The following is a 54807-nucleotide window of genomic DNA, read 5'->3' as shown; positions in this document are numbered from 1 at the left end:
AGCAAAGGCTCGGTCTGCAGAGGAAACAGAAAAAAGCTATTGAGCTTTTGCCAGAACGGAGGGATTTTCCACTCGGAAGAATCACCTTTTTGGTGAACACCATGTATCGAATTCAATGCCTGCTCTCCCACTCTCGGTTTGATGAATCATCTGCAAGCCCGCTTGCAGTGACCTAATCCGCTCTGGTATTGCCCGATTTTTCTTTGAAATCGGGTCATTGCGGAATTCTGCGGTAGAAATTCGCGCTGAATCCAAATACCGATAAACAGCCGGCATATTGCTTTTTTCGCTTGCCAGAAACCCCGTAAATGCTTTTGCAGTCATGCCAGCCGGCCAAGCCGCCTTGACCTGATAACGGATATGACTGCAAGGATTGCAGGCAGCGCTTAAAGTGGCCCAGGTTTTATGGAGAAGCAGCGAATGATTCACAGCGCACACGCACAAAGCAGCCCCACCCCGTACCGCATCACTCTGACCGATGCCCAAGGCCACGTCTGGCATGCCGATGAACCCGTGAATGATGGCGGCGCCGACACCGCGCCCAACCCCATGCAGCTCATGCTCTCGGCCCTGGGAGCCTGCACGGCCATCACCCTGCATATGTACGCGGGCCGCAAGCAGTGGCCGCTAAGCCATGTCGATGTGGATCTGCAACTCAACCCCGATGGCAAGCCCGCGGATGCCAACCAGATCACGCGCAGCATCACCCTGCATGGCGAGCTGGACGACGAGCAGCGCCAGCGCCTGCTGCAGATTGCCAATGCCTGCCCCGTGCACAAGCTGCTGGAAGGCAAGGTTTCCATTCCCACCGCCTTGACCGAAGCCGCGCAGGCATGAAAAAAGGCACCTCACGCCCACACGGCATGAGGCTCGCCTCCTCCGGGAGGGCCGCCTTCATCTTGGGGACTGCCCGACGATAAAAAAAGCCCTGCAGTCACCTGCAGGGCCTTGGACGCCATTGTGTGTAACTTGATTACACCGTCACTTCCAGCGCACCCACTTCCACATAGTGTTCGAACTCACGTTTGGCCAGCGATGCAGTTTCGGGCTGCTGGTCCTCGGGGTCGACCCAGGACAGCACATAGCTGGCGATGGCGGTATCGACCTTCATCTCTATGCCCATGGGAATCTGCTCGGACGGACCATCTCCGACACGATGCTCCACCTTGCCAGTGACGCGAGCGGCAAAGTGCTCGGGATACAGCTGGATCTCGACTGCCGAGATCTGGTTGCCTTGAGTGCTGTGTTCGTTCATGTTTATTCCTCCTGCAGTTGTTAGGTCGCTGCGCACGAATTGCGCCACGTGAAAGCCACTGCTAGCGGCCTACGCCTTTAACTTAGCCGACTCCTGGCGGAGTCCCTGTCAGCCTATTGGCTGAATCCTCACGGTGATGTAACTGCGTGCAAGGCGTTGCTGCATTCTGCCGTCTGATTGCGCGAATACCGCATATCCCTGACACTCGAATCTCTTCGCCGTCAGGATTTGTCATGAGTGAATCAAAGAACTTACAACGTCTGCCCACCCGTATAGCCGATGTCGGCGGCATCCCCATCCACCGTGCCATTCCTCAGGCCGCGCTGCGCAAAGTGGGGGCCTGGTGCTTCCTCGACCACGCCGGCCCGGCCATCCCCCCTCCACCCGGCATGCAGGTCGGGCCCCATCCTCATATCGGCTTGCAGACTTTCACCTGGATGATCGAGGGCGAGGTACTGCACCGCGACAGTCTGGGCAGCGAGCAGATCATCCGCCCCGGCCAGGTCAATCTGATGACGGCTGGCCGCGGCATTGCCCATTCCGAAGAAGCCCAGACACTGGGCGTGCATGCAGCCCAGTTGTGGATTGCCTTGCCCGACAGCCATCGCAATACTGCGCCCCGCTTCCAGCATTATCCCGACCTGCCCAGGACCGAGATCGGCGACTTTGCCGTGACCGTTCTGGCCGGTGAAGCCCTGGGACTGACGGCGCCCGCAGAAGTCCACTCCCCGCTGATGGGCGTGGACCTTCTGGCCGACGGCACAGCCGGCCAGGCGTGCGCCGCCATGCCGCTGCGCGCCGACTTCGAGCATGCGGTGATGAGTCTGTCAGGCGAGGTGAAGGTTGAAGGCCAGGTGTTGCCCTCGCAGGAGCTGATCTATCTGCCCGTCGGCACCCGGGAGGTGCAACTGGAGTGCGCGCCCGGCAGCCGCCTCATCATCATCGGGGGCGAGCCCATGGATGAAGCCATCTTGCTGTGGTGGAACTTTGTGGCCCGCACCACCGAAGAGATGCAACAGGCCCAGCAGCAATGGGAAGCAGAGGCAGCCACCGACGCGGAGCTCGTCAACGGCCAGCCACGCCGTTTTGGCAAGCCCGTGGCCTCGCCTCTGAAGTCGCTGCACTCTCCATCACTGGCTGGCGTCAGCCTGCGCGCCTCCAGATAAGCCTGCGGCGCTTATTCAATTCGCACCAAATTGGTGCGAATTGAATTTCTCAAAAAGAAAAATAAAAGCATTTTTGCAAGTTTTTGATGGATTTTGGAAGCTTTTAGAAGCATCGCACTCTCTTCAAGAGAAGGCAATTCAGACGTTATGCATGAAACGTTTGGACTCATGCACGCCAAGCTTTCATAATCGAGCCAACGCCCTGGCCACGAGATTGCGACCGCCGCTTTTTCATCCAGGGCGTTGCCACGTCCTGTCCTTGGACCGGTGGCTCATTCAACTTTGCAAAGAAAGCAGATCGATGCGTCAAGAACATGACTTCATTGGCATCAAAACCATCCCTCCCGACGCGTATTGGGGCGTTCATTCCGCACGCGCAGTGGAGAACTTCCCCATCACCGGTCACTCGGTCTCGCACATGCCCGAGCTGATCCGCGCGTTTGCCTTTGTCAAAAAGGCAGCGGCCCAGGCCAATCTGCAGTTTGGCGCCATCAATCTCAAACAAGCCACCGCCATCTCCCAAGCCTGTGATGACCTGATTTCCGGCCAGCTGCACGAGCAGTTCGTGGTCGATGTGATCCAGGGCGGCGCCGGCACCTCCACGAATATGAACGCCAATGAGGTGATCGCCAACCGTGCACTCGAGCACCTGGGATTGCCCAAAGGCACTTACGACGTGATCCACCCCAACGATCATGTCAATGCTTCGCAGTCCACCAACGACTCCTACCCCACCGCCGTCAAGCTTGCCACCTACGCTGGCATCCAGAAGCTGCTGATCGCCCTGGCCGAGTTGCGCTCTGCTTTCGAAGCAAAGGCGGGCGAATTCGCCCATATCCTGAAAATCGGCCGCACACAATTACAAGATGCCGTGCCCATGACTTTGGGCCAGGAGTTTTCCGCTTTTGCAGCCATGATCGCCGACGATGAAAAGCGTCTGCGCGAGTCCGCCTATCTGATGACCGAAGTGAACATGGGTGGCACTGCCATCGGCACCGGCATCAACGCACCCGTAGGCTACGCCAGCGCCGTGACCAAGGCCCTGGCTGAAATTTCGGGCGTCCCCGTCGTCAAAGCCGGCGATTTGATCGCCGCCACGGGAGATACCGGCGCCTTTGCCGACATTTCCGGTATCTTGAAGCGTGTTGCCGTCAAGCTATCCAAGATCAGCAACGACCTGCGCCTGCTCTCCTCGGGCCCTCAAGCAGGTGTAGCAGACATCAAGCTGCCGGCGCGCCAGGCCGGCTCGTCCATCATGCCCGGCAAGGTGAATCCCGTCATTCCCGAGGTGATGAACCAGGTCTGCTTCGAAGTGATAGGCAACGATGCCGCCATCACCATGGCCGTGGAAGCCGGCCAGTTGCAGCTCAACGCCTTCGAGCCGCTGATGGCCTGGGCTCTGCACAAAAGCCTGAGCCACCTGAGCAGCGCCTGCAAGACGCTGCAAGTCAACTGCGTGGAAGGCATTGTGGCTAATGAAGCGCTGCTGGATTCCCGCATTGCCGAGTCAGTGACGCTGGTGACGGCGCTGAACCCTCTGATCGGCTACGAAAAGGCCGCCAGGATTGCCAAGACTGCGATTGCCAACGGCAAGCAGATTGCCGTGGTGGCGGAAGAACTGGGCATCATGAGCCGGGCCGAAATGAACAAGCTGCTGGTCGCCGACAAGCTGACCCAGGCCGGCGCCTTGACCGCCGCATAAGCACACTCTTTATCGACAATGTAAAAGGGCATGTTCGCCATGAACATGCCCTTTTTGATTGATATGGTTTTAATAGCTCTCTATGCCCGTATTCAAAGGGCAGGAAGCCAAAAACGCTTCATATTCAAGCCACTGCGGCATTCTCGTCACTGGGGTCATCCACGCCGCGTACGCTTTCACGCAGATTTTTGTCCTTGAGCTTGCCAAGATCGGTCTCCACCGCGCGCTTGAGCTTTTCAATCGCGGCACTGAAGGCCTCCTTGACCTTTTCGGCTTCCGCATTCACTGCAATGGGGGGACGACCTGTGGCCCGGGTCTCGAGCACACAGCGTTTGCCAGGGCCGCCCGTGGTCTTGAGGGCATCAACGCCCGTGAGGAAGACCTCCACACGCACCACATACTCCTTCAGGCGGGCCAGCTTGGCATTGATCTCCTCCTGCGCCCATTGAGCCAGAGACTCTCCACCCTGGATGGAATCGTCGGCATGAACCTGTACTTGCATGCAAATCCTCCTAGTCACCAAATGCCGCAACCGCTGCGGCGAAATCTGTAGGGGTGCCATAAAGGCAGGCGAAAACATCGTAACGCCAGAACCTTGTTCTGCCCATCGGGGCTTGTTACGCCAGCAAAGGACAGGGGCTTTGACCATTGTGGAGGCAGCTTCTCCCTGATTTGAAAGAGATAGCAACAAGGGTAGGCTCCACGAGCTTTGCCCTTGAGCCAAAGCAAAAAATGCTGCCCGGTGATTTGCAAAAAGTAAGCGTTCTTACGCCTCGGCCCGTCAGTTAATGCCAGCCTTCGATTCAGGCTCGGCCACAAAGCCGATGCGCGTCAGGCCTGCTGCGTGGGCCCAGCCCATGACCTGCACTACGCGACCGTAGGGAACGCTGGTGTCGGCACGCAACTGCACCTCGGCCTGAGGATTGCGCCGCCCCAGCTCTTCCAGTTGCTGCTGCACTGCCGCATCGTCCGCCACGGCCCCCTGAATCCAGATTTCGCCGGCAGGGCTGACCTCAATCATCAAGGCATCGCTCTTGTTCACGGCAGCCTGCTGCACTACTGCCTGCGCCTTGGGCAGTTGAACACGCAAGGTGGCTGCCAGCATGGGAGCAGCCAGAATGAAGATCACAACCAGCACCAGCATCACATCCACCAGCGGCGTGACATTGATGGTGTTGATCGGAGTTTGTGCCCCCTCACGGCGGCTCATGCGACCGAATGCCATGGCACCATCCTTTATGAAGCATCCACTCCGAACTGGGCATGCAGATCATGGGCAAACCCCTCAAGCACAGCCTCCAGCTGGCTGGCCGAACGCCCCAACAGGTTATAGGCCAGCACAGCAGGCAAGGCGACGGCCAGACCTGCAGCCGTCATGACCAGGGCTTCACCCACAGGCCCGGCCAGCTGAGCGATATCGACCTGACCGCTGCCCGCCAGCGTTCCGAGCGCATGGTGAATGCCCCAGACCGTACCCAGCAGACCCACAAACGGTGCCGTTGCACCAATGGTGGCGAGCAAGGTCTGACCCCACTGCAGCTGGACGGATGCCTGACCCAGAGCCTCACGCAGGCTGCGCAACAGTCGCTGCCCCTGCGCCGCGCTTTGTGCCAGAGAGCCTTGCGCAGCCATTGCGCCCTGCCCCAAGGCATCGGCCATGGCCTGCACCAGCCCCTGTCTATCCAGCGCCTTGACCTGCGCCATCGCCTGGACCAGATCGGGCATCTGCCAGAACGCAGCCACGGCCTGCGGCACGCTTCGGCGCGCTACGGCCATAAACCAGAGCTTGTAGAGGATGACCACCCAGCTGAGCACTGACATCAGCAGCATCAAGGCCGCCGTCGCCCATGTGACCGCATCGCCCTCTGCCAGCCATTGCCACATTCCTGCAGACATCTCTCACCTCGCTCCCAGAAACAGCAAGGGGCCGTCACGGCCCCTTTGCAAATTGCGCGGTCAGCGCAGCTTCAGCACATCGTACATATCGTACTGGCCGGTCTTCTTGTCGGCCAGATAGCCCACTGCTCGCAGACTGCCGTTGGCATAGCCTGCACGGCTGCTGGACTTGTGCGAGATCTCGATGCGTTCGCCCGTACCTGCAAACAGTACGGTGTGGTCACCAACGATATCGCCGCCGCGCACGGTGGCAAAGCCAATGGTGTCTGCCTTGCGCTCGCCGGTGTGGCCAAAGCGTTCATACACGGCTCGGTCGGCCAGCTTGGTGCCCTGGGCTTCGGCAATCACCTCGCCCATCTTCAGGGCCGTTCCCGAGGGGGCATCGACCTTGTGCTTGTGGTGGGCTTCGACGATTTCGATGTCGTAGCCACCTTGCTGCAAGGCCTTGGCCGCCATCTCCAGCAGCTTGAAGGTCACGTTCACGCCCACACTCATATTGGGGGAGAAAACGATGGAAGTTTTTTGGGCGAACTCGGCGATCTGCGTCTTTTGCTCATCCGAGAAGCCCGTGGTGCCGATGACCACGCCCACGCCCAGGTCGGCCGCAACGGCCAGGTGCTCCATCGTGCCTTCGGGGCGCGTGAAGTCGATCAGGCAGTCTGCCTTCGACAGGGCTGCGCGGACATCGCTTTCGATCTTCAGCCCGCTGGGCTTGCCCAGGAATGCAGAAGGATCGGTGCCGATGGAAGGGCTGTCGGCGCGGTCCAGTGCCGCAGCCAGCACGCAGTCGCTGCTGTTCAGAATCGCTTCGATCAGCATATGGCCCATGCGGCCGGAGGCACCCGCCACAGCAACGCGCTGAGGGGTGGAGGAATGGGTGGTGGATGCGGTCATGGCGCTATCACTCGATCAAATGAAAGACGGCAGGATCGCATCCACGCCGTCATAAGAAGAGAGCATCCACCGCTTTGTGCAAGCGGGGAACAACCTGTTTTGCTGCTTAACGCGATTCCAGTGATGGATAGCTGGCGGCGGCGGGCGGCAGATTGGCCGCTGCCTGCTCGGCTTCGGCGTTATTGCGTGCAGGGTATTTGGCCAGCTGGGCTTCGCTGGCTTCCAGCTGCGGAACCTTGGGTGTGCCCTTCATGCCTTTGAGGCTGGCCACGAACTCGGACTCGGACGGCATCTCGTCACCTTCAGCGCGCACAAAGGCATCGCCATTGAAGAAGACGGTGAGCTTGCGGATCTGCGACTCCACGCCGGGGCGTTTGATGGTGAACACGTATTCCCAGCGATCGCCGTGGAACACGCTGGTCACGAGGGGTGTGCCCAGGATGTCGCGAATCTGCTGACGGCTCATGCCTGGCTGCAAGGCCTCGACCTGCTCCTTGGACACGAAATTGCCCTGCACGACATCGACTTTATAGGGAGTGACGGCATTGGCGACACGGTGTGCGGCGCCATCGATACTGTTGCAGCCGGCCAGTGCCGCTGCGATTGCCAACGTCAGGGCCAGACCTGCGCGGCTACGGGCTTGAACATGCATGGGTAATGGCATAGGGATATGATCGGGTTCATTGTAGCGGCAGGCCCCGGAGACACTTGGAGATTCCCTTTATCTACGTGTAAAGCTTCTCCTTAAACCAGTGAGCCCAGCCTTCCATGTGCCCGTAGTCCACCAAGAGAGCCGACATGAAAAATATTGATGAACTCAAAAGCACGGGCCTCAAAGCCACTTTGCCGCGTCTGAAAATCCTGGAAATCTTCCAGAAGGGCGCCCAGCGCCACATGACGGCCGAAGACGTGTTCCGCGTGCTGCTGGACGAGCGCTCGGATATTGGCCTGGCCACCGTTTACCGCGTGCTGACCCAGTTCGAGCAGGCCGGCATCCTGATCCGCAGCAACTTCGAAAGCGGCAAGGCCGTCTATGAGCTCAACGAAGGCCAGCACCACGACCACTTTGTCTGTACCAGCTGCGGCAAGGTCGAGGAGTTCTATGACGCCGAAATCGAAAAGCGCCAGAACCTGATCGCCAAGGAAAAGGGCTGGGTGATCCAGGATCACTCCATGGCGCTCTACGGCCAATGCGCCGAATGCGCCACACGCGCCGCCAAGTAAGAACGCAAAGCGCGACACCGACCCCAGGGGCAGGACATGCAGATGTCTTGCCCTTTTTACATTTGGTGAAGACTTCTTTACATAGCTCCATCAAGCCTCAAGCCAATATCGGGCCGGACTGCGTATGCTGCAGTCATCCCCGCGCTTGAGGAGACCCGGTCCATGCGGCTGCTACCGTTTTCACCTGTCCTGGGCCTGCTCTGTCTGGCCGCCCTCGCCTTGACCGCCTGCGCACCGCTGGCCCCCTCATCGGGCCGCCCCAGCCCCGAGGTGCTGCAGACGCTGAGCAGCAGCGCCCTGCCCGACAAGCCCAGCACGCTGCAAAGCCAGCAATGGCTGGACCGGGTCACCTGGGGCGCCACCGACCATGATGAGGCCCTGCTGCAGCAGCAGGGCCTCAAGCGCTGGCTGGCCACCCAGCTCAGCCCGTCATCCGAGCCCATGCCGGCCGAGGTGCAGCAGCACATCGACGCCCTGGGCATCAGCCAGAAGCCCATGGTGCAGATCCAGCGCGAGATTGCCGACCAGCGCCTCGCCATTCGCAACAGCCAGAGCTCCGAGGAAGCCGCGAAACTGCGCAGCGAGCTGCAGCGCCAGCTCAATCAGCTGGGCGCCGAAGCCCAAAAACGCCAGATCTGGCGCGCGCTCTACTCGCCACACCAGTTGCAGGAGCAGATGACCTGGTTCTGGATGAACCACTTCAACGTCAGTACCCGCAAGGGCGATGTACGCCTGTGGGTGGCTGACTACGAGGAACAGGCCATTCGCCCTCATGCGTTGGGCAAGTTCCGCGAGTTGCTGTCTGCCAGCATGCGTCATCCGGCCATGCTGCTGTATCTGGACAATGCAAGCAATGCCGCCGGGCGCATCAACGAGAACTATGCGCGCGAGCTGCTGGAGCTGCACACCATGGGCGTGGGCAGCGGCTACACCCAGGCCGACGTGCAGGCCATGGCCCATGTGCTGACCGGTGTGGGCTTCAGTACCCGGGAAGCCGGTGCCCCGCCGCCCAGGCTGCGCCCCGAACGCCAGGGCGACTACGTTCGCCAGGGCTTCTTCGAATTCCATCCCGGTCGCCACGATTACACCCCCCAGGTCTTGCTTGGCAAGCCGCTGGAAAAAAGCGGCCTGGCCCAGGTCAACGAGGCGCTAGACCGCATAGTGGCTTCGCCAGTCACTGCACGCTTCATAGCACGCAAGCTGTCCGTCTATTTTCTCGGCGACAAGCCGCCCCCGGTCGTGGTCGAGCACACAGCCCAGGCCTTCGAGCGCAGTCATGGTGATATTGCCGCCACGCTGGCGGCCCTGCTGAGCGACCCTCAGGCTCAGCAATTCGGCAAGGGCTTCAAGGACCCGGTCCACTATGTGCTGAGCGCCACACGCCTGGCCTACGACCAGCGCGTGGCCAGTGATGTGGGGCCGGTACAGAACTGGCTCAATCAGTTGGGCCAGCCACTGTACGGCCACGAAACGCCCGACGGCTACCCTCTGGCCCAGTCGGACTGGTCCAGCTCCGGCCAGATGAATGCCCGTTTCGATGTAGCAAGGCAAATTGGCAGCCGCGGCGCGCTGCTGTTTCGCAACAGCCCGCAGCAGCCGCTGGAAAAGCCGCCGTATCCCGAACTGGACAAGCGCAGCAGCGTCCAGGCGCGTGTGCCGGCCTTGGGTGCCGCCACACGCGCCGCACTGGCCCAGGCCAGGAACCCGGTGGACTGGAACAGCTTTTTCCTCTCTGCCCCCGAAATGATGTACCGCTAAGGATGGCAGCCATGCAAAGACGTCAATTTCTCAGCCTCGGCGCTGCCCTGCCGCTGTTGTGCCAGCTGGGTCAAGGTCTGGCAGCACCCTTGCAAAGCGGCTCGCCCCGTTTTCTGCTGGTCTTCCTGCGCGGTGCCTACGACAGCAACAGCCTGCTGGTGCCGACCCATAGCGACTTCTACTATCAGGCCAGGCCCAGCATCGCCATAGCGCGCCCGGGATCGGCCGACGGTGCCCTGGCCCTGAACCCTCAATGGGGGCTGCATCCTGCATTGCAAAGCAGTCTGCTGCCTTTGTATGAGCAGGGCCAAGCCTGCTTTGTGCCATTTGCGGGCAGCAACGACCTCTCCCGCAGCCATTTCGAGACCCAGGACTCGATCGAGCTGGGACAACCGCAAGAAGGCGGCAAGAGCTTTCAGAGCGGCTTTCTGAACCGGCTGACCCGGGTGCTGCAGGCCGACAGTCAGAGCCGGATCAGTCTCAGCCCCATGGCGTTCACCGCCCAGTTGCCGCTATGCCTGCGCGGCAGCGCCCAGGTGGCGAACATGGCGCTGGCCTCCGTGCGCAAGACGGCCATGGACGAGCAGCGCAGCCAGATCATTGCCTCCATGTACCAGGGCTCGAGCCTGGAAGTCCCGGTGCGCGAAGGCTTTGCGGTACAGCGTGCCGTGCAGCGCAGCATGCAGGAGGAAATGGACCAGGCCGGGCGCAATGCCATCAGTGCCAAGGGTTTCAGCTTGGTAGCCCAGCGCATGGCGCACCTGATGCGCGAGCAGTTCGACCTGGGCTTTGTCGATATCGGAGGCTGGGACACGCATGTCAACCAGGGCGCCGCCAGCGGCAATCTGGCCAACCGGCTCAGCGATCTGAGCCAGGGCCTGGCGACTTTCGCCGAATCGATGGGAGCCGAGGCCTGGCGCCATACCGTGGTGGCAGTGATCAGCGAGTTCGGCCGCACTTTCCGCGAAAACGGCAACAAGGGCACGGATCACGGCCATGGCACGGCTTACTGGTTTCTCGGCGGCGGCCTGTCGGCCCAGGCCGGCGGCAAGGTGCTGGGCGAGCAGATCGAAGTCACCGAAAAAGCGCTGTTCCAGAACCGCGACTACCCCGTGCTCAACGAATACCGCTCCTTGCTGGGCGGCCTGTTTGCCCGCATGTATGGCTTGAACGCATCGCAGCTGCAGCAGATCTTTCCGGCCTCGCAGCCCGGCAGGCTGCAGCTGGTCTAGAACGACTCGCCGCTTTCCATGGCGCGGCGGTGGCGCATCACGAATTCCTGGTAGGTGTCGATGCCGCGCAACTGCAGGATGGCATTGCGCACCGCAGCTTCCACCAGCACGGCGATGTTTCGACCCGCCACCACCTGAATCACCACTTTGCGCACGGGCACGCCCAGCACATCCTGGGTCAGCGGCTCGGCGGGCAGGCGCTCGTATTCGCGCTCCATGGTTTCCTTGCGCACCAGATGCACGATGAGCTTGAGCCGCATCTTGCGGCGCACCGCCGTCTCGCCAAAGATGGCACGAATATCGAGCAGGCCGATGCCGCGCACCTCAAGCAGGTTCTGCAGCAGCTCGGGGCATTTGCCTTCGACCGTGGTCTGGTTGATGCGGTACAGATCCACGGCATCGTCGGCCACCAGACCGTTGCCGCGCGTGACCAGCTCCAGCCCCAGCTCGCTCTTGCCCAGGCCCGATTCGCCCGTGATCAGCACGCCCATGCCCAAGATATCCATGAACACGCCGTGCATGGTGATGCGATCAGCGAAATGCTTGGATAGGTAGGCACGCAGCACGTCAATGACGAAGGCCGACTGCTCCTTGGTGGAGAACAGCGGGATGTGCGCGCGCTCGCACATGGAGATCAGTTCGTCAGGCGCATCCTGGCCGTCGGCCAGCACCAGCACCGGCGGCTCCAGCGTGACGATGCGGGCAATGCGGCGCAGGCAGTCCTGGGAGGTGGCATTGGTCAGGTAGGCGATTTCACGCTCGCCCAGCACCTGCAGCCGGTAGGGGTGGATGTAGTTGAGATAGCCCACCAGATCGGCGCCCGAGCGGGCCGAGCGCACGGCCATTTCGTCGAAGCGGCGCTCGGAAGCACCAAGCCCCGCTATCCACTGCCAGCGCAGGCTGGAGTTGCGAAATGCCTCGAACAGTACGTCGGCACTGATGGCGCTGGGTCTCATGGCAAGGCCCTGTCAGTCAGGAAGAAGGGCCAGGACTCAGGCCTGGGAGGTGATGGAGGACTGCCAGCTGTCGATCATGCCGTGCAGTTGCTGCGCATCGGTGGACGACTTCAGACGCTCTCGCAACTGGCTGTCGCTGAGCAGCTCGGCGATCTCGGAGAGGATTTCGAGGTGCTTTTGCGTCGCCGCCTCGGGCACCAGCAGGAAGATCAGCAGGCCGACCGGCTGCTCATCGGGCGCATCGAAGCCGATGGGGTTGGCCAGCTGGAACACTGCCGCCATGGGAGCCGTCAGGCCCTTGATGCGGCCATGGGGAATGGCAACTCCATGCCCCAGACCGGTGGAGCCCAGGCGTTCGCGTGCGAACAGGCTATCGGTGATCAGGGCACGAGACAGACCATGCAAGCTCTCAAAGAGCAAACCCGCTTCCTCGAAAGCGCGTTTCTTGCTGGTGACATCAACGCTCACAAGCACTTGAGCGGCGGGAAGGATAGAAGCTAGGCGATTCATGGTGTGATCAACAATTATGCACCGCAGCGCTGAAAACCGTGGGGAAACCCTGATCACCATCAAAAACCGCCCCGTAGGGCGGCGCTTTTAGCGTTGTAACAAGGCGACAGCCCTGCAACAAACCGGCGCAAAAGCTAGCTTTGCGCCTCGCTTTCATCAAGCTGACACCTGCGCCAGCTGCAAGCCCCCGGCATCGAGTCGCTTGGCTGTGGCACGCGGGCCTTGCTGACGAGTCTTGTAGCGCATCACCACACGGTCGAGTTTGTCGGCCAGGGCATCCACGGCGGCATAGAGGTCGAAATGCTGCGTCTCCACGAACAAGTCTTGCCCTTTCACGCGTACCGTGCAACCGGCGCGCTGTCGTTTGTCTTTTTCCTTTTGCTTGTGGACTGTGAGCAGCACCTTCACGTCCACGACCTGATCGAAGTGCCTGAGAATGCGTTCCAGCTTGGCCATGACATAGCTGCGCAGCGAGGGAGTGACCTCCAGGTGATGCCCGCTAATCGTCAAATTCATAACAAAACACTCCTTAGCTCTCGGTGAAATCACTGCGGTTTCACAGCGCCTGATGGCTGTGCCGCAGCCTGGCAGTTCGGAATGCGCATTCGTCTTTGCTGTGAATCCACTATGCGCCCGCCCCACGCCAAAGGCAACGAAATGACCGAGATAGCGCAGGCTCGCCAGGGGCCTTGTTTGACGGTTTGATGGCAGCCGGTTTTGCCGCCACAATGAGTGGCTTTGGCCCGCGTGCAAGGGATACGCCTGCATGCCCCAGGGCCTCGATCGCAGCAGGCGCGCAATGGCAAAGACCGTGACCGTCAAAACCCCTGCCTGCGCCATTAAAATCGCGTTTTTACGCAGCCGCCTCTCGGGCCTGCGACGCTGGCAGCCCCTTGGGCTTTCAGGCGCCTGCTGACCGACTGCACGCCTGAATTGCCTGACAGCCCCTATCTCGACCATGACCACCCAGCCCTCCGCCCTGCATACCTCCAACATTGCCTCGCTGCCCCTGCTCGCACGTGGCAAGGTCCGCGACAACTACGCCGTGGGCGATGACCGCATCCTGATGGTGGCCTCGGACCGCCTGTCCGCCTTTGACGTGATCATGGGCGAGCCCATTCCCGGCAAGGGCGTGCTGCTGACGCAGATGGCGCTGTTCTGGTTCGACAAGCTGGGCCATATCTGCCCCAACCACCTGACCGGCGAAGCGCCCGAATCCGTGGTCAAGCCCGAGGAAGTCAAGCAGGTCGAAGGCCGCTCCATGCTGGTCAAGCGCCTCAAGCCCGTGCTGATCGAAGCCGTGGTGCGCGGCTATCTGGCCGGCAGCGGCTGGAAGGAATACCAGGAATCGCAATCGGTCTGCGGCGTGAAGCTGCCCGCCGGCCTGACCAACGCAGCCAAGCTGCCCGAGCCCATCTACACCCCCGCGGCCAAGGCCGAAATGGGTGACCACGACGAAAACATCACCTACGAGCGCACCGTGGAGATGGTGGGCGAGCAACTCGCTGCCCAGATCCGCGACACCGCCATCCGCATCTACAAGGAAGCGGCCGAGATCGCGCTGACCAAGGGCATGATCATTGCCGACACCAAGTTCGAGTTCGGCCTGACCGAAGACGGCACCCTGGTGCTGATGGACGAGGTGCTGACCCCCGACAGCTCGCGCTACTGGCCTGTGGAAGGCTACGAGGACGCGCTGGCCAAGGGCGAGAACCCTCCGAGCTACGACAAGCAGTTCGTGCGCGACTGGCTGGAGCAGGCGCAGGTCAACGGCAAGGCCTGGGACAAGAAGGCTCCCGCGCCCCGCCTGCCCAAGGAAGTGATCGACAGGACGGCGGCCAAGTACCGAGAAGCGCTGGATCGCCTGACCGCCTGAGCGATCAGCCCCAAGCAGACAAAAGGCCCCCGGAACCGAAATCCGGGGGCCTTTTGTTTTGATAGCTGCTTGCGCTTTCAGACAAAGGATTTCAGCTAAAAATAATACTGAAATCCTTTATTTGCATACGCTTGCAGCTATGTTTTTAGTGATGGTGACCGTGGCCGCCGTGCACGTGCTTGTGGGCAATTTCTTCTTCGGAGGCCTCACGAACCTCGTTGACCACCGCGCTGAAGCGCAGCGCGAAGCCAGCCAGAGGGTGGTTGCCGTCCAGCAGCACCACGGGGCCCTTGATCTTCACGACGTTGTAGATCTGGGGCAGGCCCTGGTCATTGGTGCCGCGCAGCTGGCCGCCCACCTTCACGCCCGCAGGGAATTCACCCTTGGGAATGGTGCGCTGGAGGCTTTCGTCGCGCTCGCCGAAGGCATCTGCCACGGCCAGGTCCACGGTCACGGTATCGCCTTTTTGCTTGCCGTCCAGAGCGGCTTCGACCTTGGCGAAGATGTTGTCATAGCCGCCGTGCAGATAGGCCACATCGCCCTTGTCCAGCAGTTTGACGGCCACGCCGCCCGCGAGCAGCTCGTGAATCTTGTAGTTGATGGTGACGGCAGTGTCTTTGGTGATGTTCATGACAGTTTGGAGATTCCGCGAGCGACTCGCACCATTCGGCCCATCGCAGGCGGCGGTTTGAGCGGCTCCAAAACAAAGCCGCCACGGCCAGCATGGGTCATGGCGGTCAGGCGCACATTGTCGCAGCGTTTGAACAACCGCCTCCAGCAGCGCAATTTCAGACGATGGCCAGCACAGGAGGCTGCTCGTCGACATCGGCTCCCGGGTAGCGCGCAAAGCGGCGGTTCTCGGTGCCATGCACCGGATCACTGTCCTTCCAGGGCCAGCCGCCGAACTGGGTGCGGCGGTAGTCCTGCATGGCCTGCATGATCTCCTCCTGCGTGTTCATCACAAAGGGGCCATATTGCGCCACCTTCTCGCCGATCGGCTTGCCCTGCAGCAGCACCAGCTCTGCACTGACATCGCCGGTGTTGACCAGCTCCAGCTCGCGCTGAGCGTCGACATGCATGGCCAGATGCCCGTTCACGGCTTCGCCGCCCACAGTCATGCTCTTGCCTACGAAGAAGTAGAGCATGCGGTGAGTTTGGTCGCCTGCGGCCCTGGGCATGGTCCAGCGGGCTCCGGGCTCCAGCTCCAGCGTCCAGATGGCCACATCGCTGTCGGCCTGGGAGGCCCAGGACTCGGGCGGCGGCGGCAGGGCCGGGTCAGCGCCGTCCAGGGCTCCGGCCACCACGGTGACGGTGGTTTTCCTGCCCGCCGCATCGCTGTAGCTCAGGCGCGGGATCTGCTCGTTCCAGAACATGGTGAAGTGGGGCTCCACCATCTTGTTTCTCGCAGGCAGATTCAGCCAGATCTGGAACAGCTCCAGCGGATTGGGCTGGTCGCTGTTCAGCAGCGGAAACATCTCCGAGTGCTGGATGCCCTTGCCGGCCGTGAGCCACTGCACATCGCCGCCGCCGAAGCGCGCTGCCGCGCCCAGCGAGTCCGCATGGTCGATGCGGCCCTTGCGCACCAGGGTCACGGTCTCGAAGCCACGATGCGGGTGGCCCGGGAAGCCCGGAATCGGCTCGCCGTGGTACATCGAGAAACCGTCCCTGGCACTGAAATCGCTGCCCATTTCGCGTCCCTCGAACTCCACGGCCTGCACGCCCATCTTTCCGTTGCTGGCCGGATAGCTGTCATCGTGGTGAGCACAGAACAGGAAGGGGTCCAGGCAGGGCCAGCGCGGACCCAGGGGGGCACTTTCCAGAATGGGTGGGCGATTCGTGGTCATGGAGTTCTCCTCTTGAGAAGCCGCTGCCAGCTGCAGGGCCTGAAGTCTCGAAGATAAGGCCGGCCCACGGGTTTGAAAGACATCACCACTGGGACAGTACTTGCCGCTTTTGCAACAACGGCAAGCCTGCAACTGCCCGAGCCGGCGCTCAGCCGCGCGGCGGAACGTTCAGGCCTTTTTGCGTCGCCGGGCGGGCCATGAAGGCCTTGAGCACGCGCTGCAGCTCGGGGAACCCGCTCCAGCCCACCAGCTCGGCGGCGTTGTAGCCGTTCTCGTCGACCATATTGCGCACCCAGGGCCAGATGGCGATGTCGGCAATCGTGATCTGCTCACCCATGATCCACTCGCGGCCCTGCATGCGCTGCTCCAGCACGCCCAGCAGACGTTTTGACTCGTTGATGTAGCGGTCGCGCGGGCGCTTGTCCTCGAAGTCCTTGCCCGCGAACTTGTGGAAGAAGCCGACCTGGCCGAACATGGGTCCCACGCCGCCCATCTGGAACATCAGCCACTGAAGCGTCTCGTAGCGCGCTGCAGGGTCTGCGGGCAGCAGCGGGCTGCCGCTCTTTTCGGCCAGATAGATCAGGATGGCCGCCGACTCGAACAGCGCCAGCGGCTTTGCGCCCGGGCCTTGCGGGTCGATGATGGCGGGAATCTTGTTGTTGGGGAAAGTGCCGACAAACTCTGGTGTGAGCTGGTCATTGGTCTGGAAGCTGACCAGATGCGCCTCGTAGGGCAGCTGCATTTCCTCCAGCGCAATCGACACCTTCACGCCATTGGGCGTGGGCAGCGAGTACAGCTGGATGCGCTCGGGGTGCTGCGCGGGCCATTTGCGGGTCACGGAAAAATCGGCAAGGGTGCGGGTCATGCGGCTGGCTCCTGAAAAAGGGTTTGCCGCATCGTAACGGCAGAGGCCGCTCAGCGCAGCAACTGCCAGAACATCTGCACGCAGGGTGATGGCGCCTGTTGCATGCTCACCAGCGCAATGCGCGAGTGGCGCGCAGCATCGGCCAGCGGCTGCAGCACCACGCCGGGCGGGCAGATGCGCTCATAGACGCTGGGCACGATGGACAGACCCAGGCCGGCGGCCACCAACGCCAGCATGGTCGAGGTCTCGCGGGCCGGCTGGGCGATGCGCGGCACAAAGCCGGCCTCGCTGCACAGCGCCAGAATATGTTCGTGCAGACCGCCGCCGAGCACGGCCGGATGCAGCACAAAAGGCTGGTCGGCCAGGCTGCTCAGAGCCAGTGCTTCGCCCGCAGCCGCCTTGGCATGTGCCACCGGCAGGGCCAGCTTCAGCTCGTCGCGCCACAGTGTCTGCTCCCGGATCGGCACGGGGATGCGAAACGTCGGCGACGGGCGCATGAAGCCGATGTCGATCTGCCCTGCCGTCAGCGCCGCGATCTGCTCGCCCGTGGTCATATGCTGCAGATCCAGCTCCACCTGCGGGTGACGGCTGCGAAAGTCGCGCAGCATGGTGGAGAACTCGTCAAACAGCGGCACCGATGCCGTGAAGGCAATGCGCAACCGTCCCGCCAGGCCATGGGCTGCCATGCGCACCAGCTCGCCCGCCTGCTGGTGCAGCTCCACGATCTGCCGCGCCTTGTCCTGCAGCAACAGGCCTGCCGGCGTCAGCGCCACGGCGCGGCGCGAGCGTTCGAACAACTGCGCCCCCATCTCCTGCTCCAGCAGACGGATCTGCTGGCTCAGCGGGGGCTGGCTCATATGCAAGCGCTGGGCCGCACGGCTGAAATTCAGCTCCTCGGCCACAGCCAGAAAACAGGTCAGACGGCGCAAATCCATAGGACGATTTTCGTATCAAGTCCAGACGCAAACGGTATTGGACGCAATAGCCACAGCTTTTCACAATCCGGTCAGCCGCAGAAGCCATGACAACCGTAGCTGTATGCGTCGATTCAATAAGGGTTAAAGGCCTGACCAGGCCCGCCCAATACAGAGAGACATTGATGAAGCCGTTTGCCCTTTTCACCGCCCGCCGAGCCCTGCTGATCAGCGCTGTGGCGCTGGCCGCAGGATGCGCCCAGCAGCCAAGCAGCACGCCCAAGGAGCCTGTGCGTCTCATGACCTCGGGCGGCTTCACCGCAGCACACAAGCTACTGGCGCCGCAGTTCACGGCCCAGACCGGTCTGGCGGTGGAGTCGGCCTATGGCTCGTCCATGGGGGCCTCGCCTACCTCCATTCCCAATCGCCTGAGCAAGGGCGAGAAGGCCGATGTGGTGATTCTGGCGCGTGGCGCGCTCGACGATCTGGCCGCCAAGGGCCTGGTGCGCAACGGCACCCAGATCGACCTGGTGCGCTCTGCCGTGGGCGTGGCCGTGAAGAAGGGTGCCCCCATCCCCGACATCAGCAGCGAGGACAAGCTGCGCCAGGTGCTGCTCAATGCCAAGAGCATTGCCTACTCGGCCAGCGCCAGCGGCACCTACTACGAAACCCAGATGCTCAAGAAGCTGGGCATTCACGACCAGGTCATGCCCAAGAGCAGGAAGATCGTGACCGAGCGTGTGGGCACCATCGTGGCGCGGGGCGAGGCCGAAATCGGCCTGCAGCAGGTCAGCGAACTACTGCCCATTGAGGGCATCAGCTATGTCGGCACCCTGCCCGATTCGGTACAGCACTACACCATCTTCTCGGCCGGCACGGCCAGTACCTCCACCAACCCGCAGGGGCTGGAGCAACTGCTCAAGTACTACACCTCGCCCGCCGCCGCCAAGACGATTCGTGACACCGGCCTGGAGCCCATTGCCAAGTCCCGCTGAGCGCAGCACGGCCCCGCAAAAAAGCCCGCCAGGCATACGCCTGCGGGCTTTTTTGTCGCCTGGCAGCTCAGCGCTTGCTGCCCGGGCCGGCTTTCTGCACCAGGGCCACGGTCAGCCCCTGGGCAGTGACGGTAATGGCGCCAGGCTCCATCGCCAGCGCGTCGACCAGGGCCAGATCCTGGTCCTGCAGCTGATAGAGCACCACCTGGCCCATGGCCTGCTCGGCCAAGGCCGTGGCATAAGTGCCCAGCATATCGCTGAGCGCGGGCGACAGCCCGTCCATGCTGAGCTGGTTGACCTTGATCTGGTAGGCGCGCAAGGTGCGGTCGGTGGGTTCATAGCGCAGCGCGAAATCGACATTGAGCAGGCCGCTGTACTGCTCCTTGAGCACCTTGCCGCTGAGCTCGGCCGGGATCACGGCGTTGAGCATATTGCGCTCGGGCACCATGCTCAACTGCGGCGCCTTCAGATCCAGCTGCAGCAAACCCGCCACGGGAAACTGCCTGGGGAAACGCCTGGCCAGCATCTCCTGCAGCTTCTGCTGGCTCACGCTCACGCTGCTGGGCACGGACTTGCCCGAGCAGCCCGTGGCAGCCATTCCCAATCCCAATACTGTCACCGCCAACCATGAGCGCCGATTCATCACGACCACCGAACTCCGTAAAACCTGATTCAAAACCCGTGCAAACGCTTGATAAACCAATGCTTCAAGCTATGGTTTTTGAGCAATCCATTGTCTCCGAGCCTGCTATTCCACAGAGTCTCGATGGATGTTGGCAGTTCCCCATCTGACGCAATCTGCAGGTAAAAGACTGTTATCTAACGTCCGACGCCACCAGGGGTTGACCGTCGGCACATGGCGGCCGTGCATGCACAATGATTTGCATGACTGCATATCCTTCTTCCCTCAGCCATGAGGCACTGACCGCCGCCGCTCAGGACACCAGCCTGCCCGACCAGGTTCTGACCCAGTGGTTCGGCAGCGCCAGGCCCGGCAATGCCGATGCCCTCAAGCACAAGGCGCAGTGGTTCACCAAATCGGCGGCTTTCGACGAGGAGCTGCGCCAGCGCTTTGGCACTGCGGTGGAAGCCGCTCTGGGCGGTGCACTGCAGCACTGGGCAACCCAGGGTCCGTGGCAGCAGCTGGCACTGGTGATCCTGCTGGACCAGTTCACGCGCAATATCCACCGCAACACCCCCAAGAGCTTTGCCGGTGACGCGCAGGCCCTGGCACTGGCGCTGCAGGCAATCGACTCCGGCACCGACCAACGACTGCCCGAGGTGGCCCGCGTCTTCCTGTACCTGCCGCTGGAGCATGCCGAAGACCCGGCCATGCAGCAACGCAGCGTGGCCGCCTTCGAGGCTTTGCTGGAAAGCGCCACGGACGCCGGGCTGCGCGAATATCTGGCCGGAGCGCTGGACTACGCCCATCGCCATCAGGTGGTGATAGAGCGCTTTTGCCGCTTTCCGCACCGCAACCACATTCTGGGCCGCGCCAGCACGGCCGAAGAGGCCGAGTACCTGGCCCAGCCCGGCTCAGGCTTCTAGGGCAATCACGAGCCGCGCGTAGCCTCGCGCAGCGCGGGCTCCTGGCGCGGCTTGGGCTGGCGCACGGGCTTTTTGCCCGCCCCCAGGTCGCGGTGGCGCATGGCCCAGCGCTCCACCGTGTAGAACGACAGTGCCGACAGCGCAGTCGAGACCAGCAGGCCGACGACGACAGTCACAGGCCAGGAGTAATCGGCGCGCAGATAGCGCACCACCGGGTAATGCCAGAGGTAGATGCCGTAGGACAGCTGGCCCAGCTTGATGAGCAGCGGCGCCGTCAGCATTTCATAGACCAGACCCGTGGGCTTTTGCACAGCCAGCAGCACGACCAGGGCGGCGCATTCCACCACCGTGATACCCCAGACCATGGCGTGCTGGTTGTCCCACTCCAGCTCCATGATCAGCGGCACGGCCAGCACAAACCACATGGTGTAGGCCCGCAGCGACTGCAGACGCTCTATCCATTGGGGGCGCTCCATCATCAGCGCCGCCAGCAAGGCACCGGCCAGCAAACCCGAGGCCCGCGTATCAAAGCGGAAAAAGATTTCGTAGAACTGCTGACCCTGCACCACCCAGAAGATGCGCCACAGCGTGCTCAGCAACCACAGCGCCGCAAGCGGCGCCCAGACACGGCCAGGCGTGGCCTTGCGCAGCAGCAGAACCAGCAGCGGCGGCCAGATCAGATAGAAATGCTCCTCCACCGACAGCGACCACATGTGTAGCAACGTATCCGGACTGTCGAAGAAGGCAATGCCGTAATCGGCCAGGTAGAGGATGGAGACCAGAGCGTCCGAATAGATATCCGTGAGGTCTGGCCAGATAAAAGGCGCAAACACACAGTAGGCACCAAGGAACAGCGCCAGCGCAGGCATGAGACGGAGGAAGCGGCGACGGTAAAAGCGCCAGTAATCGAGCTTGCCATGCTGCCGATACTCCATCAGCAGCAAGGAGGTGATCAAAAAGCCGCTGAGCACGAAGAACAGATCGACGCCGAAGAAGGCGCCATCGAACATCGGGGCATGTGCATGCGAGAGCAGCACCAGCACAATGGCTATGCCTCTCAATCCATCGAGCGCTGGGTTGTAGCGCAGCTTGAACGCCGACTCCACCAAAACCGGACACCTTTCCTTTCGCCCAGGCACAGGCCGGGCTTGCAGACAAACAATCACAGCCATGCACAAGACATGGCTGAAGCAGTATTCAGAGTTTGAGCAAAGAGGCAGTAACAGCTCTTTGCAGCGACCCGGGGGTCACAGAGCGCATGAAAACGCGCTTGGGGGTGCCGGAACCTGGCAGGCGATTTGTCTGTTGCATCTCACCGGCGGTGAGGCCACAGAATGTTATGAATGCCCGCAGCCAGACGGCTTGGCGTCTGTTGACAGGTGAACAGACCGGGGTAATTTGAACAGATTTTTGCCACCTGCCCAAGCCAGTGGCAGAGCTTTCCGGGCTCTGGCAGGGTCTTGGCAGGCCGTGTTAACAATTAAGAACAAAAACAGCAGGCTGCGCTCCACCCATCGGCTCCATCAGCTATCAATTTCGAAGCTTCAGGATGACTTGCGGCGCCCGCAAGCAGGTGCACTCTGGTGCACATCGCGCCACAGCAGCATCTCGGCCACGCGCTCGGACTTGTCGTCATCAAAGCCCAGCTTCTGCGCGCGCTCGGCGGGGTTGGTCCAGGTGCCGAACAGCATGTCCCACAGCGGCAGGCCGTAGTTCTGCGCATGGTGGCCATGCTGATGGTGCACGGTATGCATTTCCGGGCGCTGCAGCACATAGCCGAGCCAGCGCGGCGTGCGCAGATCGGCATGGGTGAACAGATCGAAGGCCGCCGTCAGCCCCAGGGCCACGGCCGCCGCAGCCGGGCTGGCACCCAGCACCCAATAGCTGGAAATCACGCTCAGCAGCATGGCAGCGCAGGAGTCCAGCGGATGGGCGTAGAACGAGGTCAGCACCTCGATGCGACGTGCGCTGTGATGCAGCTGGTGAAACACGCGCCACAGCAGATCGGAGGCATGGGTGGCGCGATGCCACCAGTAAAAGACAAAGCTGGTGATGAAAAAGCTCAGCAGCCCCACCAGCAGCGGGTTCCAGCGTGCGCCCACATCCAGCAGCGCATGCTGGCGAATGCGCTCCTCCAGCAACCAGCCCAGCGCAAGCGTGCAGGCCAGTGTCAGCGCGCCCAGGGCGCTGCTGTAGATCAGCCAGCGCCGGTCGCAGAGATTGCGCGAGGCGGGCGCAATCACCTCACGCGTGAAAACCGCCACGAACAGCAGCGCAATCAGCGGATAGATCAGGTACTCCAGCACGGCAAACACTCCCCTTGCGGTTTGCCTTGCAGTCTATCGGCTGATGTGGGCCTGCCGCTTTATTGGGGCAATACGAACTGCTCCAGCGGCGTGTCGTTGGGCGCGGCCAGCTGCTTCTTGAGCACCTCGCCCATGGGCAGGTTCAGGTTCACGTTCTTGGGCGCAATGGGCTGCATGAACCATTTGTTGTAGAGCTTGTGCAGCTCGCCCGAGCGGATCATCTGCAAAATGGCGCCGTCCACGGCCTTCTTGATCTGCGGGTCGTTACGGCTGAACTGGATGGCAACCGGCTCGGCACCGATCACCTCGCCCACAATCTTGTAGCCCTTGGGATTCTTGCTCTGTCCGATCACGCCGGCCAGCATGTTGTCGTCCAGCACAAAGGCATCAACGCGACCCGACTCCAGCATCAGAAAGCTCTCGAACTGGTCCTTGCTCATCAGCGTCTTGAAGTTCAGCTCGTTGTCGCTGGCGTATTTGCGCAGAATCTGCACCGAGGTCGTGCCCGTGATGGCGCCCACATTGCGCCCCTGCAGTTGCTTGAAGGAGGTGATGCCCGAGTCGGCGCGCACGGCCATGCGCACCTCGCTTACATAGGTGGTCAAACCAAACGCCACCTGCTTCTGGCGCGTGAGGTTGTTGGTCATGCTGGCGCAGTTGAAATCGGCCGTGCCGTTGTTGATCAGCGGCATGGTGTTCTGTGGCGTCAGCACCATGTACTTGATCTGGGCCCTGGGCGCGATCGCATGCACCACGCGCTCGCAGAGGTCCATGTGATAGCCGACGAACTTCTCGTTGGCACCGATCGCGTAGGACATGGGAACCGCTGCCTCCCGTACCCCCAGCACCACGGTGCCGCCTGCCTGCCAGCGCTGCAGCGTGGGCGATGCGGACAGATCCACTGCCGTGTCGATATTGGCACCGATAGTGGAGCTCGCCGCTTCAGTCTTGCCCGCAGCCATGGCCGAACCCGCACATACCAGCGCTGCTGCCAGCCCAACCCATTTCAACGACTTGCCCATCACCACTCCCGAAAAACAAAAGCGCCGAGACCTCTGGTCATCGGCGCTCATCACCCACCCGATCCGGCACACACCTCATGCACTCATGAGGCCCTGGCACGATTGTCCGTGTTCGCTTATTGCTTTGAGTGGAATGCTTATGCCTGCACGGCGCTTCATACGCCGCGTTTGGCGCCCATCAGCTCACGCAGGCGCTGGTGGATACTGTCGGCCTCATCGACCGGCTGCTGGTGCTTGGCCTGCAGATAGTGCTCGGTGAACACGCCCAGATAGCTCTCCAGCACGCGGCCGGCCTGCATATCACCGGCATCTCCCACCAGTTCCAGACACAGGGCCGCCACCTCGCTGGTGCAGAAATGGTCGTCGCGCTTGGATCTGCGCAACTGATAGCGAGAGATCAGATCCGGGTGCAGACTGAGCACGGGAAAGCCATCGAGATACGGGCTTTTGCGAAACATTTTGCGCGCCTCGGACCAGGTCGCGTCCAGCAGTATGAACAGCGGGCGCCTGCCGGGCTGCAGCGCGCGGCTGTCGCCGCCGTCCAGCGTCTCCACCACACGCTCGGCAGGCTCGGCATATTCGCCGGGAAACACCACATAGGGCTGCCATTGCGGATCGGCCAGCAAGGCCTGCAGCTGCGGATCCACCTCGGTGCGCGACCAGCCAAAGGCATAGGTGTCCTTCACCACATCGGCAATCAGCCAGCCCGTGTTGCTGGGTTTGAGCGGCTCGGCATCATGCATCAGCAGGCAGAAGGCTGCGCGCGTGGCCAGCTCGGGGCGCAGCGCGCACATGCAGTGCGAGGGGCGCAAACGGCAGCCCTCGCAGCGTTCACCCTTGGGGCCGCCACGCGCTAGAAACGGACGCGTACTGCGCGCCAGCCGCGCCTGGCGCAAGCGCGAGACGGCATGCGGGGGCAGCGTGGAGGCAAGGGCTTTCTGCGGAGTCAGAGCGGCAGGGGACAAAGGCGTGGAAGCGGGCAAGACGGACACCAGCAGGTTCAGACAGATGCCCGGATTGTCCCGCCTTTGCCAAATCCAGTGCTGATGCTGCAGGAGCGCCGTTTACTCACAGCCCCCCTGCTCGAAGGTCGGACCACGGCCGAAGCTGAACACCGTGGGCCTGGCATTCCTGAGTCCGGCGGAAATCACGTTCCTGAAGCGATCCGGCTCGCAGTTGAAGCGCGTGTCCAGCACATAGTCCTCGGACTCTGCCTTGACCATGGCATCGCGCCAGGCGGCCGTCGCATCCAGCACCTTGCCGTCCACCATGGGGGCCTGCACCGAGTAATTGATGAAGTTGGTCAGACGTGAACCCTTGGCCTCCAGATAGACCACGGGGTCGGCGGCATTGCCGCACAGCGTCAGGCAGTCGGCGTAGTAACGGCTGTCCAGCAAAGGCTCGAAGCCGCCAAAGGTCAGATCGCCGAGCTTTATATCGGGCTGACCCTCGGACACATTGAGCACGCTCTTGAGCGAGAGATTGCAGCTGGGTGCGATATCGATCTCGACAGACTCGATCACCTTGTCGGCTTCGTCGCTGACCAGGGTGATGTCGCAGCCGTCGGTGCGGAACTGGTGGCGGTGGAATTCCGAGCGCATGGCCGGGCCGGCAATCTTTTCCACATAGGCCAGATTCATGCCTATGGTTTCGGTGCTGAACAACTGGTCAATCACACGCTGGGCCTGGGTGGCAGGCTGTGCAGGCGCGGGGGCCGGCGCAGCGGCCGGGGCCTGTGCCGGGGGTGCGGCGCCCTCGGTCTTGGAGTCCGAGCAGGCCAGCAGCAGGGCTGCGCCAGCCATGGCAACGGTCCAGACTCCGCAGCGTTTGATCCAGCAATGAGGCATCTGCATATCCTTGTGAGTTCGCAAGCCCCGCAATATAGGTGCAGGCCCCGAAATCACCAAGAACAAGAGGTTTCAGCCCCCAACGCACTCCAGTTCGAACAGCGGCATATCCGCCCGACGGCTCAGCCATACGCCGCCGCCCAGCTCCTTGAAGTAAGGCTGCAGGCCGCGGCGGTACAGCTCGGCGCGGTGACGATACAGGCGCGGGTCGGTCAGATCTTCGTCAATGATGTCGCGCTCGTAATCCTCGCGTGCCACCGCCTCTATGTAGAGAGCGCCGCGCGACAGCCGGCCCAGATTGGCCAGCGCCTTTTTCAGATCGGCCGGGCTCAGATAGGGCAGCACGCCCTGGCAAATCACCAGATCGAAAGGCTGGCCATCGTTGGGCTGCCAATCCACCACCGAGCCCTGCTCCCAACCATAGCGCTCGCACAGATAGGGGCTGAACTCCACGCCCTGATACTGAACGCCCGGGAAATGCCTCTGCACCGCCTCGCGCCACAGGCCTATGCCGCAGCCCACATCAAGCACCCGCTGCACGGGCACGCGCAGATACGCAAGATACGAGCAGACGAACGCACCCAGCCGCCGCGCGTGCTCGGGATCGATCACGCTGGTCTTCTTGTCAAAGTAAAAGCGCTGGTAATACGCCTCGTCAAACCACTCGTTGCTTGCTGATTGCACGCAGCCTCCTTCAAAAAACAAACGGCGCCCGAAGACGCCGAAACTTCAAAAACCGACGCTGGCTCAGGAAAGAGGCAGCCAGCAAGTGCCTGGGCGGCCCCACCACCCCGCAGCGAGGCTATCGTCCCCTGCCGGGGGCAAGGTGCGCAGCGGCTGAAGGGGTTAAATTCTGCCGACCACGGACCAGCCCTTGCGCTGGTCCTGCTTGTTGTTCTCGTAGTCCCACACCGTGCCGCAGCGCTCGCAGACATAACGGGTCACCGTCGCCGTGCTCGAGCCGCGCTCCTCCTTGCGGTTGCCGCGCTGCATCAGTTCGGCATGGCCGGGGGCTTTGCGCCAGTTGCGCTGAATGCCGGCACAGGCATCGCACAGATGGTCTTCGGCAGGAGTGGTGGTGTTGGTCATGAAAAAACTACTGAATGTGGTGCAGCAGCCAGACATCCGCCCGCGCTGCAAAGCAGCCATTGTGCCGCCTGCCCCGGTTTTGCACCGGCAGCGGGCGCAGCATCACCGCTTGCAGGTCGGGCATGAGCAAGCGTGAAGCCGGCCCAGGCCCGTCTTTTTCCATGCTTCTTTGCTTAGATTTGTTACCAAATGATTCAGAATCGCTGTTCGTCAGACTTGAGCAAACGAACAACAAGGGAGAGATTTGTGTACAAGAAAACGTTGCTGGCGGCCCTGGTGGGCACGGGGCTGGGCATGAATGCGCTCGCGGCAGACATTCGCGACCAGTGGGACATCCAGATAAGCAAGGCGGAACTGGTGTTCCCCGGCACGCCACCTCAGGATGCGGCCAATGGCATCAAGGACGCACTGTCCCAGTTCGCGATTCCCGCCAATCTCAGCTACCGCGCCATGCCGTCCACACCGCCCGCGCGCCCCGGCGCCCCCAGACTCAAGCAGATGTCGGGAGCCGTACCCTCGCCCGAGTACCTTTGCGAGGACGCCTATGCCGAGATCTATAAAAAGCCCCCACCCGTCAAGAACGCCTTTGCATTTATCGCCGAAGGCCATCAAGTCTGCCTCTATAGCTTTGCCCAGGGTGTCAAGGCCTATGTGGTGTACTACAGCATCAAGCGCACCGAGTCACTGACCTCGGGCCTGTTCAATGGCATTACCAAGGCCATACGCGGCAGCGACGAGGACCGGGCTGCGGGCCAGCTCAAGGAAAACATCGACGCCATTCGCACCAAGCTTCCCAAGCTGCTGGTGGAACGCATCGATATTCCCGGCCGTCCGCAGGAAACCCCGGATCTGCAGGCCGTGACCGCCCTGATTCCCCCGGCTCCCGAAGCCACCGCTACCGTCACCGTCGCCGCCTCGCAAACCGCCGCTGCGGTTGGCACGCCCTTGCAAACCAAGGTGGAAGCGCGCAAGAACCTCACCGCCATGGGCATGACCTATCACTCTCAGCCGCAGTTCATGGATGCCATACGACGCAAGGACGATGTGGCCGTTCAGTTGTTCATCGACGGCGGCGGCATCAATCTCGACGCCATCGACGGCAGCGGCAAGACGGCGCTGCAGATCGCGCAGGCCCAGGGCACGCCCGAAATCGTGGCCCTGCTCCAGCCCAGGACCAAGCCCGCAGCCGTGGAGGTACCTGCCTCGGTCGGAGCAACACCGGCGCTGCTGCAGCCCGCTTCAGCCGATGCCGCTCCTGTGGACTTCAGCAAGATCCCGCCTGAGCTGCTGAGCGAAATGGATGCCGAAGTGGCCAAGCTGCCTGTATCGGCGGAGCAAAAACAGCTGGCGCGCAACAATCTGGCGCGTCAGTACCTCAAGATCCAGGCCCTGGCCAACGCCCTCAAGTCCCAATGACGCGATCTGACTCCTGCCATGTAAAAGGGCCGCTTGCGCAGCCCTGATTCATGCGGCGTGGATCACGCCTTGGCGGGGCGATAGGCCAGACAGATCTTGTTGCCGTCGGGGTCGCGCAGATAGGCCAGATACATGGAGTCGCCGCGCCAGCCCGGCGCGTCCTCGATCGACACACCACCGGCTGCCAGACCCGCCGCATGGGCCGCGTTCACCTGATCGGTGGACTGGGCCAGAAAGCCCGTGGTCGCGCCATTGCCCGAGCTGGCCGACTCGCCGTTGATGGGCGTGGAGATGGCAAACACGCCCGTGGGGCTGCGGTAGAAGAAGCGGTTCTTGTTGGCAACGCCGGGGGCAATGCCCAGCTGACCCAGCAGCGCGTCGTAAAAGCGCTTGCTGGACTCCAGATCATTTACACCCAGCATGATGTGGCTAAACATGGTTGTCTCCTGGAAAAGCCCTGTTTCGGGCGAAGATGGGAAATCGGCAAGCCATCGTAACGGGAGCTTGCCGTCCTCTTCTGTCACCCATTTTCAGCCCACCATGCTGCCAGATCATTTCACCCCGGTTCCCCTGGACAAGTCCTACCGCCTGCTCAATCACGGCCCCACGGTCATCGTCTCGGCCCAGCATGCGGGCGAGCGCAATGCCATGAGCGCGGCCTGGGCCTGCGCGCTCGATTTCGCGCCGCCCAAGATCAGCGTGGTGCTCGACAAGGCCACGCGCACGCGTGCGCTGGTAGAGCGCAGCGGCCTCTTCGCACTGCAGTTGCCCACAGTGCCCCAAGCCGCCCTGACGGTGGGCATAGGCACGGACAGCGCAGTGACCGAACCTCACAAACTCGTCAAACATGGCGTGCAGCTTTTCGACGCCCCGGGCTTCGATGTCCCACTGGTGGCAGGCTCCGCCGCCTGGCTGGTCTGCAAGCTGATCCCCGAGCCGCACAACCAGCAAAGCTATGACCTGTTCATCGCCGAAGTCGTGGCGGCCTGGGCCGACGAGCGCGTGTTCCGCAACGGACACTGGGAGTTCGGCTCCGCGCCTGCCGAGCTGCGCACCCTGCACTATGTGGCGGGCGGGCAGTTCTTCGCGATTGGCGAACCGGTGCTCGTGAAATAGAAGGTCTTATGGCTGTATCGCTTATGTATCAAGCGCTGGCAGCTATCAAAATAATGCGCACTTGCCGTGACGGCCACTGACACCCTCAGGCCCCCTGGCCCGCAGCACCTGCACACCCAGGTCTTTGTAACAGCCTTGATTTAGACTGCATCACTGACTGACATATCAATCAACCCATGACTGCAGGTGCCGTACCGCCGCACAGGGCCGCGATCTCTGCTATCAATCACCGCGAAGTGACAGGCAATGGCGCAAGAGTTTTTTGATCCCGTGCTGTTCATCAAGGAAGAGGCGCCGACGTCGGTCGATCTGTCGCAGACACCGTTTTTCTGCAATATCCACGGGTTCCCGCACTATTGCGCAGAGCCGCCCACAGGCTTGAAGCTGCAAGAGCCTGCCACCAGTGACCCCGAGGTCGCCCTCGGCAACGCGTACCGCGTCCTTTCTGCGACCACCACCCGCCCAGACCCCAAGTACGGCAATCAGACCAGACTGGAGTTCCAGGCCGATCAGGTCGAGTACAAGGCCATTGCAGTCACGCATAAAACTGCAGCGGCATTCGGCATGACGCTGATAGAGCCGGGCCAGGGAATTCGCATCACCAGCCCGCAGCCGCATCTTTCGCTGGTCGACTATGAGTACGGCATGTTTGCCGGGCACCGCTCGCCCTATGAGGGCACCGGCTACCGCCTGCTGGGCAAGGTCTGCACCGACCTCGAACATCACGATTTCCCGCATGTCTTCACCTCCATCGACCCACACCTGCCGCTGGTGATTTCGGTGGGAAAGTACTGGCCACAGCAGCAGAAGATCTGTCTGGCCGACCTCTGGCTGCCGCGTGGCATGGCCTTGTATGTGCCTCCCCGGCCCAATCTGCCTGGACAGACTTGCCTGGATCTGCACGGCAACCGCAATTCGGCCCTGGCCTGCTGGCGCGGGATAGAGCGCTCCAGCGTCAAAACCCAGACCCTGCTGCAAACCGAAGGCGGCTATTTCTACTGGTTCTGGAACGAGCTGCCCACCACCCACCCTCTTCTCGATCTGACAGGAGCGTCCCATGCTTGAAGCCCGCCCCCGCCTGCGCACCCTCGAACCCGACACGGACAACGGCCTCTATCAGACGCTGCTGGAATCCACCCTGGCGATTCCCTTCAAGATTGACTGGACCACGAAGAAATACAGCTATATCGGCCCGCAGATCGCTGATCTGCTGGGCTGGAGCCCCGAGAGCTGGGAGACCGTGAACGACTGGGCCGAACGCATCCACCCCGACGAGCGCGAACAGACCGTTTCGCGCTGCGTGGAGCTTTGCCTGGCTGGCGTGGATCACGAGGCCGAGTACCGTGCGCTGACCAGCGACAACCGCTTTGTCTGGGTCAAGGAAGTCGTGCATGTGCTGTGCGACGAACAGGGCCAGCCCACAGCGCTGATCGGCTTCACCTTCGACATCACCGAGCAGAAAAAATCCGAGCATTTGCGGGCCGAGCTGGAGGCCCAGAAGCTCTCCAACGCGCGCCTGCAGGAGCGCCTGCGCCTGACCCACGACCTGCACGACGGCCTGGGCGGCGAGCTGGTCCACATGATTGCTTCCGTCGAGCAGGGCAGCGATGCCCTGACCCGGCCCCAGGTGCTGTCCATGCTCAAGCTCATCCGCAACGATCTGCGCCAGAGCATAGACAGCAACGCCTCGGCCCAGGTGCGCGTGCCAGCCACTCCACAGGAATGGCTGGCACCCTTGCGCCGCCGCTTCAACGACCTGTTCGAGGCCCTGGGTGTGCGCTGCGACTGGCAGTTTCCGCAAAGCTGGAGCCAGCCGCCCAACGCGCTGCAATATCTGGCTCTGACCCGCCTGATCGAAGAGGCGCTGACCAATGTCATCAAGCACAGCCAGGCCCGTCATGTGCGCCTGTCCCTGGTGCAGTCGCAGGCCGAGGAGCTGCTGCTGGAGATCGAGGACGACGGCGTAGGCTTTGATGTGCAGGCCGTGGATGCATCGGGCCTGGGCGTAGGCATGCGCTCCATGGCGGTGCGGATTGCGCGGGTCGGCGGATCGCTGGGGATTGAGTCGTCGCCGGGGCGGACGGCGTTGAGGGCGAGGGTGGTGCTGGGGGCTGAGGACTGAGGCTTCTGGGCTGTAGTGCTTATGCGGTAAGCGCTTGCGACTATCCATTTCCAACTGCGCTGAATTCACCACTTGCTGCGTTGCTGGCGACATAGGCCGGGATTTCGCCCCGGCGGGCGACCTTCTTTTCTTGCTCGTGCAAGCAAAGAAGGCAAAAGAACACGCCCCGACTGTCTGCGTCCCTGCGCTTCGCTACGGGCAAACCTGCGTCACGCCATTCAGGCTGCGGTGCGGCAAAACTCGCTTTGCGCTACGCGCGCCGCTCAAACAGGCTGCCGCAAATTTGTTCACGATGCATTGGCACTCTGCGGTGCCAATGCCCGCAGCCCGAACCGCGTGCCGCAGGCGCTGACACACGGGTGGGAGCGGATACGGGCAGCCTGCGAGAGTTGTGACGGAAGTGGCATCTAGCCCAATCACAGATTGCGGTAGCAGCTATCAAATCTGCAAGAAGCTATCTTTCGGTATCTCGCCCCTTGTGCCCACGCCTGCGACGGCGGCCTCTTGTGGCGCGCGGCTGCACCGCAGAGTGCAGACGCATCGTGCTCTGACTTGCGGCAACCTGTTTGAGCGGAGTGCTGCAAGCACGCAGCGAGTTTTGCCGCACAGCCATAAGAGCTTGACAGCGCAGGTTGCCCCGCAGCGCAGCGAAGGGGTCGTGGGCAACGCCGTCGCCTTTTCTTCAGCCGACGCTTCGATGACGAGGCAAATACGAGTAGCTCGACTACCGGGTCGAGCCCGCCTCAGCGGGCTAACAGGCATACACGAAAAATAGAAAAACAAGCCAAAAACCTCTGGCCCGGATACATCAAGCACAAGGAATTCAACGAGGCATTGCAAACTATGAAACTTCCACTATCTAGCGATAAGATAACTTATAGGGGTGGATATCATCCCCAATAAATTAATCATCAGGAAATAAGCAACCTAGCATTCCTACAGCAGTATCTATAAATATATGCAATGCAGCGATTATTGCAAATACAGTGATTACATTTATATAAATAACATCTACAGAGCCACTTTTAATCGCATATAAAGAGCCAGATACAAAGGATAAAAATATCAGAGCGCATTGCTCATACAACGAGATTTTCACCTGAGCAATAGTTCTTGAAAAATCTATTCCTTCTTTCTCTGATACATCCTTGAGCCTAACCGCAATAATAACAATTGTTTGGATATTCACTGCAAGAATACCAACAACAATTGTCATTAAATTGCTGGCAAGCGTTTTTTCGATAAAATCTGAGTCAATCCATTTCAAGAATGAAACAGTAGCTACAGATGACAATATATACAATGCAACATTTTTCAGCCAATCAAATATCATAAATTCTCGTTAAGCAGTAGTAACGTATCTTGATTCAGCCCACTCAATGTCATTTCGTCAATTTCAACAATCTGAATTTTTTCAGAAGTTCTAATCTCTTTACGCACACCCTTTAACTTAACAACGATATCTCCCCCACCCAGAGAGGCATATTCTACACAGCCTTTAATCAACTCATCCTCAGGATCAATTTCTAAAGCTGTTTTTGGCAAGGACTCTAATTGCAAGCTAACCTTTTGGCAATTTGATTCTCTATTAAGCTGGCGCAAGTCAATTTTCAAAGCCTTTGTTATGCTCGCCATGTTAGGCGCAACCATCTCAAACCTAACTCGATCAACTCTTCCTTCGTTCTCCCTCATCAATCCCCAAAAATGGTTTGGATTAAATGTTTCTCTGATTTGAATAGTTAAGCCCATGTAATTCAAGGCTTGATCAAATGTTTTCTCCAAAATATTGGAAACAACTTTTGTTGTAGAAAATGCTTTTACGTTTCTAGAAATTAAAATTGTTTGTCGATCATCAAGATTATTTATGATCACCGTCACATTAGGCCAACTAGGTATTTTCTCTCTTTGAAAATCTTCATTATCTCTATCGACATTTTTATAAACACCAATCTTAAATAAATATAGATTACTCCCAATATTTTCCCTTATACATTTAATGATTAGGCCTTTGTGCTCAAAATTCATTTCTCCATTTAATATTTCAGAGAAATAATGGTTTTTTCTCAGTCTTAGCTCATCCGCAGAAACTAGTTCGTTAAAAAGTGACTGCTGCTGCTGGGATGCAGGCAAGATTTGGTATCGGTAAATATCAAACGTACTCATTTAGATCTCTTAGAATTCAGGAGAAAGTGATAATTTTTGTCGCCCGCGTCGAAGCCACATAAACCAACCTAGCCTCCAATGCCCCATCCTTCTTCACATCCCGAGCCTTGCGCTCTTCATCCGAAGTCACAACAGCCACCACCGGCCACTCCAGCCCCTTGCTCGCATGCATGGTCATGACCTTGATGGAGTCTTCTTCAGGCTTAAAGTCGCCCGCACGTTTACGCAGGCGATAAGGGAGGCTTTTGCGGCGCAGAGCATCGGCACATAGCTCCATTTCGTCGTAATGACGGCAAAGTACCGCCATCTCGCCCCAGGCATGGCCCTGCGCATGCTGATCGGCCAGCAACTCGGCCATGCGGGCAGCGCGTTCGGGCAGGGTGGGCAGGTCAATGACGATGGGCTCGGGGCCTTCGCGGCCGCAGCTCAGCGGCTTCAATAGCGGAATGCCGTCTTCGTCCTTGGCGTCTTCGGGCGTGAGCATGTCGCCAGCCACGCGATGGGCCAGTTGCAGAATCTGGCGCGTGTTGCGGTAGTTGATCTTGAGAATGGTGGTGCGGCCGGACGCCTGTATGCCCACACTTTTGAGGCTGAAGTTGCGCTTTTGGCCTCGGTCGTAAATGCTTTGCGCATCGTCATAGAGCAACAGCAGGCTGTTCGTGCTCGGGTCCACCATCTGCGTGACCAGCTTCAGCCATTCGGGCGCAAAGTCATGACCTTCATCGATCAGGATGGCGTGGTACTGGCCTGCGGGGATGTGCTTGTCATCCACGCCTTTGATGACGCGCAGCACAAACTCTTCCATGGCCTTGCCCACGGGCCATTTGTTGGCGTCTTCCGGCAACAGGTTGTAAGTCACCAATTGCTCGCGGCACCATTTGTGGAAGTGGCGCACATGGACGCGATCCTGCAGGCCTTTGGTCTCCATGCTGGCCGCCAGCTTCACGCCCAGCGGCTCGTTGTAGCAGAGCACCAGAATCGGCTTGCTACCCAGCCCTTGCGTCTGGGCCAGATGCTCGGCGCGGTAGCCGAGGATCATGGTCTTGCCCGAGCCCGCTACGCCGTGGATGACGCGGTGGCCGTCGCCTAGGCTGCGTGCCAGTTGCTCCTGCTGCAGGTCCATGACGCGCATGATGTCAGGCAGCTCTTCCTCATCCTGCGCGCCGTCTCCAAACAGGTTTTGCTGCTGGGGCACGCGCACCTCGGGAAACAGAATCCAGCGAATACGGTCGAGCTGTGGCAGGCTGATGGCGCGGCCAAAGCTGTGCGGGAACATATCCCAGAGACGCTGCTGAAAGGCCTCGGCATCCACGGCTTCGACCATTTCGTCCTGGCAGATGACCAGATGGCCGGGCAGTGCGTCACCCAGACCCGCCGCATCGAACTGTTTGCGCGTGATGCGCGTGAAGACCACGCCATGGCCCCAGGGGAAAGCCAACTTGCCTTTGTGATCGCCGTCGCCTTGCACCAGTTGCGGATCGCGCTCCAGTGCATTGATGACCTGAATCGCGCAGTGGCGCGCCTGCTGCAGCGGGCTCATCACCACCTTGGGCTGGCCGCTGCTGCTGTCGAGAATTTCGAAATATTCGCGCGTGGCCTTGCGAATGGTTTCCAGATGCCAATCCTTGGTTTCCAGAATCAGCGCACCCCGGCGCGGATGAACCACCACAAAATCGGGCCGCGTCTGTTTGGGACCAATTGGCACATCCCACCACAGCAAATAATCATCTTCGAGTTTTTGCTGCAAACGCTCGGCCAAACGTTTTTCACCGCTGGTCATACGCCCCGCGCAGCTTCCAAGCGCGGGAATTAATACCGCCATTGCCTCCACCTCTTACTTGTATCTTCTTGTTTCAGGAATGGAGGTATTTATATCCGATGAAGCCTTTCTGAATCTTGCAAAACCGATTAAAGCTGTCGCTCACGTTGGCTTCAATGCAGGCTTGGGTTTATTTCGAGTATCGGTTGCGAGCTGATATTCGGAATGGGCGGTTTTTTCTCTGTGTCGTCAAAACAGAGAATTCAAGCTAAATCAGGCTCTAGCTCAATCGAGTCAAGCGCTGGTAGCTATCAAAATAGATTCAATGTTGCCGTACACGACAGAGGCCGGGATTTCGCCCCGGCGGGCGACTCACTTTCTGTCGCCAGAAAGTAAGCAAAGAGCACAACCCGACTGTCTGCGTCCCTGCGCTTCGCTACGGGCAAACCTGCGCCACGCATTTCAGGCTGCGGTGCCGCAAAAGTCGCTTTGCGCTTTGCGCTACGCGCGCCGCTCAAACAGGTTGCCGCAGATTTGAAGACAAAGCATTGGCACTCTGCGGTGCCAATGCCCGCAGCGCGAACCGCGTGCCGCAGGCACAGACACACGGGTGAATTCGGGCGGCCTGCGAGAGCTATGAGCAAACCGGGCTGTAACGCTTATTCAGCAAACGCAAGCAGCTATCAAAAGTAAAAAGAAGCTATCCCGCATCCGGTATTGCCCCTTTTGCCCACGCCTGTGATGGCAGCCTCTTGGTGCGTGCGGCTGCACCGCAGAGTGCAGACGCTTCAACTTCAAATCTGCGGCAACCTGTTTGAACGGAGCGCTGAAAGCGCGCAGTGAGTTTTGCCGCACAGCCCCAAGAGCTTGACGGCGCAGGTTGCCCCGTAGCGCAGCGAAGGGGACGTGGGCAGCAGGGGGGCGGCTCTTTGCCAACTTTCTGGTGGTCCGGCACACCGGCAGAAGAAAGTAGGTCGGCTGGCGGGCCGAGACCCGACCTCTGAAAGCAAATAAGGCATGCGGCCCAACAAGAGCCACATGCCCCATCATCCTCAAACTCAGGCGCACAAAGCGCCATCAGCCATCAATATTCGAGGCAGATCTTGCCGAAATGCTTGCCCGCTGCCTGATGCTCGAAGGCCGCCACCATCTGTTCCAGCGGATAGCGGCTGTCGATCACGGGCTTCCAGCCGAAGTTCTCCAGCGCGCGCACCATGTCCTGCTGCTGCTCGCGGCTGCCGACGATCAGGCCCTTGAGGGTTTGCTGCTTGCGCATCATCTCCACCGTGGGCACGGCACCCGCAAAACCGGTCAGCACGCCGATCAGTGCGATATGGCCGCCCACGGCGCAGGCGCGAATGGACTGGGGCAGGGTGCCAGGGCCGCCGACCTCGACCACAATGTCGGCACCGCGACCGCCGGTGGCGGCCAGCACGGCGTCGCCCCATTCGGGCTGGTCCTTGTAGTTGATCACCAGATCGGCCCCCAATGTCTTGAGCTGCTCGGCCTTGGCCGCGCTGGATGTGGTGGCGATGACGGTGGCGCCCATGCTCTTGGCCATCTGCAGCGCAAAGATGGAGACGCCGCCCGTGCCCAGTACCAGCACGGTGTCGCCGGCTTTGAGATGCCCGTCCACCACCAGCGCACGCCAGGCCGTGAGGCCGGCCGTGGTCAGCGTGGCGGCCTCGGCATGGCTCCAGCCCTTGGGAGCATGGGTAAAGCTGGTAGCGGGCAGGTTGACCTGTTCACGCGCAAAACCGTCCACGCCGTCGCCGGGTACGAGCTGGAAGTCGGACGGCACATGGCGGCCCGACAGCCATTGCGGAAAGAAGGTGGAAACCACGGCATCGCCCACGGCAAATTCCGTCACGCCTGCGCCCACGGCCGTGACCAGGCCAGCACCGTCGGCCATGGGAATGCGGCCGTCGGCCGCCGCGCCGGGGCGGCGCACCACACCCAGGTCGTGGTAGTTGAGCGAGCTGGCGTGAATGCGTACCTGGATCTCGCCGGCGGCGGGTGCCGCAGGTGCAGGCAGGTCGACAAGCTTCAGATGTTCGAAACCGCCGGGGGCGGCCAGTTGCATGACTTTCATGGAGTGCTCCTCAAGAGGTGAAACAGATGCTCTGCATGGTGCCGCCAATGCACGCCAGCCGCCAGTACCAACATATTTGTTGGGTAGTATTAAAAATGTAAGTAATGCATGGGCGCTGGCTGGCGCTACGATGCTTGCAGTCCGGAACTGCAGCGAGGTGATCATGAAACGATTGAACAGCAAGAGCGGCTGCGCCGTGGAGGTGACGCTGTCGGTGATGGGCGGCACCTGGAAGCCCGTCATCCTGTTCCATCTGCTGCCCGGCAAAAAGCGCTTTGGCGAGCTGGGCCGCATCATCGGCGGCATCACCCAGCGCATGCTGACGCTGCAGTTGCGCGAGCTGGAAGAGGCCGGCATTGTCGAGCGCACGGTGTATGCCGAAGTACCACCACGCGTGGACTATGCGCTGACCGAGCTGGGCCGCAGCCTGCAGCCGGTGCTGATTGCCATGCGCAACTGGGGCATCGCATACAGCAAGAACTTTGCTCAGGCCGAGCCCATGCATGACACAGATCAGAGCAGCGCAAGCTGCCTTCCAGACTTGAAGCAGAAACAGGCTTGAACGCCTACCCATCAAGCGTCAACAGCTATCAATTCCAATAAATCAACAGCAAAAAAGCCCGCAGGCTGCAAAAGCTTGCGGGCTTTGTTCTAAAGCCGCAGGCTTACTTGCCGGCGGTCAGCGTGGTGTAGCTGTTGATCAGGTTGCGGTAGTCGGGGATGTGGTTGGAGAACAGAGTCCCCAAGCCCTCGATATCGTTGCGCCAATCGCGGTGCAGCTCGCAGGCCGCGCCAAACCAGGTCATGAGCTGGGCGCCGGCCTGCTCCATGCGGCTCCAGGCAGCCTGCTGGGTCATGCTGTGGAAGGTGCCCGAAGCATCTGCAATCACGAACACCTCGAAGCCTTCAGCCAGAGCCGACAACACCGGGAAGGCCACGCAGACCTCGGTCACCACGCCGGCCACGATGAGCTGCTTCTTGCCCGTGGCCTTGACGGCCTTGACGAAGTCCTCGTTGTCCCAGGCATTGATCTGGCCGGGGCGGGCGATATAGGGAGCCGCGGGGAATTTTGCCTTGAGTTCGGGCACCAGCGGGCCATTGGGGCCGGTCTCGAAGCTGGTGGTCAAAATCGTGGGCAGCTTGAAGTATTCGGCCATGTCGGCCAGGGCCAGCACATTGTTCTTGAACTTGTCGGGGTCGATATCGCGCACCAGGGACAGCAGACCGGTCTGGTGATCCACCAGCAGCACGGCGGCATTGTCCTTGTCGAGGCGGATATAGGGCTTGTTGCTCATGACGATCTCCTTCAGAGGTAGTGGAGGGGTGAGGAAAATCAAACGCGCTGGGAATCCAGCACTTCGTGGTTCTGTACCACTTCCTGTGCCTTGGCGTAGCTTTCGATCAGCAGCTGGTAGTTGGGGAAGATGCCGGTATAGGCCTGTGCCCATTCAGCCGCGTCTTCGCGGTTCCAGGTCTTTTGCAACTCCGAGGCCACGGCCGCGGTGTCTATGGGCACCACACCGGCCTGCAGCATGCGGGCCAGAGTGATTTCCTCGGCCATCTTGGAGTAGGTGCCCGACGCATCGATGACAGCAAACACCTGGTAGCCATCGGCCACGGCAGCGATGGAGGGAAAGGCCATGCAGACGCTGGTGATGGTGCCGGCGATGATGAGCTGCTTCTTGCCCGTGGCCTTGACGGCCTTGACGAAGTCTTCGTTGTCCCAGGCATTGATCTCGCCCTTGCGCGCCACGTAGGTGGCGTGAGGTGCGTTCTGGTGGATTTCGGGAATCAGCGGACCGTTGGGGCCCTGAGGCACGGAGGCTGTGGTGATCACGGGGATCTTGGCCAGCGAAGCGATCTTGGCCAGCGTGCTGGCCAGACGGCGCAGCGTGGTGAACGGCATGTCCTGCACGGTCTGGAACAGGCCGCTCTGGTGGTCGATCAGCAGCATGGCCACGTTGTCCGGATCGATCACGGGCTTGGCACCGTTGAAATTGGCGGGGATGGCTGCGGTCTGGATGCTCATGGAAGTCTCCTTGGAGTTGAGAGCGAAGGCAGAGGTCTCGCTCCCCGGCCGCATCGCTGCAGGGCCGGGGATACGGTGGCACTGAGGGCTCAGTGGTTCAGCACGGCCGTGGGCGCATGGCGCTCGGCTGCCGGAATGCGGCCGAACTGGCCGCTGCGGAAGTCCTCCAGCGCCTGCTGGATTTCCTCGTCGCTGTTCATGACGAAGGGGCCGTAGCCGACCACGGGCTCGTCAATCGGTTCGCCTGACAGCCACAGCAGCGTGACGTCGCTGTTGGCTTCCAGATGCACGCTGTCCGCAGCGCGATCCATATGCACCAGCTGTCCGGCGCGGGCAATCTCCTGTCCGTTGACCAGCAGCGTGCCGTGCAGCACCACCAGCGCCAGCGTGCGGCCGGCCCGGGCCTGCAGCTCGGTGGCTGCTCCGGCGTTCAGCCGCACATCCCAGACATCGATAGGCGTGAAGGTCTTCGCCGGACCGCGAGAGGCGCTCCCCTGGCTGCCAAGGTAGTCACCGGCAATGACACGCAGATGACCCGCACCGTCCGGCAGCGCGACCTGCGGGATGTCCGCATTCAGCAAGGTCTGGTAGCCGGGGGCGGACATCTTGTCCCTGGCCGGCAGGTTGACCCACAGCTGCACCATCTCCAGCGGGCCGCCGTTCTTGGCAAAGGCTTCGGAGTGGTACTCCTCGTGCAGGATGCCCGAGGCTGCCGTCATCCACTGCACGTCGCCGGGGCCGATGGTGCCACCAGCGCCGGTGGAGTCGCGGTGGGCCACCTCACCCTCGTAGACGATGGTCACGGTCTCGAAGCCGCGGTGCGGATGCGTGCCCACGCCGCGCCGTGCCGTGGTGGGCGTGAAGGTCTGAGGGCCTGCATGATCCAGCAGCAGAAAGGGGCTCAGGGCCTTGCCGTGGTCGCCATAGCTGAACAGCGAGCGCACGGGAAAGCCATTGCCCACCCAGTGGGGACGGGGAGCTTCGTAGACACCCAGGATTTTCTTGAGCATGACATTTCTCCTTGCGGCTGGCCTGCGGTTCCTATGGATGCCGCAGGCGTTGAACATGGAGAAAGTATGAATTTGGAACGATGACTTGAGTAGTCCACAATATTCAGCCTCAGAGTTCTATTTTTAAAACAATGAAGCTGCCCGATCTCAACGAGCTGTACTACTTCGCCCAGGTGGTGGAGCACGGCGGATTCGCGCCTGCAGGCCGCGCCCTGGGGTTGCCCAAGTCCAAGCTCAGTCGCCGCGTGGCACTGCTCGAGGAACGCCTGGGCGCGCAATTGCTGCTGCGTTCCACGCGCAGCTTTGCCGTGACCGAGGTTGGCAAGCGCTACTACCAGCACTGCCGCGCCATGCTGACCGAGGCAGAGGCCGCCGAGGAGTCCGTGGCGCTGGTGCATTCCGAGCCCTGCGGCAAGGTGCGCATGAGCTGCCCCGTGGCCTTGCTGGCCTCGCGCGTGGGCCGCATGCTGGGAGAATTCATGCGCCAGTACCCGCGCGTGGAGCTGCAGGTAGACGAGACCAACCGGCGCGTGGACGTGATTGGCGAGGGGCTGGATCTGGCCCTGCGCGTGCGCCCGCCGCCGCTGCAGGACAGCGATCTGGTGCTGCGCACGCTGGCCGAGCGCCGGCAATGCCTGGTGGCCGCCCCCGAGCTGCTGCAGCGCCTGGGTCAGCCCGGCGGCCCCATGGACCTGTCGGCCTGGCCCAGCCTGGATATGGGCAGCCTGCAGGAAACCCACCGCTGGGTACTGCACGGGCCCGAGGCCGTGCGCGCCGAGGTCAGGCACCAGCCGCGGCTGGTGACGCAGTCCATGCTGGCCCTGCGCGATGCGGCTCTGCTGGGCGCAGGGGTGGTTCAGCTGCCCAGCATGTTCGTGCGCGAAGACCTGCGCAGCGGCACGCTGGTGCAGGTGCTGCCGGGCTGGGAACCGCGCCCCGAAATCATCCACGCCGTCTACGCCTCGCGTCGCGGTCAGCTGCCCGCCGTGCGCGCACTGCTCGACCATCTGGCCCAGTCCTTCAGGACCTTGTCGGAAGACTGAGCATCAAAACCGCCTCCAGCACTTTCTGGGCAAGCGCTGTCAGCTATCGAAACGATAACGACAGCATCAGCCCAGAGCCGCCTGGATATCGTCCGACAGCTTCTCGGGCCTGTCCTGGGGCGCGTAGCGGCGTATCACCTGCCCGTCGCGGCCCACGAGGAATTTGGTGAAATTCCATTTGATGGACTTGGTGCCCAGCACGCCCGGCGCTTCAGAGGTGAGCCAGCGGTACAGCGGGTGCGCACCGTCGCCGTTGACCTCGATCTTGTGCATCAGCGGAAAGCTGACGCCGAAGTTCTGCTCGCAAAAGCTCGCGATCTCGTCATCCGAGCCTTTCTCCTGGGCACCGAACTGGTTGCAGGGAAAGCCCAGCACCACCAGGCCCCGGTCCGCATACTGTTCGTGCAAGGTCTGCAGACCCTTGTACTGGGGCGTGAAGCCGCAGGCACTGGCGGTATTCACGATCAGCAATACCTTGCCCTGGTACTGCGACAGAGGAGTGCTGCGCCCCTGGATGTCGGTGGCTTCAAAGTCATAAACGCTGTTTGCCATGCTGCTCTCCCGCCAATGCGAAGCCGCAAGCTTAAGGCAGTCAGCAACCGGTCTCACAGCTAGAAACAACCCTGCTTAACCGCGCCACGGAGACAATACCGGGGCTGCGACCATAGAAAAACCGATCCCCGCAAGCAGAGCGCCTGTTTTTTGGGCATTCTTCGCAGTCTTGCCTTCTTGCGGCCCTTGGCGGGCTGCCTTGCAACGTGCGTTTGTCCTTGAACGAATTGAAAGAAAAATGGGTAGCCCAGGCCACCGCTTTTTGGATGCGCGCGCGCGCCAGCACTGCCGGCCAGCGCATTGCGGCCATGCCCTGGTGGCGTCGCTGGCCGACGCGGCGTGAATGGCTGTGGTTTGCTGCGGCCTTGCCGGTGCTGTTTGTCGTCTATGTGCTGCTGCTGATTCCGTTCACGCCCAGTATCAGCGACATCCGCAAGGCCAAGCTCGAGCAGCCTGCGCAGATCCTGAGCGCCGACGGCAAGCTGATCGGCGAGTTCAAGCGCAGCAACCGCCAGTGGGTGCCGCTGGAGCAGATTTCGCCCGCCGTGGTCAAGGCCCTCGTGGCCACCGAAGACCACCGCTTCTACGAGCACCATGGCATGGACTTCACGCGCACCGTGGGTTCAGTCATCCATACGCTGGGCGGCAATCCCCAGGGCGGCTCCACCATCACCCAGCAGCTGGCGCGCAATCTCTATCCCACAGAAATCGGCCGCGCCCGCAATGTGAACCGCAAGCTCAAGGAGGCGATCACGGCCTTCAAGATCGAGGCGCTCTACACCAAGGACGAGATTCTCGAGACCTATCTGAACACCGTGCCCTTTCTCTACAACGCCTATGGCATAGAGATGGCGGCGCGCACCTATTTCGACAAGCCGGCGGCCAGGCTCACGGTGCTGGAAAGCGCCACGCTGGTGGGCATGCTCAAGGGCAATGCCTATTACAACCCGGTGATCAACCCCGACCGCGCGATTGCCCGGCGCAACACCGTGCTGAGCCAGATGGTCAAGCGCGGCGAGCTCAAGGACGATGAGTTCGAGCGCCTGAAGAAGCGCCCCATGCGTCTGGACTTCGAGCGCCAGGAAGAACCCACGGGCATGGCGCCGCATTTTTCCCAGCAGCTGCGCAAATGGCTGATCGCCTGGGCCGACAAGAACGACTACAACATCTACACCGACGGTCTGGTAGTGCGCACCACCCTGGATTCGCGCCTGCAGAACTGGGCGCAGCAGGCCGTGAACCGCCAGATGCATACGCTGCAGGGCATTGCCAACAACAACTGGAGCCACCGCGACGGCTGGAGCGCCGAGAACGCGCTGGTGCTGCAGCTGGTGCGCGAGACGGAGGCCTTTCGCAAGCTCGCCAGAAGCGGCAGGCCTTCCGATATCAGCGAAGAAGAAGCGCTCAAGAAGCTGCTGGCCGACAAGGCCTTCATGAGGCAGCTGCGCGAGGACAAGACCCGCGTGCAGGCCGGCTTTCTGGCCATAGACCCGCGCACCTCGGCCGTGCTGGCCTGGGTGGGCAGCCGCGACTATGCCCAGGATGCGTTCGACCATGTGGCCCAGGCGCGCCGCCAGCCCGGCTCCACCTTCAAGCCCTTTGTCTATGGCGCAGCCCTGCAGCGCGGCGCCAGACCCGACGACACGCGCAAGGACGAAGCCGTGGAAATCCAGTTGCCCGGCGGTGAGGTATGGCGTCCCAGCGATGCCGTCGAGCCCACGGGCGTGCCCATGAAGCTCAGCGATGCGCTGGCCTACTCCAAGAACACCATCACGGCCGAGCTGGGCCAGGAAGTGGGCATGGACCGCGTCATCAAGCTGGCCCGCGCTCTGGGCGTGCGCCAGAGCCCGCTGGAGCCCGTGCCTTCGCTGGCGCTGGGCTCCAGCCCCGTCACGCTGCTGGAGATGGTCAACGCCTACGGCAGCATTGCCAACTCCGGCCACTACATTCCGCCCCAGCTGGTCACCCGTATCGAGAATGCCGATGGCGAGCTGCTGGCCGAATTCACCCCGCCCAAGCCCGATCAGGTCTGGGACGAGGAAGAGAACTACGGTCTGCTGGAGATGATGCGCGCCGTGATCGACAAGGGCACGGGCCGCGCGATTCGCAAGCAATACGGCATTCGCGCCGATGTGGCCGGCAAGACCGGCACCACCCAGGGCAATGCCGACGGCTGGTTCATCCTCATGCACCCGCAGATCGTGGCTGGTGCCTGGGCCGGCTTCAACGATGCACGCATCACGCTCAAAAGCGACCAATGGGGCCAGGGTTCGCGCAGCGCCCTGCCCATGGTGGGTGACTTCATGTCGCGCGCCATGCGCAGCCCGCTGCTCAATGCCAAGGCCCGGTTCACCGAGCCCAACACCAGCCACTGGTGGAGCGATCTGGTGGGCCGCCTGCGCGACAAGGTTCAGGAATGGAGCGGGCCCGCAGCAGAGGGCAACGATCCTGATCGCACAGCGCCGACGACTCCTGCCCATCCAGCCCCCAACAGGAGCAATGGCAGCGAGGTCGACATCATCGAAAGCACGCCCGCAGCGCCGCCCTCGACCGCCGTCCAGCCGGCGCCCGCCGACAGCAGCGCCCAGCCGCCCGATCTGGACAGCAGCCCCGGGCTGGCGCCCGGCGAGATGATGCCGGCACCCGCCAGACCCCCCGCGCCGTCAAGCTGGAGCGATATAGGCACACCACTGCCGCCAGCGGCGCCACTGAATGCGCCGCAGGACAGCCAGTAGCGCGGTTTTCAGCCACATGCCCCACTGGGCTGTCGAATAACTGGTCCAATTGCGCACCGATACCCGCCAGCAGGCCTCCCACCAGGAGGCCGCTGGCGGATTTGTTTTCGCCGGGCATGTAACCCACATGCCGATAGCGCTGCGCCGACCCGGAGCCGACATGACCGCCAATACGCCAACCATCGTCACCTTTGCCATCTACCTGCTGGGCATGCTGCTCATAGGCTGGGCAGGCTATAAAGCCACGTCCAACCTGTCTGACTACATTCTGGGCGGGCGCAGTCTGGGCTCGGTGGTCACTGCTTTGTCGGCCGGGGCATCGGATATGAGCGGCTGGCTGCTCATGGGGCTGCCCGGGGCCGTGTTTGCCACTGGCCTGTCGGCCTCGTGGATCGCCATCGGCCTGTGCATCGGTGCCTGGCTCAACTGGCGCTTTGTCGCTGCACGCCTGCGCGTCTATACCGAGAAGGTGGGCAACGCGCTGACATTGCCCGATTACTTCACCAACCGTTTCGAGGATGGCAGCAGCCTGCTGCGCATCGTCACGGCACTGGTGATCCTGGTGTTCTTCACTGTCTACTGCGCCTCCGGCGTGGTCGCTGGCGCCCGCCTGTTCGAGTCCATGTTCGGCATGGACTACCAGACCGCGCTATGGGTGGGTGCCGTGGCCACCATGGCCTATGTGTTCATAGGCGGCTTTTTGGCCGTGAGCTGGACCGACACGATCCAGGCCTCGCTGATGATCACCGCGCTGATTCTGGCCCCCCTGATAGTGATCTATGCCGACGGCGGCGTGGGTGCCAGCGCGGCCATCATCGACACCGCCCGCAGCGGCGCCTTCGACATGTTCAAGGGCCAGGGGTCGATTGCCATCATCTCCTTGCTGGCCTGGGGTCTGGGCTACTTCGGCCAGCCTCACATTCTGGTGCGCTTCATGGCAGCCGAGTCGATCAAGACCATTCCCAACGCGCGCCGCATCGGCATGACCTGGATGGTGCTGTGCCTGGGCGGCGCCGTGGCTGTGGGCTTCTTCGGCATTGCCTTCTTCGCCAGCCGCCCCGAGATTGCGGCAAACGTCAATGGTAACCACGAGCTGGTGTTCCTGGAAGTCGCCAAGCTGCTGTTCAATCCCTGGATCAGCGGCGTGCTGCTGGCTGCCGTGCTGGCTGCCGTGATGAGCACCCTGTCCTGCCAGTTGCTGGTCTGCTCCAGCGCCCTCACGCAAGATATCTACAAGACCTTTTTGCACAAAAACGCCAGCCAGAAGCAGCTGGTCTGGTTTGGCCGCGCCATGGTGTTTGCCATTGCCGTGATAGCCATCCTCATTGCGCAGGACCCCAAGGCCAAGGTACTGGGCATGGTCAGCAATGCCTGGGCCGGTTTTGGCGCCGCCTTCGGCCCTCTGGTGCTGATCTCTCTGCTCTGGGGCCGCATGACGCGCAACGGCGCGCTGGCCGGCATGGTCGTGGGCGCGGTCACGGTGCTGGTCTGGCAGCATTACCAGTGGTTCAAGCTCTATGAAATCGTTCCCGGGTTTACGTTGTCCGCTATCGCAATCATAGTGGTCAGCCTGCTGGACAAAGCTCCTTCTGCCACGATCACGGCCAAACACCGCGAGGTGGAGGCTGAAATCGCTGCCCACGGCGAATAAAAGCTGCCACGCCCCTGCCCAAGCCCTGCCCGGCCATGCCGACAGGGCTTTTTTGTCGTCGAAAACCGCTCGACAGGCTGCACAAAAAATAGGCGCAACTTGCATTTTCGAGGCCTATCCGTCACACTTACGGGTCGAAATTTCAGGCATTACCTGAGATTCTGAAAGGTTTAGTGAATGCTCAAGGCCGCTGCAGCCAAGGTATATCAGACGGGTTTAGCGTTGATGCTGGGTGCCGCTTTTGCGCTGGCACCCCCTGCGGCTTTGGCGCGCAAAGCGCCCGAAGTCGGTGCCACCGTTCCCGGCTTTGAGACCGTGAGCCTGGCCGAACTGCCGCGCGAAGGCCGCACCACTTATGGTCGTATCCTTCAGGGCGGTCCGTTTTCCAGCGACAAGGACGGCACTGTATTCGGCAACCGTGAGCGCATACTTCCGCGCCAGGCCAGAGGCTATTACCGCGAATACACCGTGCGCACGCCAGGCGCGAAAAACCGGGGTGCGCGGCGCATTGTCTGTGGCGGCTTGCAGCCCCAAGTGCCCGATGCCTGCTTCTACACCGGCGACCACTACAACAGCTTTCAGCAAATCGTCCAATGAAGTTAAAAGACGCCCTCCAGGCCCGCCATAAAGCGGCTTTTGACCTCTTGAATTCCGCAGCGGCGGTTTGCGCAGACAGCCTACAGCGCTGTCAGTACCGACTCTGCCACCAGTTTTGATGTTTTTAGAAAGAATCACGGAGATGGACACGCCACTTCGTAAGCCCTCGGAAACACCGTTGCGCAATGTTCGCCCGAACATCGTGCAATCCATTCGCGCCTATCGCATTCCTGATCTTCAGGCAGCAGCAGAGGCACTGGGCTCCCATTTCCTCTATGCCAACCTGGCCCATGCCCAGACCAAGGCCGATGTTTTCGAGCTGCTGTCCACCCAGTTCTACCTGCCGGCACACTTTGGCAAGAACTGGGATGCGCTGTATGACTGCATGACCGACCCGATCAACAAATCCGGCCCGCAACCCGGTTTTGTGGTGGTGCTCGACCAGATTCCGACCACTCCCAAGTTCGACAAGGAAGTGCGCGAGCAGTTGCTGGACGTGTTCCGCGATACTGCGGACTTCTGGGCAGAGCGCAAGATTCCCTTCCGCTGCTTTTACTCATTCCTGTAGGCCGGCTGCTGCGGCGCACACAACACAAAATGCCCGCCTTGAATGCGGGCATTTTTGCTTTCAGCAACCCCAGGCTCAGGCAGTGCCGCCCTGCGCGGCAGCCTTGAGCTGCATCCACTTGCCCATTGCAATCACCAGCAAGGCGCCGCAGGCGGCCGCTGCGTAATGCGCCCAGGGATTGATCCGTACAAAACCTTCGAGCATATGGTCGCTGGTGATGGTTTCGCCGGCCACCCAGCCAATCAGTGCCGCGCCCAGAGTGACGATGACTGGAAAGCGCTCCATCAGCTTGATCATCAGCGTGGAGCCAAAGATGACCAGCGGAATGCTGATGGCCAGGCCCAGAATCAGCAGCAGCATATCGCCGCCCGCTGCCGCAGCCACGGCGATCACATTGTCCAGACTCATGACCAGATCGGCGAGCAAAATGGTGCGAACGGCAGCCATCATGCCCTGCCCGGCCACGCTGCCGGAGTTCTCTTCTTCATCTTCGCCCTTGAGCAGGCCCACGCCAATCCACAGCAGCAGCAGGCCACCGATCACCTCGACGAATGGCAGCTGCATCAGCTTGGCGGCCACCACTGTCAAGGCAATACGCAACACCACGGCGGCGCCGGAGCCAAACAGCACCGCTTTTTTCTGCTGCTGCGGCGGCAGGCCACGTGCGGCCAGAGCAATGACCACCGCGTTGTCACCCGAGAGAATGATGTTGATCCAGACGATCTTGAACAAGCCGATCCAGAAATCGGCACCGAGCATGGCATCCATGGAAAATAATCCTGAGTTCTCTGTCCGTTGCACCTTGAACGGACAAACGCCCAGCATTGCAAGGCCAGGCGTGATCAATGCAGGCAAGTTTAGCCAACTGCCTCTTGGAGCCGCCGCCGGCGTATTGCTTCTGACGTCATGGGAATTGCAGGCCACGGAGTTCGCTTGCGCTTTGGGCGCAGACTCCGCATGCACCTCAAATTACCAGTTTTCAGTGATAGCCAAGCGACCTGATCTCGGTAACAGTGGGACACGAAAACCAGCGGCACATCACACTATATGGCAGAGACTTTCTCCCTCCCTACAGAGTCCATTCTCCCCAGCCCCTTGATCGTGGTGGAGGATGAGCCGCTGATCCGCAATCGGCTGGAAAGCATTTTGCATGGTCTCGGATATGCGGATGATGCTCTCATCTTTGCTGCAACCCTGGGGCAGGCACGCGCCCGGCTGGCGGAGCATCCTGTCGCCATGGCACTGGTGGATCTGGGCTTGCCCGACGGCAGCGGCATAGAGCTGATCAGCCAGTTGCGCGCCGCCGACCCCGGCATGGGCATTCTGGTCATCTCCGCCTGGAGCACCGAGGACGCCATTCTGTCGGCGCTGCGTGCCGGGGCCAACGGCTATGTGCTCAAGGAGCGCGACGATCTGGAAGTCACCTTGTCCATACGCAGTGTGCTGCGTGGTGGCGCCCCCATCGACCCTTTCATTGCACGGCGCATCATTGCCGAGTTGCAGCCTTCCCAGCCTACGGAAGCGCACAAGGAGATGCCGCCCGAGGCCATACTCAGCGCCCGCGAAATCCAGATCCTCAAGCTGGTCGCAGACGGCATGACCAACCGGGAGATCGCAGAGTCGCTCTTTCTCTCCCGCTACACCGTGGAATGCCATGTGAAGAACATTTACCGCAAGCTGGCCGTGCCTTCGCGCACCAAGGCGGTCAGCGAGGCCCGGGCACGCGGTTTGCTGAGCTGAATGTTCAAGCGGTCGGCTCTCATGCTCCGCCTGATATTTGCGCTCGTCATGGGCGTCAGTTGCGGCGTGGCCTGGGCACAGGAGCTCAGGCCTCAGGATCTGCTCTGCGAACCGCGCATTGTGGCCCGCCAATCGGCCAAGGCACTGCCCGATGGGCCTCCACCCGATGCGGCCTTGCTGCAATGGGTGGATGTGCCGGGGCTGGATGACTGGAGTCAACGCTGGCCCGGCTATGACGGTGCAGCCTGGTACCGCATCGATTGGGAGAGCCCCTGCGGGCGCGATCAGCCCGTGGCGCTGGCCGTCGTCAATATCGTGATGGCGGGCGAGGTGTTCGTGAATTCAGAACTGATCTGGCGCGATCAATCGCTGGTGGAGCCGCTGAGTCGCAGCTGGAATATGCCACGCTACTGGCTGCTTCCCAAGGCGCTGCTCAAGGAACAGGGCAACAGCATCTGGGTGCGCGTCCACGGGCTCAGCACCCAGACGCCAGGCCTGGGGCGGCTGCGCATAGGCCATCCAGCCGAGCTCAAGCAATGGACGGCACAGGCAACCTGGAGCCTGCGCACCATTTATATGGTCTGCATCACGGTCAGCCTGGTGCTATGTCTGCTGTTTTCGTTTGCCTGGCTCCACAACCGCAATCAAAAACTCTATGGCTGGTACGCACTCAATCTGATGTGCTGGGCACTGATGCTCTGCTTTATGGTCATGACTGATCCCTGGCCCTTCAGCAGCACGCCGGCCTTTGCCAAGGGCAATCTGCTGGCTTTCATTGCATTTACCTACACCTTCTGCATTTTTACGCTGCGCTTTGGGGAATTACGCCTCATGCGGCTGGAACGTACGCTGGCCGGCATATGCAGCCTCTGTGCCGTATTTGCACTGTCTGTGCCCGATGCACAGATGGCGCTGAGCCGGGCCGTCTGGCTGCTGATGTTCTGTCTTTGCGCTTTAGTCTGCCTGCTGTTTCCACTGCGCGCGCTGCAGACACGCACGCCAGCCCACATCGCTTTCAGCCTTTGCTTCGTGCTCTACCTGGCCATCGGCGTGCACGACCTGCTGCTGCTGACCAAGACCCTGGATCACAATCTGACGCTGACTCCCTACACCACCTTGCTGAGCATGCTGGTGATCGCGTGGTTGCTCGGGCGACAGATCGTGTGGAATATGCGCCGCATCGAGCACTTCAACCACGAACTCAGTCTCACCGTCACACAGGCCTGCGACGACCTGAGCCAAACCCTGGAGAGGGAACACCATCTGGCTCTGAGCCACTCCCGCCTGCAGGAGCGTCTGCGCATTTCCCAGGATCTGCACGATGGCCTGGGCGGCTCTCTGGTGCGCTCCATTGCCCTGGTCGAGCAAAGCAGCGCCCCGCTGCCCAATGCCCAGGTGTTGTCCATGCTCAAGCTCATGCGTGACGACCTGCGTCAGATGATTGATACCGGCACCAGCACCGCCATCCAGGTTCCCGAGACACCCATGCAGTGGCTTGCTCCGCTGCGCCACCGCTTTGCACGGCTGTTCGAGGAACTGGACATTCAGGTGAAGTGGTGTCTGCCCGAATACTGGACCCACGCGCCCAGCCCCATTCAGTGCCTGACGCTGACCCGCGTGCTGGAAGAGGCATTGACCAATGTCATCAAGCACAGCCGCGCCAGTCAAGTCCAGGTTCGGCTGGAGATTCCCGATTCCAGGGAGTTGCAGTTGCAGATCGAGGACAACGGCACAGGCTTTGATTTGGATAGCACACAGATCAACAGCATGGGCGTGGGCATGCGCAGCATGCTGGCGCGACTGGAACGCCTGCAAGGCACTCTGGTCATACAGTCCCGCCCCGGTCGCACCGAGCTGCGTGCCAGCCTGCCGCTGTTCGGCAAGGTACAACGCCACACCGAAGTACAGAGCTCCGTGCCGTCTCCCCAGAGCATCTGGTAACTGCGCTAAGCTTTCTGCATGCCCCTGCTTATCGATGGAACACCGCATGAAGATGGCGTCTTCACCCTTGAGCTGACGCCTGACGCGCCGCACAGACTCAAAACCAGCCCCGGTCAGGGCAGCCTGACCCTTGGCCCCAGGACGCTGTTGAAAACAGCGGACCTGTGGCTGCCTGTCGACGCCTGCGTGCTCTGGCCCTGCTTTGACCCCTTTGCCACGCCCGCTGGCTCGCCCTGGCCGCGCAGCTTCTACTACACGGGCAATGACAGCGGCTTCTTCACGTGGGCGCAACTGCGCCCTATCGAAAACTTCAGCTGGCACCCGCAGCTGCGGCAGGATGTACATATCGACGCCAGCCAGTCACAGATTCGCGAGCTGAGCATTCATCTGCAAGCGGGCAATCAGGGCCACATCCACCTGAAGCTGCCGCAGCAGGGCATGCGCCTTCATCTGCATGGCAATCTGGAGCAAATCACCGTCACCGCAGGCCTGCCTGAAAGCCTGAGTTTGAGCCCGGCCACCAGCAAGAACCCGGCCGACGAAGCCTTTCAGCTGCCCGACATGGGCAGCCTGAAACAGGTCGCCACGCTGGAGCTGCGCAACGGAGCGGGAAAGCAACCCATTTCGCTGCAAAACCTGCTGCAGTTTTCGAAGCTGGAATCGCTCTCCCTGTGGGGTAACCACAGCGATTTGGCCCAGCTTTCATCATGTACGCAGCTCAAGGCGCTATCACTGCGTTTTATGCGCCATCTGTCGGGACTGCCTGCGCTGCCAACCTGGCCGGAGCTGGACTTCTTCATCGCCTACAACGTGGAAGAAGCCGCTGGCAAACGCCTGCGCCAGCAACTCAAGGACCGTGCCAAGGCTCGGCCCTGGGCTGACTACACATCCGTCAGCCAGTTACGCAAGCCTGAATGGTGGGCCAAAGAATATGGGCGGCCATTTGCGGGCTGGCCCGCAGCCCGTGCCAGGATTGCGCATGCAGCCTATGAGCTGGCCGAACAAGAAATTGGCACAGCAAGCAGCCTTGGCCATGTGCAAGCTGCACTGACGACCTTTACCGCCCGCTTCAACACAGTCAAGGGCATTGAAACCAGCGAGCGTGAAGACCTGGGGCTGGCCGTGCAGCAACTGGCACAACTGCCTGCGGCGCTGTCACTGAAGCTGACGGATGAGCAGGCCCAGCAGTGGTTTGATGAAAACCGCGACTACTAGCGCCTACCTGACGATTACCTAGCGGCCGCAGGATCGACCTGCGCAATGATGCCGCCTCCCAGGCAGACATCGCCGTCATAGAGCACGGCGGACTGACCAGGGGTGACAGCCCATTGCGCTTCGGGAAAGTCCAGACGGAAGCCGGCATCCGTGGCCTGGGAAATCAGCGCAGGCGAATCGGGCTGACGGTAGCGTGTCTTGGAGCCGTAGGCCTTGCCCTCGGCCGGGGCATGGCCGGCCACCCAGCTGACCTGATCGGCCAGCAGGGCATGCGACTGAAGCAGCGGATGGTCATGGCCCTGCACCACGCGCAGAATGTTCTTGTCCATTTCCTTGCGTGCCACAAACCAGGGCGCATGGTCACCCGCACCACGGGCGGCACCCTTTTCCTTGACGCCGCCGATGCCCAGACCCGAACGCTGGCCCAGCGTATAGAAGGACAGGCCCACATGCTTGCCCAGCTTGCGGTTGCGGTCGTCCAGGATGAGACCCGGCTCCTTGCTGATGTAGCGGTTCAGAAAGTCGCGGAACGGGCGCTCTCCGATGAAGCAGATGCCCGTCGAGTCCTTCTTCCTGGCGTTGGGCAGGCCGATCTCTTCGGCAATGCGACGCACCTCGGTCTTGTGCAGCTCGCCCACAGGAAACATCGCCTTGGACAGCTGGGCCTGGTTCAGGCGGTGCAGGAAATAGCTCTGATCCTTGCTGTTATCCAGGCCCTTGAGCAGCTCGAACAGCTGGGTGGACGGATTCTGGCGCACGCGTGCATAGTGGCCGGTGGCGATCTTTTCTGCCCCCAGGCGCATGGCGTGGTCCAGGAAGGCCTTGAACTTGATCTCCGCATTGCACAGCACGTCCGGATTGGGCGTGCGACCGGCCTGATACTCGCGCAGGAACTCGGCAAACACGCGGTCCTTGTAGTCTGCCGCAAAGTTCACATGCTCGATCTCGATGCCGATCACGTCGGCCACGGCCGCCGCATCGACAAAGTCGATATTCGACGAGCAGTACTCACTGTCGTCGTCATCTTCCCAGTTCTTCATGAAGATGCCGACGACCTCGTGGCCCTGCTTTTTGAGAAGATAGGCGGTGACGGCGGAATCCACACCGCCCGACAAACCCACCACGACACGCTGCTTGTTGCTCATAGGTATGCGATTATCCCAGCGCCCGTCAACTGCTGCGGGCGTGAGGATTTGCCATGGAACTGCGCCAGCTGCGCTACTTTGTACGAATTGTTGAACTGGGCTCCATGAGCCGGGCAGCGCTGGATCTGGACATGGTGCAGTCGGCGCTGAGCCAGCAGATCAGCCGCCTGGAGTCCGAACTCTCGACCCGGCTGCTGCAGCGCACACCACGCGGAGTCATCCCCACCGAGGCCGGCCAGGCCTTTTTCCACCAGGCCCAGCTGACCCTGCGCCATGCCCAGCAGGCCATTCACGCGGCCCAGCAGGCGCGGCTGTCGGGTGCCGTCAGCATGGGCCTGTCCCCCACGATTGCCAATGTGCTGGGCCTGCCGCTGATGCGTGCCATGCGCGAGCGCTACCCCGAGGTGAGGCTGCACATGGTGTCAGCCCTCTCGGGGCATCTGACGAGTCTTCTCAACGCCAGACAGCTGGATCTGGCTATCCTTTTCGATACTCAGAGCGCCCGGCGATGGAGCGTGATGCCTCTGCTGGAAGAGCAGCTGTTTCTGATCCAGTCGCGCCAGCAACCGGTGGCACCGCAGATTCGGCATGAAGTGCCCATCAGCCTGGAGCAGCTGCAGCAGGTGCCGCTGATCCTGCCCTCGGGCAGCCACGGCCTGCGCAGCTCCATCATGGCCTCGTTCACCAGTGCCGGTTTCCAGTCGCAGATGGCCATGGAGATCGACTCGCTGACCCTGCTGATGGAAGCGGTCGACGCCGGCATGGGCGCCACGGTCCAGCCCTGGTCAGCCGTGGGCATGTACCGTGATGCAGCCGAGCGTTTTCAGTGGTCCCAGATCGCCGATGACTCGGTGCGGCGCAAGGCCGCGCTGTGCAGCCTGTCGGACGACGAGCTCTCGCCCGCCGCCCTGGCGGCACGCGTTGTCTTGACGGACTGCGCCAGGCAACTGGTGCATTCCGGAGTCTGGCGGGGAGCATCGCTGACGGATTGAGCCCCCGCCTTCCAGGCAGAGG

At 61.3% G+C, this 54807-nt stretch carries 55 protein-coding genes; 23 read left to right on the top strand and 32 right to left on the bottom strand.

The features are described from left to right. Positions 1 to 420: 420 nt before the first annotated feature. On the top strand, positions 421 to 837 hold the full coding sequence (locus DFO48_RS14165) for an OsmC family protein (RefSeq protein ID WP_003072435.1): 417 nt from the start codon (positions 421 to 423) through the stop codon (positions 835 to 837). 136 nt (positions 838 to 973) lie between these two features. Here DFO48_RS14165 and DFO48_RS14160 read toward each other — a convergent pair whose 3' ends face one another. Beyond that, positions 974 to 1255: a hypothetical protein gene (locus DFO48_RS14160; protein WP_003072434.1), complete on the bottom strand. Its 282-nt coding sequence runs from the start codon at positions 1253 to 1255 to the stop codon at positions 974 to 976. A 233-nt stretch (positions 1256 to 1488) separates the two neighbouring features. Here DFO48_RS14160 and DFO48_RS14155 point away from each other — a divergent pair, with 233 nt between their 5' ends. Next, positions 1489 to 2421 carry a pirin family protein gene (locus DFO48_RS14155; RefSeq protein WP_114863772.1) on the top strand — a complete coding sequence of 311 codons (933 nt, stop codon included), beginning with the start codon at positions 1489 to 1491 and terminating at the stop codon, positions 2419 to 2421. Between the two features lie 301 nt (positions 2422 to 2722). Next, the gene (locus tag DFO48_RS14150) at positions 2723 to 4123 is read left to right on the top strand and encodes an aspartate ammonia-lyase (RefSeq protein ID WP_114863771.1); all 1401 of its coding nucleotides are present in this window, start codon (positions 2723 to 2725) and stop codon (positions 4121 to 4123) included. A gap of 124 nt (positions 4124 to 4247) precedes the next feature. Here DFO48_RS14150 and DFO48_RS14145 read toward each other — a convergent pair whose 3' ends face one another. The 5 genes from DFO48_RS14145 to DFO48_RS14125 all read right to left on the bottom strand — a co-directional run bounded on the left by DFO48_RS14145 (position 4248) and on the right by DFO48_RS14125 (position 7565). Continuing rightward, complete coding sequence (locus DFO48_RS14145; protein ID WP_003060358.1) at positions 4248 to 4625, bottom strand: HPF/RaiA family ribosome-associated protein; 378 nt, start codon at positions 4623 to 4625, stop codon at positions 4248 to 4250. A 279-nt stretch (positions 4626 to 4904) separates the two neighbouring features. Continuing rightward, positions 4905 to 5348 carry a biopolymer transporter ExbD gene (locus tag DFO48_RS14140; protein ID WP_003072428.1) on the bottom strand — a complete coding sequence of 148 codons (444 nt, stop codon included), beginning with the start codon at positions 5346 to 5348 and terminating at the stop codon, positions 4905 to 4907. 11 nt (positions 5349 to 5359) lie between these two features. Next, a complete protein-coding gene (locus DFO48_RS14135; protein WP_034347956.1) occupies positions 5360 to 6019 on the bottom strand; it encodes a MotA/TolQ/ExbB proton channel family protein in 660 nt (219 codons plus the stop codon). 60 nt (positions 6020 to 6079) lie between these two features. Beyond that, positions 6080 to 6913 (bottom strand): 4-hydroxy-tetrahydrodipicolinate reductase, encoded by an 834-nt coding sequence (gene dapB / locus DFO48_RS14130; RefSeq protein ID WP_003072423.1) that lies wholly within the window; start codon positions 6911 to 6913, stop codon positions 6080 to 6082. A gap of 106 nt (positions 6914 to 7019) precedes the next feature. Next, positions 7020 to 7565 (bottom strand): outer membrane protein assembly factor BamE, encoded by a 546-nt coding sequence (locus DFO48_RS14125; protein WP_003072421.1) that lies wholly within the window; start codon positions 7563 to 7565, stop codon positions 7020 to 7022. 146 nt (positions 7566 to 7711) lie between these two features. On the opposite strand from DFO48_RS14125, the gene fur reads away from it, so the two are divergent. The 3 genes from fur (at position 7712) to DFO48_RS14110 (ending at position 11127) form a co-directional block, all read left to right on the top strand. Continuing rightward, positions 7712 to 8137 (top strand): ferric iron uptake transcriptional regulator, encoded by a 426-nt coding sequence (gene fur, locus DFO48_RS14120; RefSeq protein ID WP_003060349.1) that lies wholly within the window; start codon positions 7712 to 7714, stop codon positions 8135 to 8137. A 162-nt stretch (positions 8138 to 8299) separates the two neighbouring features. After that, complete coding sequence (locus DFO48_RS14115; protein ID WP_114863770.1) at positions 8300 to 9895, top strand: DUF1800 domain-containing protein; 1596 nt, start codon at positions 8300 to 8302, stop codon at positions 9893 to 9895. Positions 9896 to 9906: 11 nt separating this feature from the next. After that, positions 9907 to 11127, top strand: a complete 1221-nt coding sequence (locus DFO48_RS14110; protein WP_114863848.1) for a DUF1501 domain-containing protein — start codon at positions 9907 to 9909, stop codon at positions 11125 to 11127. On the opposite strand, the gene hprK is transcribed toward DFO48_RS14110, so the two are convergent. From hprK to hpf, 3 genes are all read right to left on the bottom strand, one after another. Continuing rightward, the gene (gene hprK, locus DFO48_RS14105; protein WP_003060345.1) at positions 11124 to 12083 is read right to left on the bottom strand and encodes an HPr(Ser) kinase/phosphatase; all 960 of its coding nucleotides are present in this window, start codon (positions 12081 to 12083) and stop codon (positions 11124 to 11126) included. The two genes, DFO48_RS14110 and hprK, sit on opposite strands and share 4 nt — an antisense overlap. A gap of 36 nt (positions 12084 to 12119) precedes the next feature. Further along, positions 12120 to 12593: a PTS sugar transporter subunit IIA gene (locus DFO48_RS14100; protein WP_034347954.1), complete on the bottom strand. Its 474-nt coding sequence runs from the start codon at positions 12591 to 12593 to the stop codon at positions 12120 to 12122. A 156-nt stretch (positions 12594 to 12749) separates the two neighbouring features. Further along, positions 12750 to 13109 carry a ribosome hibernation-promoting factor, HPF/YfiA family gene (gene hpf / locus DFO48_RS14095; protein ID WP_003072415.1) on the bottom strand — a complete coding sequence of 120 codons (360 nt, stop codon included), beginning with the start codon at positions 13107 to 13109 and terminating at the stop codon, positions 12750 to 12752. A gap of 442 nt (positions 13110 to 13551) precedes the next feature. On the opposite strand from hpf, the gene DFO48_RS14090 reads away from it, so the two are divergent. Then, positions 13552 to 14469, top strand: coding sequence for a phosphoribosylaminoimidazolesuccinocarboxamide synthase (locus DFO48_RS14090; protein ID WP_003067010.1), 918 nt, complete (start codon positions 13552 to 13554; stop codon positions 14467 to 14469). Between the two features lie 145 nt (positions 14470 to 14614). Here the strand turns inward: DFO48_RS14090 and DFO48_RS14085 are convergent, their stop codons facing one another. The 4 genes from DFO48_RS14085 to DFO48_RS14070 form a co-directional block, all read right to left on the bottom strand. Continuing rightward, positions 14615 to 15100, bottom strand: coding sequence for a peptidylprolyl isomerase (locus DFO48_RS14085; RefSeq protein WP_003072413.1), 486 nt, complete (start codon positions 15098 to 15100; stop codon positions 14615 to 14617). Positions 15101 to 15257: 157 nt separating this feature from the next. After that, entirely contained in the window at positions 15258 to 16313 is a 1056-nt protein-coding gene (locus DFO48_RS14080) for a pirin family protein (protein ID WP_114863769.1), read from the bottom strand. Between the two features lie 148 nt (positions 16314 to 16461). Beyond that, entirely contained in the window at positions 16462 to 17178 is a 717-nt protein-coding gene (locus DFO48_RS14075; RefSeq protein ID WP_114863768.1) for a glutathione binding-like protein, read from the bottom strand. 50 nt (positions 17179 to 17228) lie between these two features. Beyond that, a complete protein-coding gene (locus DFO48_RS14070; protein ID WP_003066996.1) occupies positions 17229 to 18113 on the bottom strand; it encodes a LysR family transcriptional regulator in 885 nt (294 codons plus the stop codon). Positions 18114 to 18277: 164 nt separating this feature from the next. Here DFO48_RS14070 and DFO48_RS14065 point away from each other — a divergent pair, with 164 nt between their 5' ends. Next, positions 18278 to 19087: a substrate-binding domain-containing protein gene (locus tag DFO48_RS14065; protein ID WP_114863767.1), complete on the top strand. Its 810-nt coding sequence runs from the start codon at positions 18278 to 18280 to the stop codon at positions 19085 to 19087. Positions 19088 to 19154: 67 nt separating this feature from the next. Here DFO48_RS14065 and DFO48_RS14060 read toward each other — a convergent pair whose 3' ends face one another. Further along, the gene (locus tag DFO48_RS14060; protein WP_114863766.1) at positions 19155 to 19685 is read right to left on the bottom strand and encodes a DUF1439 domain-containing protein; all 531 of its coding nucleotides are present in this window, start codon (positions 19683 to 19685) and stop codon (positions 19155 to 19157) included. Between the two features lie 287 nt (positions 19686 to 19972). On the opposite strand from DFO48_RS14060, the gene DFO48_RS14055 reads away from it, so the two are divergent. After that, positions 19973 to 20635, top strand: coding sequence for a DUF924 family protein (locus DFO48_RS14055; protein WP_114863765.1), 663 nt, complete (start codon positions 19973 to 19975; stop codon positions 20633 to 20635). Between the two features lie 5 nt (positions 20636 to 20640). On the opposite strand, the gene DFO48_RS14050 is transcribed toward DFO48_RS14055, so the two are convergent. The 7 genes from DFO48_RS14050 to DFO48_RS14020 all read right to left on the bottom strand — a co-directional run bounded on the left by DFO48_RS14050 (position 20641) and on the right by DFO48_RS14020 (position 26899). Then, entirely contained in the window at positions 20641 to 21744 is a 1104-nt protein-coding gene (locus DFO48_RS14050; protein ID WP_114863764.1) for an acyltransferase, read from the bottom strand. Positions 21745 to 22179: 435 nt separating this feature from the next. Next, the gene (locus tag DFO48_RS14045; RefSeq protein WP_233506397.1) at positions 22180 to 22941 is read right to left on the bottom strand and encodes a sterol desaturase family protein; all 762 of its coding nucleotides are present in this window, start codon (positions 22939 to 22941) and stop codon (positions 22180 to 22182) included. 59 nt (positions 22942 to 23000) lie between these two features. Continuing rightward, positions 23001 to 23963 (bottom strand): transporter substrate-binding domain-containing protein, encoded by a 963-nt coding sequence (locus tag DFO48_RS14040; protein WP_114863847.1) that lies wholly within the window; start codon positions 23961 to 23963, stop codon positions 23001 to 23003. Positions 23964 to 24118: 155 nt separating this feature from the next. Next, positions 24119 to 24946 carry a tRNA-uridine aminocarboxypropyltransferase gene (locus DFO48_RS14035; protein WP_114863846.1) on the bottom strand — a complete coding sequence of 276 codons (828 nt, stop codon included), beginning with the start codon at positions 24944 to 24946 and terminating at the stop codon, positions 24119 to 24121. A gap of 81 nt (positions 24947 to 25027) precedes the next feature. Beyond that, positions 25028 to 25810 (bottom strand): hypothetical protein, encoded by a 783-nt coding sequence (locus DFO48_RS14030; protein WP_003072393.1) that lies wholly within the window; start codon positions 25808 to 25810, stop codon positions 25028 to 25030. Positions 25811 to 25882: 72 nt separating this feature from the next. Next, positions 25883 to 26494: a class I SAM-dependent methyltransferase gene (locus DFO48_RS14025; protein WP_003072391.1), complete on the bottom strand. Its 612-nt coding sequence runs from the start codon at positions 26492 to 26494 to the stop codon at positions 25883 to 25885. Positions 26495 to 26656: 162 nt separating this feature from the next. Beyond that, a complete protein-coding gene (locus tag DFO48_RS14020) occupies positions 26657 to 26899 on the bottom strand; it encodes a hypothetical protein (protein WP_003066979.1) in 243 nt (80 codons plus the stop codon). Positions 26900 to 27145: 246 nt separating this feature from the next. Between DFO48_RS14020 and DFO48_RS14015 the strand changes: the two genes are divergently transcribed. Beyond that, complete coding sequence (locus DFO48_RS14015; RefSeq protein ID WP_114863762.1) at positions 27146 to 28315, top strand: ankyrin repeat domain-containing protein; 1170 nt, start codon at positions 27146 to 27148, stop codon at positions 28313 to 28315. Positions 28316 to 28377: 62 nt separating this feature from the next. On the opposite strand, the gene DFO48_RS14010 is transcribed toward DFO48_RS14015, so the two are convergent. Then, positions 28378 to 28752, bottom strand: coding sequence for a VOC family protein (locus tag DFO48_RS14010; protein WP_003072386.1), 375 nt, complete (start codon positions 28750 to 28752; stop codon positions 28378 to 28380). 103 nt (positions 28753 to 28855) lie between these two features. On the opposite strand from DFO48_RS14010, the gene DFO48_RS14005 reads away from it, so the two are divergent. From DFO48_RS14005 to DFO48_RS13995, 3 genes are all read left to right on the top strand, one after another. Then, on the top strand, positions 28856 to 29431 hold the full coding sequence (locus tag DFO48_RS14005; RefSeq protein WP_114863761.1) for a flavin reductase family protein: 576 nt from the start codon (positions 28856 to 28858) through the stop codon (positions 29429 to 29431). Positions 29432 to 29677: 246 nt separating this feature from the next. After that, positions 29678 to 30496, top strand: a complete 819-nt coding sequence (locus DFO48_RS14000) for a hypothetical protein (protein ID WP_003072381.1) — start codon at positions 29678 to 29680, stop codon at positions 30494 to 30496. Next, positions 30489 to 31553, top strand: a complete 1065-nt coding sequence (locus tag DFO48_RS13995) for a PAS domain-containing protein (RefSeq protein ID WP_114863760.1) — start codon at positions 30489 to 30491, stop codon at positions 31551 to 31553. Before DFO48_RS14000 ends, DFO48_RS13995 begins: the two co-directional genes overlap by 8 nt. Before the next feature lie 904 nt (positions 31554 to 32457). Here DFO48_RS13995 and DFO48_RS25165 read toward each other — a convergent pair. The 4 genes from DFO48_RS25165 to DFO48_RS13980 form a co-directional block, all read right to left on the bottom strand. Further along, positions 32458 to 32886 carry a hypothetical protein gene (locus tag DFO48_RS25165; protein ID WP_147282738.1) on the bottom strand — a complete coding sequence of 143 codons (429 nt, stop codon included), beginning with the start codon at positions 32884 to 32886 and terminating at the stop codon, positions 32458 to 32460. Then, the gene (locus DFO48_RS25160; protein WP_147282737.1) at positions 32883 to 33716 is read right to left on the bottom strand and encodes a hypothetical protein; all 834 of its coding nucleotides are present in this window, start codon (positions 33714 to 33716) and stop codon (positions 32883 to 32885) included. Before DFO48_RS25160 ends, DFO48_RS25165 begins: the two co-directional genes overlap by 4 nt. A gap of 16 nt (positions 33717 to 33732) precedes the next feature. Next, positions 33733 to 35496 (bottom strand): 3'-5' exonuclease, encoded by a 1764-nt coding sequence (locus tag DFO48_RS13985; RefSeq protein WP_114863758.1) that lies wholly within the window; start codon positions 35494 to 35496, stop codon positions 33733 to 33735. Between the two features lie 1063 nt (positions 35497 to 36559). Further along, positions 36560 to 37567 (bottom strand): NAD(P)-dependent alcohol dehydrogenase, encoded by a 1008-nt coding sequence (locus tag DFO48_RS13980; RefSeq protein WP_114863757.1) that lies wholly within the window; start codon positions 37565 to 37567, stop codon positions 36560 to 36562. Between the two features lie 163 nt (positions 37568 to 37730). On the opposite strand from DFO48_RS13980, the gene DFO48_RS13975 reads away from it, so the two are divergent. Further along, positions 37731 to 38129, top strand: a complete 399-nt coding sequence (locus DFO48_RS13975) for a helix-turn-helix domain-containing protein (protein ID WP_199406999.1) — start codon at positions 37731 to 37733, stop codon at positions 38127 to 38129. A gap of 103 nt (positions 38130 to 38232) precedes the next feature. On the opposite strand, the gene ycaC is transcribed toward DFO48_RS13975, so the two are convergent. The 3 genes from ycaC to DFO48_RS13960 form a co-directional block, all read right to left on the bottom strand. Then, on the bottom strand, positions 38233 to 38862 hold the full coding sequence (gene ycaC / locus DFO48_RS13970) for an isochorismate family cysteine hydrolase YcaC (RefSeq protein ID WP_114863755.1): 630 nt from the start codon (positions 38860 to 38862) through the stop codon (positions 38233 to 38235). A 38-nt stretch (positions 38863 to 38900) separates the two neighbouring features. Beyond that, complete coding sequence (locus tag DFO48_RS13965; protein ID WP_003066964.1) at positions 38901 to 39596, bottom strand: isochorismatase family protein; 696 nt, start codon at positions 39594 to 39596, stop codon at positions 38901 to 38903. A gap of 89 nt (positions 39597 to 39685) precedes the next feature. After that, the gene (locus DFO48_RS13960; RefSeq protein ID WP_114863754.1) at positions 39686 to 40606 is read right to left on the bottom strand and encodes a pirin family protein; all 921 of its coding nucleotides are present in this window, start codon (positions 40604 to 40606) and stop codon (positions 39686 to 39688) included. Positions 40607 to 40737: 131 nt separating this feature from the next. Between DFO48_RS13960 and DFO48_RS13955 the strand changes: the two genes are divergently transcribed. Continuing rightward, on the top strand, positions 40738 to 41649 hold the full coding sequence (locus DFO48_RS13955; RefSeq protein ID WP_114863753.1) for a LysR family transcriptional regulator: 912 nt from the start codon (positions 40738 to 40740) through the stop codon (positions 41647 to 41649). Between the two features lie 66 nt (positions 41650 to 41715). Here the strand turns inward: DFO48_RS13955 and DFO48_RS13950 are convergent, their stop codons facing one another. Continuing rightward, a complete protein-coding gene (locus DFO48_RS13950; RefSeq protein WP_114863752.1) occupies positions 41716 to 42201 on the bottom strand; it encodes a glutathione peroxidase in 486 nt (161 codons plus the stop codon). Between the two features lie 266 nt (positions 42202 to 42467). Between DFO48_RS13950 and DFO48_RS13945 the strand changes: the two genes are divergently transcribed. From DFO48_RS13945 to DFO48_RS13930, 4 genes are all read left to right on the top strand, one after another. After that, on the top strand, positions 42468 to 44936 hold the full coding sequence (locus DFO48_RS13945; RefSeq protein WP_114863751.1) for a penicillin-binding protein 1A: 2469 nt from the start codon (positions 42468 to 42470) through the stop codon (positions 44934 to 44936). A 127-nt stretch (positions 44937 to 45063) separates the two neighbouring features. Continuing rightward, positions 45064 to 46587 (top strand): sodium/proline symporter PutP, encoded by a 1524-nt coding sequence (gene putP, locus DFO48_RS13940; protein WP_114863845.1) that lies wholly within the window; start codon positions 45064 to 45066, stop codon positions 46585 to 46587. A gap of 177 nt (positions 46588 to 46764) precedes the next feature. Then, on the top strand, positions 46765 to 47184 hold the full coding sequence (locus tag DFO48_RS13935) for a ribonuclease domain-containing protein (RefSeq protein ID WP_003072352.1): 420 nt from the start codon (positions 46765 to 46767) through the stop codon (positions 47182 to 47184). A gap of 142 nt (positions 47185 to 47326) precedes the next feature. Beyond that, complete coding sequence (locus DFO48_RS13930; protein ID WP_003072350.1) at positions 47327 to 47752, top strand: barstar family protein; 426 nt, start codon at positions 47327 to 47329, stop codon at positions 47750 to 47752. A gap of 75 nt (positions 47753 to 47827) precedes the next feature. On the opposite strand, the gene DFO48_RS13925 is transcribed toward DFO48_RS13930, so the two are convergent. Continuing rightward, the gene (locus DFO48_RS13925) at positions 47828 to 48520 is read right to left on the bottom strand and encodes a TerC family protein (RefSeq protein ID WP_114863750.1); all 693 of its coding nucleotides are present in this window, start codon (positions 48518 to 48520) and stop codon (positions 47828 to 47830) included. 279 nt (positions 48521 to 48799) lie between these two features. Between DFO48_RS13925 and DFO48_RS13920 the strand changes: the two genes are divergently transcribed. The 3 genes from DFO48_RS13920 to DFO48_RS13910 are packed head-to-tail and all read left to right on the top strand — an operon-like array spanning position 48800 to position 52648. Continuing rightward, entirely contained in the window at positions 48800 to 49492 is a 693-nt protein-coding gene (locus tag DFO48_RS13920; RefSeq protein ID WP_034347946.1) for a response regulator transcription factor, read from the top strand. Between the two features lie 21 nt (positions 49493 to 49513). After that, positions 49514 to 51433, top strand: a complete 1920-nt coding sequence (locus tag DFO48_RS13915; RefSeq protein ID WP_233506395.1) for an ATP-binding protein — start codon at positions 49514 to 49516, stop codon at positions 51431 to 51433. 18 nt (positions 51434 to 51451) lie between these two features. Then, positions 51452 to 52648: a hypothetical protein gene (locus DFO48_RS13910; protein WP_003072344.1), complete on the top strand. Its 1197-nt coding sequence runs from the start codon at positions 51452 to 51454 to the stop codon at positions 52646 to 52648. Positions 52649 to 52662: 14 nt separating this feature from the next. On the opposite strand, the gene mnmA is transcribed toward DFO48_RS13910, so the two are convergent. Then, on the bottom strand, positions 52663 to 53793 hold the full coding sequence (gene mnmA, locus DFO48_RS13905) for a tRNA 2-thiouridine(34) synthase MnmA (protein ID WP_003072342.1): 1131 nt from the start codon (positions 53791 to 53793) through the stop codon (positions 52663 to 52665). Positions 53794 to 53846: 53 nt separating this feature from the next. Between mnmA and DFO48_RS13900 the strand changes: the two genes are divergently transcribed. Next, positions 53847 to 54785, top strand: coding sequence for a LysR substrate-binding domain-containing protein (locus tag DFO48_RS13900; protein WP_003072340.1), 939 nt, complete (start codon positions 53847 to 53849; stop codon positions 54783 to 54785). Positions 54786 to 54807 lie beyond the last annotated feature (22 nt).

Source organism: Comamonas sp. AG1104, assembly GCF_003350425.1.
Taxonomy (GTDB): domain Bacteria; phylum Pseudomonadota; class Gammaproteobacteria; order Burkholderiales; family Burkholderiaceae_C; genus Comamonas; species Comamonas testosteroni.
The sequence above is the reverse complement of the archived record's forward strand: the minus strand, read 5'-3'. Positions and strand labels throughout refer to the sequence as shown.

What these genes read in the sequence shown, in the direction of transcription:
- DFO48_RS13995 (WP_114863760.1), top strand. Translation starts at nt 30,489, where the DNA reads ATGCTTGAAGCCCGCCCCCGCCTGCGCACCCTCGAACCCGACACGGAC.
- DFO48_RS13985 (WP_114863758.1), bottom strand. Translation starts at nt 35,496, where the DNA reads ATGACCAGCGGTGAAAAACGTTTGGCCGAGCGTTTGCAGCAAAAACTC.
- hpf (WP_003072415.1), bottom strand. Translation starts at nt 13,109, where the DNA reads ATGAATTTGACGATTAGCGGGCATCACCTGGAGGTCACTCCCTCGCTG.
- DFO48_RS13980 (WP_114863757.1), bottom strand. Translation starts at nt 37,567, where the DNA reads ATGAAAGTCATGCAACTGGCCGCCCCCGGCGGTTTCGAACATCTGAAG.
- DFO48_RS14020 (WP_003066979.1), bottom strand. Translation starts at nt 26,899, where the DNA reads ATGACCAACACCACCACTCCTGCCGAAGACCATCTGTGCGATGCCTGT.
- DFO48_RS14160 (WP_003072434.1), bottom strand. Translation starts at nt 1,255, where the DNA reads ATGAACGAACACAGCACTCAAGGCAACCAGATCTCGGCAGTCGAGATC.
- DFO48_RS25160 (WP_147282737.1), bottom strand. Translation starts at nt 33,716, where the DNA reads ATGAGTACGTTTGATATTTACCGATACCAAATCTTGCCTGCATCCCAG.
- ycaC (WP_114863755.1), bottom strand. Translation starts at nt 38,862, where the DNA reads ATGAGCAACAAGCCCTATATCCGCCTCGACAAGGACAATGCCGCCGTG.
- DFO48_RS14115 (WP_114863770.1), top strand. Translation starts at nt 8,300, where the DNA reads ATGCGGCTGCTACCGTTTTCACCTGTCCTGGGCCTGCTCTGTCTGGCC.
- DFO48_RS14060 (WP_114863766.1), bottom strand. Translation starts at nt 19,685, where the DNA reads ATGGCTGCCACGGGCTGCTCGGGCAAGTCCGTGCCCAGCAGCGTGAGC.
- fur (WP_003060349.1), top strand. Translation starts at nt 7,712, where the DNA reads ATGAAAAATATTGATGAACTCAAAAGCACGGGCCTCAAAGCCACTTTG.
- DFO48_RS13935 (WP_003072352.1), top strand. Translation starts at nt 46,765, where the DNA reads ATGCTCAAGGCCGCTGCAGCCAAGGTATATCAGACGGGTTTAGCGTTG.
- DFO48_RS14040 (WP_114863847.1), bottom strand. Translation starts at nt 23,963, where the DNA reads ATGGGCAAGTCGTTGAAATGGGTTGGGCTGGCAGCAGCGCTGGTATGT.
- DFO48_RS14150 (WP_114863771.1), top strand. Translation starts at nt 2,723, where the DNA reads ATGCGTCAAGAACATGACTTCATTGGCATCAAAACCATCCCTCCCGAC.
- DFO48_RS13915 (WP_233506395.1), top strand. Translation starts at nt 49,514, where the DNA reads ATGCTCCGCCTGATATTTGCGCTCGTCATGGGCGTCAGTTGCGGCGTG.
- DFO48_RS25165 (WP_147282738.1), bottom strand. Translation starts at nt 32,886, where the DNA reads ATGATATTTGATTGGCTGAAAAATGTTGCATTGTATATATTGTCATCT.
- DFO48_RS13925 (WP_114863750.1), bottom strand. Translation starts at nt 48,520, where the DNA reads ATGGATGCCATGCTCGGTGCCGATTTCTGGATCGGCTTGTTCAAGATC.
- DFO48_RS14145 (WP_003060358.1), bottom strand. Translation starts at nt 4,625, where the DNA reads ATGCAAGTACAGGTTCATGCCGACGATTCCATCCAGGGTGGAGAGTCT.
- DFO48_RS14125 (WP_003072421.1), bottom strand. Translation starts at nt 7,565, where the DNA reads ATGCATGTTCAAGCCCGTAGCCGCGCAGGTCTGGCCCTGACGTTGGCA.
- DFO48_RS13960 (WP_114863754.1), bottom strand. Translation starts at nt 40,606, where the DNA reads ATGCTCAAGAAAATCCTGGGTGTCTACGAAGCTCCCCGTCCCCACTGG.
- DFO48_RS13930 (WP_003072350.1), top strand. Translation starts at nt 47,327, where the DNA reads ATGGACACGCCACTTCGTAAGCCCTCGGAAACACCGTTGCGCAATGTT.
- mnmA (WP_003072342.1), bottom strand. Translation starts at nt 53,793, where the DNA reads ATGAGCAACAAGCAGCGTGTCGTGGTGGGTTTGTCGGGCGGTGTGGAT.
- DFO48_RS13945 (WP_114863751.1), top strand. Translation starts at nt 42,468, where the DNA reads ATGCGCGCGCGCGCCAGCACTGCCGGCCAGCGCATTGCGGCCATGCCC.
- DFO48_RS13920 (WP_034347946.1), top strand. Translation starts at nt 48,800, where the DNA reads ATGGCAGAGACTTTCTCCCTCCCTACAGAGTCCATTCTCCCCAGCCCC.
- DFO48_RS14075 (WP_114863768.1), bottom strand. Translation starts at nt 17,178, where the DNA reads ATGACCCGCACCCTTGCCGATTTTTCCGTGACCCGCAAATGGCCCGCG.
- DFO48_RS14005 (WP_114863761.1), top strand. Translation starts at nt 28,856, where the DNA reads ATGCTGCCAGATCATTTCACCCCGGTTCCCCTGGACAAGTCCTACCGC.
- DFO48_RS13900 (WP_003072340.1), top strand. Translation starts at nt 53,847, where the DNA reads ATGGAACTGCGCCAGCTGCGCTACTTTGTACGAATTGTTGAACTGGGC.
- DFO48_RS14135 (WP_034347956.1), bottom strand. Translation starts at nt 6,019, where the DNA reads ATGTCTGCAGGAATGTGGCAATGGCTGGCAGAGGGCGATGCGGTCACA.
- DFO48_RS14055 (WP_114863765.1), top strand. Translation starts at nt 19,973, where the DNA reads ATGACTGCATATCCTTCTTCCCTCAGCCATGAGGCACTGACCGCCGCC.
- DFO48_RS13950 (WP_114863752.1), bottom strand. Translation starts at nt 42,201, where the DNA reads ATGGCAAACAGCGTTTATGACTTTGAAGCCACCGACATCCAGGGGCGC.
- DFO48_RS14010 (WP_003072386.1), bottom strand. Translation starts at nt 28,752, where the DNA reads ATGTTTAGCCACATCATGCTGGGTGTAAATGATCTGGAGTCCAGCAAG.
- DFO48_RS14110 (WP_114863848.1), top strand. Translation starts at nt 9,907, where the DNA reads ATGCAAAGACGTCAATTTCTCAGCCTCGGCGCTGCCCTGCCGCTGTTG.
- DFO48_RS13955 (WP_114863753.1), top strand. Translation starts at nt 40,738, where the DNA reads ATGAAGCTGCCCGATCTCAACGAGCTGTACTACTTCGCCCAGGTGGTG.
- DFO48_RS14085 (WP_003072413.1), bottom strand. Translation starts at nt 15,100, where the DNA reads ATGAACATCACCAAAGACACTGCCGTCACCATCAACTACAAGATTCAC.
- hprK (WP_003060345.1), bottom strand. Translation starts at nt 12,083, where the DNA reads ATGAGACCCAGCGCCATCAGTGCCGACGTACTGTTCGAGGCATTTCGC.
- DFO48_RS13975 (WP_199406999.1), top strand. Translation starts at nt 37,731, where the DNA reads ATGAAACGATTGAACAGCAAGAGCGGCTGCGCCGTGGAGGTGACGCTG.
- DFO48_RS13965 (WP_003066964.1), bottom strand. Translation starts at nt 39,596, where the DNA reads ATGAGCATCCAGACCGCAGCCATCCCCGCCAATTTCAACGGTGCCAAG.
- DFO48_RS14100 (WP_034347954.1), bottom strand. Translation starts at nt 12,593, where the DNA reads ATGAATCGCCTAGCTTCTATCCTTCCCGCCGCTCAAGTGCTTGTGAGC.
- DFO48_RS14070 (WP_003066996.1), bottom strand. Translation starts at nt 18,113, where the DNA reads ATGGATTTGCGCCGTCTGACCTGTTTTCTGGCTGTGGCCGAGGAGCTG.
- DFO48_RS13910 (WP_003072344.1), top strand. Translation starts at nt 51,452, where the DNA reads ATGCCCCTGCTTATCGATGGAACACCGCATGAAGATGGCGTCTTCACC.
- DFO48_RS14000 (WP_003072381.1), top strand. Translation starts at nt 29,678, where the DNA reads ATGGCGCAAGAGTTTTTTGATCCCGTGCTGTTCATCAAGGAAGAGGCG.
- DFO48_RS14155 (WP_114863772.1), top strand. Translation starts at nt 1,489, where the DNA reads ATGAGTGAATCAAAGAACTTACAACGTCTGCCCACCCGTATAGCCGAT.
- DFO48_RS14140 (WP_003072428.1), bottom strand. Translation starts at nt 5,348, where the DNA reads ATGGCATTCGGTCGCATGAGCCGCCGTGAGGGGGCACAAACTCCGATC.
- DFO48_RS14165 (WP_003072435.1), top strand. Translation starts at nt 421, where the DNA reads ATGATTCACAGCGCACACGCACAAAGCAGCCCCACCCCGTACCGCATC.
- DFO48_RS14080 (WP_114863769.1), bottom strand. Translation starts at nt 16,313, where the DNA reads ATGACCACGAATCGCCCACCCATTCTGGAAAGTGCCCCCCTGGGTCCG.
- dapB (WP_003072423.1), bottom strand. Translation starts at nt 6,913, where the DNA reads ATGACCGCATCCACCACCCATTCCTCCACCCCTCAGCGCGTTGCTGTG.
- DFO48_RS14090 (WP_003067010.1), top strand. Translation starts at nt 13,552, where the DNA reads ATGACCACCCAGCCCTCCGCCCTGCATACCTCCAACATTGCCTCGCTG.
- DFO48_RS14065 (WP_114863767.1), top strand. Translation starts at nt 18,278, where the DNA reads ATGAAGCCGTTTGCCCTTTTCACCGCCCGCCGAGCCCTGCTGATCAGC.
- putP (WP_114863845.1), top strand. Translation starts at nt 45,064, where the DNA reads ATGCCGATAGCGCTGCGCCGACCCGGAGCCGACATGACCGCCAATACG.
- DFO48_RS14030 (WP_003072393.1), bottom strand. Translation starts at nt 25,810, where the DNA reads ATGCCTCATTGCTGGATCAAACGCTGCGGAGTCTGGACCGTTGCCATG.